Consider the following 57,422-nt stretch of genomic DNA (forward strand, 5'->3'; position numbering starts at 1 on the left):
GAGGTCACGGCTGTTGCTACTCCGCCGCTGGGCTGAAGACCCGCGGTGCGCTGTGTTTGGGCAGGTGGATGAGGTTGAGGTTGTGCTTGCGTGCCCATTGCAGGGCAAGTCCCGTGGGGGCCGAGAGGCTGACCAGGGTCTGGATGCCAGCGCGCAGGACCTTCTGGATCAGTTCCAGGCTGCAGCGGCTGGTGACGATGGCAAGGCCACCTTCGGTGTCGATGCGTTGGCGCAGCAGGGCGCCGATCAGCTTGTCCAGGGCGTTGTGCCGGCCGATATCCTCGCGACCCAGCAGCAGCTGGCCGTCGCGGTCCATGAACAGCGCCGCGTGCACCGCGCCGCAATGTTGGCCGAGGGGCTGGAAGGCATCGATGCGCTGGCGCAGGTCGTTGAGCCAGTGCGCTGGTGGCAGCGGCGCACCGGGCAGCACCTTGAGTTCGGGTAGCGCCTGCTCCAAGGCTTCGACACCGCACAAGCCGCAGCCGCTGGTGCCAGCCAGCTGGCGGCGCTGGTCCTTGAGGTTCCAGAACGCGCGGCTGGAGATCTCCAGGTCGGCGTACAACGCCGAGCCGCTGCCGGAGAGCTTCACGTCGTAGATTTCATCGGTGCTGGCGACGATGCCGCTGCCGACGCTGAAGCCCACGGCGAAGTCTTCCAGGTCGGTGGGGCTGACCAGCATCACCGCCTGGTTGAGGCCGTTGTAGACGATGGCCAGGGCGACTTCCTCGGCCAACGGGGTGCTGTCGCGGCTTGCGTCGGACAGTTGCACGTAGTCGTAGGTGTTGCTGGCGGCGGGCAGGGCGAGGGGCGTGGACGCCGCGCAGACCGGTGGCTTGCTGTTCATCGGGGCGAATACCGGCTGGCAGTTTGACCCCACCAGCCTAGGCCTCTGGGCCGAGGGCGTCTAATCGCTAGCATCTATTCCGTGATAGAGCGCGTCGATCAGTCGCAGGGCGGCGGGTTGGGCGATCCTGGCCTAGACTGCTGCTTCCATGGATTCATCATCAAGGAGCGCCACATGAGCCTGTTCAGTTTCGTGAAGGAAGCCGGCGAGAAGTTGATCGACCTGCTGACGCCGGGCAACGCCAATGCCGAGGAGCAGTTGAAGAAGCATGTCCAGGACATCGGCCTGGGCAACCCGAATATCTCCGCCACTGTAGAGGGCGACAAGGTGATCCTCAAGGGCGAGGTGAGCAGCCAGGAAGAGAAGGAGAAAATCATCCTGGCCGCGGGCAACATCGCCGGCGTGGCCTCGGTGGACGACCAGATCACCGTGACTGGGCCGGTGGCTCAGGCGGCGCGGTTCGTCGAGGTTGAGAAGGGCGACACCCTCAGTGCCATCTCCAAGCGGGTGTATGGTGATGCGAACAAGTACCAGAAGATCTTCGAAGCGAACAAGCCGATGCTGAAGGACCCCAACAAGATCTATCCGGGGCAGGTGCTGCGTATTCCTGATTGATCGCATCGCGGGGCAAGCCCGCTCCCATGAGTGCTTCGTCGTGGGAGCGGGCCTGCCCCGCGATAGGGCCTATAGCCCAGTCAACAAATCCCGATAATCCTCGACCGCCGCAAACTCCTGGGTATCCCGCGGTTTGCCCTGACTATCCGGCTGACGCACCGCCAGCAAATGCCCGACGCCAAACTGCCGGGCACTGCGCAGGATCGCCAGGGTGTCGTCGATGAACAGGCTGCGCGCCGGGTCGAAGCCGATGTCCGCCTGCAATGCGTCCCAGAACTGCGGGCTCTCCTTCGGGTAGCCGTAGTCATGGGAGCTGATCAGCCGTTCGAAATACGGCGCCAGCTCGACCCGCTCCAGTTTCAGCGACAGCGAATCGCGGTGCGCATTGGTGATCATCACCACGCGCTTGCCTGCCTGACGAACGGCGGCCAGGAAAGTGTCGGCGTCGGGCTTGAGCGCGATCAACTCGGCGATCTCCTGTTTGAGCGCGCGAATCGGCAGGCGCAGCTCGCGGCTCCAGAAGTCCAGGCAGTACCAGTTGAGCGTGCCGGCGTGGCGCTCGAACAACGGTTGCAGCTCCATCTCGGCCATGGCCCGGCTCACGCCATGCAGCTCGGCATAGCGCTGGGGCAGGTGCTCCAGCCAGAAGCGGTTGTCGTAGTGCAGGTCGAGCAGGGTGCCGTCCATGTCCAGCAGGACGGTATCGATGGCGGACCAGGGAAGAACGGGCATGGGAAACTCTCGATCAGTCGGCAAGCCACGGTATAGTAACCCGTTCACGCCAAGGAGCCGCCCCATGCGCCAGAAACCCACCGTCCTCAATCGCGAGATTGTCGCCAGCAGCCGCCTGTTCCGTGTCGAAGCCGTGCAGTTGCGCTTCGCCAACGGTGCCGAGCGCACTTACGAGCGCCTGGTCGGGCGTGGCAACGGCTATGGCGCGGTGATGATCGTGGCCATGCTCGACGCCGAGCATGCGGTACTGGTGGAGGAGTACTGCGGCGGCACCGACGAATACGAACTGTCCCTGCCCAAGGGCCTGATCGAGCCGGGTGAAGACGTGCTGGCCGCCGCCGACCGCGAACTCAAGGAAGAGGCCGGGTTTGGCGCGCGCCAGCTGGAGCACCTGACCGAACTGTCGCTGTCGCCCGGCTACATGAGCCAGAAGATCCAGGTGGTGTTGGCCACCGACCTGTACGAAGAGCGCCTGGAGGGCGACGAGCCCGAGCCGATGCGGGTCGACAAGGTCAACCTGCGCGAACTGTCGGCCCTGGCCATGCACCCGCAGTTCACCGAGGGCCGGGCGCTGGCGGCGCTGTACCTGGCCCGTGACCTGCTGATCCAGCGTGGGGCGCTGAGCGTATGAGCGACCGGCAATTGATGCAGGGCGTGGTGCAACTTGCCTTGCGCGCGGGCGAGGCGATCCTGCCGTTCTGGCGCGCCGACGTGGCGGTGAGCAACAAGGCCGACGACTCGCCGGTGACCGCTGCCGACCTGGCGGCGCACCGGGTGATTGCCGATGGACTGCTGGCGTTGGCGCCCGAGATCCCTGTGCTGTCCGAAGAAGACTGCGACATCCCGCTGGCGACCCGTGAAAGCTGGCAACGCTGGTGGTTGGTCGATCCGCTGGACGGTACCAAGGAGTTCATCGCCGGCAGCGAGGAATTCACCGTCAACATCGCGCTGATCGAGCGCGGCGAAGTGGTGTTTGGCGTGGTGGCCATGCCGACCAGTGGCCGCTGTTACTACGGCGGTCGCGACCTGGGGGCTTGGCGTGGGGAGGGTAAAGGTGCCGCGCAGTCGATCCAGGTGCGCAACACGCCGCCAGCGCAGGGTCGCTTCACCGTGGTCGCCAGCCGCCGGCATTCCAGCCCGCAGCAGGAAGCCTTGCTGGCGGGGCTGGGGACTGCGGTGGGCGAGCTGGAACTGGCCAATATCGGTAGTTCGCTGAAGTTCTGCCTGCTCGCCGAAGGTGCCGCCGATTGCTATCCGCGCCTGGCGCCGACTTCGCAATGGGATACCGCTGCCGCGCAAGGGGTGCTGGAAGGCGCTGGCGGCGAGGTGATCGGGCTGGATGGATCGCCGCTGCGCTATCCGCCGCGCGAATCGTTGCTCAATCCGTTTTTCCTGGCGTTGCCTGGGAGGGCCGAGTGGCGCCCCGCGTTAGTTCGTTTGGCTGCTCAGATCAATAGCTGACATTGTCGGGGCCGCTTTGCGGCCCTTCGCCGGCAAGCCGGCTCCTACAGGGGGAACGTAGGAGCCGGCTTGCCGGCGAAGGGGGCTGTGAGGTCTCAACGGTGCAACACGTACTGCCCGCTGAACCTCACCGCAGGCTCATCACTCCCTTCGTTGCACACCACCGTCTCCAGCGTCAGCCGCGCCCGCCCGCGACGCTGATACATCGCCAGGAACCGCGCCCAGGCCTTCTCGTCCGGCGCCGGGCAACGCGCCACGGCAGCCCCGGTGACCGGCAGCGGATAACTGATCTGCCCCTCCTGGATGACGATATGCCCGTCACCGATGCCCAGTTCGCGCAAGCGCAGGTGTAGCCAGCCCCACCCCACCAGCACCGCGCCACAGTACAGGCTGCCGCCGAACATGGTGCTCTTGTGATTGACGTTGGGCGCCAGCGGCAGTTGCAGGCGCAGGCAGTGCTGGTGCCAGTCGAGCACCTGCATGCCTATCTCGCGGGTCAGTGGGATATCGCCGTGCAGCACGGTTTGCAGGTACTGGCTATCGCTACTCATTGACGGTTGTCCTCCTGGTCGTCGTGCCCGCCGCTTGCGCCTTCGAAGCTCAGGCCATGCTTGCGCAGCTTGTCGTGCAAGGTCTTGCGCGGGATGCCGAGGGCTTCGGCGAGGCTGCGCATGGAGTTGTGCGGCTGGTTCAGCTCGGCGGCGATCAGCGCGCGCTCGAACTGCTCGACCTGTTCGCTGAGGTTGCCGCCGGGCACGGGCAGTGCAGTGCCGGCGCTGGTGCTCGGCACCTGGCCGTCGAGGGCCAGCTCCAGCCCCAGGGCGAAGCGCTCGGCGGCGTTCTGCAGTTCGCGCACGTTGCCCGGCCAGTCATGGCGCAGCAGCAGGGCACGCTGCGCCGGTTGCAGGTTGTGGGGCGGCAGGCCGTGGCGTGTGCTGGCGGCGTCGGCGAAGTGCTGGAACAAGACCAGGATGTCGTCGCCGCGTTCGCGCAGTGCCGGGATGCGCAGTGGCGCGACGTTCAGGCGGTAGTACAGGTCGGCGCGGAAGCGCCCCTGGTCGGCGGCCTGGCGCAGGTCTTCCTTGGTCGCGGCGATGATGCGGATATCCAGTGGGATCAGCTGGTTGCCGCCGAGGCGCTCGACCACCCGCTCCTGCAGCAGGCGCAGCAGCTTGACCTGTACGTCGAGGCTCATGCTCTCGATCTCGTCGAGGAACAGCGTGCCGCCGTTGGCGAACTCGAACTTGCCGATGCGGCGCTTCTGCGCGCCAGTGAACGCCCCTGGCTCATGGCCGAACAGCTCGCTCTCGACCACCGACTCGGCCAGGGCGCCGGCGTTGATTGCCACGAACGGGCCGTCGCGGCGGCTAGACAGGTCATGCAGCGCGCGGGCCACCACCTCCTTGCCGGCACCGGTCTCGCCGAGAATCAGCACATCGGCGCGGGTTGCGGCCAGGGCGCCGATCTGCTCGCGCAGGCGCTGCATGCCCGGCGACTGGCCGACCAGGCGCGTGGCCAGTTGCTGGCGGTCGCTCAGGGCCAGGCGCAGGCTGCGGTTGTCCAGCACCAGGCGGCGCAGGGCCAGGGCCCGGCGGACGCTGTCGAGCAGGGCGTCGCTGGCGAAGGGTTTCTCGAGAAAATCATAGGCCCCGGCGCGCATCGCCTGCACCGCCAGCGGCACATCGCCGTGGCCGGTGATCAGCAGCACCGGCAACTCGTTGTCGCGGGCATGCAGTTGCTCGAGCAGTTGCAGGCCATCGATACCGGGCATGCGGATATCGCTGACCACCACCCCCGGCCAGTCCTGCTCGATGCGCGCGGCCAGGCCCTGGGCTTCGGCCAGCGCCACTACCTTGAGCCCGGCCAGGTCGAGGGTCTGGCTCAGCGCCTGGCGCAGGTGGGGGTCATCGTCGACCAGAATCACCTGGGCGCGGCTGTCGATCAGTGTCTCGGTCATGCCGAGGTGTCCTCCGAGGATTGCAGGTTGGCGCCGGGCTTGGCCACGCGCATGCGCAGGGTCAGCAGGGCGCCGCCTTCCGGGTGGTTGCCCAGCAGCAGTTCGCCGCCCAGTGCGTGCATCAGGCTTTCGCAGATGGCCAGCCCCAGCCCCAGGCCCTGGGTGCGGGTCTTGGTGGTGAAGAACGGCTCCTTGGCGTGCTCCAGGGCCTGGCGACTGAAGCCTGGGCCGTTGTCGCGAATGTACAGGTAGACGCAGTCATCCTGGCGTTCGGCACTCAGCCACAGCTTGCGCGGATTGGCTTTTTCGGTGAGGGCGTCGAGGGCATTGGCCAACAGGTTGCCAAGTACCTGGCGCAGCCGCGTTTCGCCGGCCTGCACCCACAACGTGGCCTCGGGCAGGTCGCGCACCAGCTCCACGGCCATGGCCCGGCGCCGTTTGGCCAGCAGTGCCAGGGCGTCGTCCAGCGCCGGTTGCAGGGCCACGCTTTCCGGGGCGTGCTGGTCGCGGCGGGCGAAGGCGCGCAGGTGGGTGATGATCGAGGCCATGCGCCCAGTCAGCTCGCCAATCAGCTTGAGGTTGCCGCGCACATCGTCGGTGCGTTGGTGGTCGAGGAGAATCTCGGCGTTCTCGGCGTAGCTGCGGATCGCCGCCAGCGGCTGGTTGAGCTCGTGGCTGATGCTCGCCGACATGGTGCCCAGCACCGACAGCTTGCCGGCCTGGACCAGTTCGTCCTGGGCGCGCACCAGCTCCTGCTGGGCATTCTCGCGCTCCAGCACGGCGCTCTTGAGCCGGGTGTTGAGGCCCTCCAGGTCGGCGGTGCGTTCGATCACGCGTTTTTCCAGCTCCTGGCGGGCGCGGGCTTCGAAGTCGATGCGGTCGATGTAGTGGCGTCGGCGCTGCATGACCAGGCCGGCCAGCAGCATGGTCACCAGCAATGCGCCGGCGCCGATGGCCATGACGGTCTGCACCGAGCGGTCCACCAGTTGGCGTGGGGCGAGGATGCTCACCTGCCAGCCGGTCTCCTGGATGTTGCGGGTCTGGATCAACCAGGCCTCAGGATTCAGGCTCAGCGGTTGCGGGGCCTGGGTCGGGTAGGGCTGGATGGCGATGATCGCCTGGCGTTCGGCATCGCTCAGCGCGCGGGTGGCGCGAAAGCGCCAGTCCGGTCGCGAAGTGAGCACCACCACGCCGTTCTGGTCGGTCAGCAGCAATTGCTCCGGGGTGCGGCCCCACAGGGTTTCGGTGTGATCGAGGTCGACCTTGACCACCAGCACGCCGATCACCCGCTCACGGTCGTGCACGGCGGCGGCGAAGAAGTAGCCGCGCTTGGCCGAGGTGGTGCCTTGGCCGAAGAAGCGCCCCAGGCGGCCGTCCATGGCTTCTATGAAGTACGGGCGGAACGAGAAGTTGCGGCCGACGAAGCTGTCCGGCTTGTCCCAGTTGGAGGCCGCCAGGGTGTTGCCGCTGACGTCCATCAGGTACATCACCTCGGCGCCGGTCTGGTGGGCGATGTCCTTGAGCAGGCGGTTGGCGTTGGTCACCGACTCCAGGCGCAACGGGTCGGCCAGCACGCCGCGCAGCGCCGGCAGGTCACCGAGGATCTGCGGCAGGGTCTCGTAGCGGTGCAGGGTGCCGAGCAGGTTGGCCACGTAGAGGTCGAGGGTCTGGCGGTTCTGCGAGGCCAGTTCGTCCTGGTAGTAACGCTCCGCCAGGTGGTGCAGCGGCCAAAGCAGCGGTGCCAGGCACAGCGCCAGCAAGGCCAGGCTGCGCCAGCGCGGGCGGCGTGGAGGCGTGGGTCTTGGAATCATCGCGGTTATTGCGCCAGAAAAGTCTGGCGCAATTATGCGCTACTTCAGGCAGTCGATCAGCGCTTCGTGTTGCTGCCATGGGGCCTCGCGCCTGTCCATGGCGTGGACAGGGCAAGCCCAGGCGTTGGGCTGTGCAGCGAGGGTGACGCGCTGATTGTCCGCTGGCAGCTTGCCAAGCGGCCTGACTGATGGCGATATACAGGGAAAAAACGAGGCTTCCTGCATGTCCCTCTCGACCCTGCTCCAGCGTTCCAGCCTGCCTGCCCCCCTGCTTGGCGAGGCCCAGGCCCATGCCTTGTTGCGGGCGCACTACGATCTGCAAGGCAGCCTGCAGGCCTTGGGTAGCCAGCAGGACCTGAACCTGCGGGTCGACTGCGGGCAAGCGCGTTTTGTGCTCAAGGCCTGCCATGGCAGCTACGCCCAGGTGGAGCTGGAGGCCCAGCATGCGGCGCTGGAGTACCTGCGCGGGCAGGGGCTGCCGGTCCCGGCCGTGCGCCCGGCCAGCAATGGCGAGGGGCTGCTGGCGCTGGATATCGAGGGCCAGGCATTGCGGGTGCGACTGCTGGAATACCTCGACGGCGAGCCGCTGACGCGTCTGAAGCACTTGCCGTCGCGGGTGATCGCCGAGCTGGGCGCGCTGTGCGCCAAGGTCGACCTGGCGCTGGCCGGCTTCGACCACCCGGGCCTTGAGCGCACGCTGCAATGGGACCCGCGCCACGCCCAGGCATTGATCGGCCATTTGCTGCCGGCGGTGCAGGATGGCCAGCGCCGAGCCCGGGTCGAGCAGGTTGCACGTGAGGCCGCCGAACGTTTGCAACCGTTGCTCGATAAGCTGCCGATCCAGGCGGTGCACCTGGACATCACCGATGACAACGTGGTCTGGAGCCGGGACCAGGCGCGCCAGTGGCAAGTGCGGGGCGTGATCGATTTCGGCGATCTGCTGCGCACCTGGCGTATTGCCGACCTGTCGGTGACCTGCGCGGCCTTGCTGCACCATGCCGAAGGCGACCCACTACGGATCCTCCCGGCGGTCAGCGCCTACCAGGCGCTCAACCCGCTACAGGACGCCGAACTGCGGGCATTGTGGCCGCTGGTCCTGAACCGTGCCGCGGTACTGGTGCTCAGCAGCGAGCAACAATTGGCGATCGACCCCGGCAACCAGTACATCCGCGACAACATCGACCACGAGTGGGAAATCCTCGAGACCGCCTGCGCGGTGCCTGCCGAGTTGATGGAGGTGGCGATATTGCAGGCGGCGGGGCGTGGCCCTGATGCTGTGGATCTCAACGGTTGCGCCCGGTTGCTGCCGAGCCTGGTCGGGCACGCGGTAACCCGGGTCGACCTGGGCGTGCTCAGCCCGCATTGCGAGGCCGGCAACTGGGAGCAACCCGGCTTCGACCAGCGCCTGCTCGCGGCCCAGCCCGGCCCGGCCTGTAGCCTGCATGGCCAATACCGGTTGTCGCAAACCCATATCGACCGCCCCGAAGAACCGGCCACCTGTGCCCTGGGGGTTGAGCTCAACCTGCCGCCCGGCACCGCCTTGCAGGCCCCCGCAGCTGGAACCTGGCAGCGCAGCGGCGATGGCCGTGGCTGCCTGCGCACGGCGCGCTGGAGCCTGTGGCTCAATGGCCTGGAAGCGGCGCCGGCCGATGGCCAGGCGTTGGCGAAGGGCCAGGCATTAGGCGCGACCTGTGGCTTCCTGAGTGTGCAGCTCTGCCTGGCGGCGGCGCTGCAACCGCCGTTCTTCACCACGCCATCGCGAGCCGCCGCCTGGCTGGCGCTATGCCCGTCGCCACGGGCGTTACTGGGCTTTGACTGCGACGCCGAGCCACTGGCCGACCCTCAGGCCCTGTTGGCACGCCGCGATGCCAGCTTCGCCCGCTCGCAGAAGCACTATTACGCCCAGCCGCCGCAGATCGAGCGCGGTTGGCGCAACTACCTGTTCGACATGCAGGGCCGCGCGTACCTGGACATGCTCAACAACGTCGCGGTGCTGGGCCACGGCCATCCGCGCATGGTCGCCGAATCGGCGCGCCAGTGGTCGCTGCTCAACACCAACTCGCGGTTTCACTACGCGGCCATCGCCGAGTTTGCCGAGCGCCTGCTGGAGATAGCTCCACCGGGCTTCGACCGGGTGTTCCTGGTCAACAGCGGCACCGAGGCCAACGACCTGGCGATCCGCCTGGCCTGGGCCTACAGCGGCGGGCGCGACCTGCTCAGCGTGCTGGAGGCCTACCACGGCTGGTCAGTGGCCACTGATGCGATTTCCACCTCCATCGCCGACAACCCCCAGGCCCTGGAGACCCGCCCGGACTGGGTGCACCCGGTGCAAGCGCCAAACACCTTCCGTGGCCGCTTCCGCGGGGCCGACAGCGCCGCCGACTACCTGCGCGATGTCGAGGCCAAGCTTGCCGACCTCGATGCCCGTGGCCGCCAGTTGGCCGGCATCATCTGCGAGCCGGTCTACGGCAATGCCGGAGGCATCTCGCTGCCGCCGGGCTACCTGCGCCAGGCCTATGCCCAGGTGCGCCAGCGTGGCGGCGTGTGCATCGCCGATGAGGTGCAGGTCGGTTACGGACGCCTGGGCGAGTACTTCTGGGGCTTCGAGGAGCAAGGCGTGGTGCCCGATATCATCACCATGGCCAAGGGCATGGGCAACGGCCAGCCACTGGGCGCGGTGATCACCCGTCGGGAGATCGCCGAGGCGCTGGAGGCCGAGGGCTATTTCTTCTCGTCCGCCGGCGGCAGCCCGGTCAGTTGCCGTATCGGTATCGCGGTGCTCGATGTGATGCGTGACGAAGGCCTGTGGGACAACGCCCGGGAAGTGGGGCGCCACTTCAAGGCGCGATTGCAGGCATTGGTCGATAAATATCCGCTGGCCGGCGCGGCCCATGGGTCGGGTTTCTACCTGGGGCTGGAGCTGGTGCGTGACCGCCAGACCCTGGAGCCTGCAACCGAGGAAACCATGCTCTTGTGCGATCGCCTGCGCGATCTGGGGATCTTCATGCAGCCGACCGGCGACCACCTGAACATTCTCAAGATCAAGCCGCCGATGTGCACCACGCGGGCGAGCGTGGACTACTTCGTCGACAGCGTGGAGCGGATCCTCAGCGAAGGCCTGTGATCTTTCGTCAGCCAGTCTGTTCGATTGTTATCGACCAGGCTGGCTTTATTTCGGCAAAATATTTTAAAGAAAGCGCTTTAAAGTCGATATTTATCGGTTGTAATATCGAGCAAATGCCCTGCCGCCTATACTGGCGGGCCTGCACCTTATCCGCTCACCGACCGGGCGCCCCTGGCCCCGGGCCTTCGCAGAGGTTACCCATGAAGACCCTCAACTCGACCCCCCGCGCCGATGGTTTCCACATGCCCGCCGAGTGGGCCCCGCAGACCCAGGTGTGGATGGTCTGGCCGGAGCGCCCGGACAACTGGCGCCTGGGCGGCAAGCCCGCGCAGGCCGCGCATGTCACCCTGGCCAAGGCCATCGCCCGCTTCGAACCGGTGACCGTGGCGGTCTCCGCCGGGCAGTACGAGAACGCCCGGCGCCAGCTCGACCTGCCCAACATCCGTGTGGTCGAGATCAGCAACGACGACGCCTGGGTGCGTGACACCGGCCCGACCTTCGTGATCAACGACCAAGGCGAGGTGCGTGGCGTGGACTGGGGCTTCAACGCCTGGGGTGGCTTCGACGGTGGCCTGTACGCGCCATGGAACCGCGATGAAGAACTGGCGGCCAAGGTCATGGAGATGGAGCGCGTGCAGCGCTACCACACCGAAGGCTTCGTGCTCGAGGGCGGCTCGATTCATGTCGACGGCGAAGGCACCCTGATCACCACCGAGGAATGCCTGCTCAACCGCAACCGCAACCCGCACCTGAATCGCGAGCAGATCGAGGACATCCTGCGCGAGCACCTGGCGGTGCAGACCATCGTCTGGCTGCCGGATGGCCTGTACAACGACGAGACCGACGGCCACGTCGACAACTTCTGCTGTTACGTAAGCCCCGGCGAAGTGTTACTGGCCTGGACCGATGATCCCCAGGACCCCAACTATGCGCGCTGCCACGCCGCCTATGACGTGCTGAAAAACAGCCGCGACGCCAAGGGCCGCGAATTCGTGGTGCACAAGATGCCGATTCCCGGCCCGCTGTTCGCCACGGCCGAAGAATGCGCCGGTGTCGACCAGGTGGTCGGCAGCCAGGAGCGCGACCCGTCGGTGCGCCTGGCCGGTTCCTACGTGAACTTCCTGATCGTCAACGGCGGCATCATCGCCCCGAGCTTCGATGACCCGGCCGATGCCCAGGCCAGAGCGATCCTGGCCAAGGTGTTCCCGGACCACGAAGTGGTGATGATCCCAGGGCGCGAACTGCTGCTCGGTGGCGGCAATATCCACTGCCTCACCCAGCAGCAACCGGCACCGTTCAAGCGCTGATCTGCCTGGTGGCAAAGAGCCCGTCCGTCGACGGGCTTTTTTGTGGGCGACGACCGCTGGCGGGGTTAATGGCATAGCTTTTGTATTGGCTTTCCCCTGTGTTTCAGGAAGAGGAGAGGCACACCTTTCTGTCACAAACCTTACGTAAGTTAGCCGCTCACGGCCCCAGGGAGTGCGTGTTGAAATGAATGCAGCAAGTGAGTCGGCTTTGCGCCCACTGGCAGTGAATCACCGGTCGCTGAAGATGTTGGCGCAGTGGTTGAAACACCATGGAAGCAACCGGGTCAGGACGACCGACCCACGACGCCTGCTGGACGGGCGATATCCACAGGGCCTGATCAGCGACGCCGAGTTTGAAGCTCTGCTGGCTGTCTGGCACTGACCGGGAAGGATCCCGTTGCAATAAAAAACGCCACCGCGCGAGCGGTGGCGTTTTCGTTTCTAGGCTGAGGTCCGCGTCCCGGTGACCAGCAGGCTGCGCAATCCGTCAGCCGCTGGGGGCCGCTGCTACAGGTTGGGTTGGGCCGATCAGAAGGTGTAGCTGCCGGTGACCACCAGGCTACGCGGGTCGCCAAACTGGATCTGCGAACCGCTGGTAGCCGAGCTGTAGTAGGTCTTGTCGGTGATGTTGCTCAGCGCCGCGCGTACATCCCAGTCATGGGTGCGGTAGCCAGCCAGGGCATCCCAGCGGCCATAGCCTGGCAGCACGATGCTGTTGGCGTTGTCGGCGTAGCGGTCGCCGACCAAGGTCAGGCCGGTCTCGGCGTACCAGCCCAGCTCCGGCTTCCAGGTCACGAACAGACTGGCGTTGCGCTTGGCCACATCGTTGATGCGGTTGCCCTCCTGGCCGTTGTTGTCCTTGACGATGGTGGCATCCTGCAGGCCGATACCGCCTCGTACGTACCAGTTGCCAACCACATTGCCAGTGGCGGTCAGCTCGATGCCGCGCGAGCGCTGCAGGCCGCTCAGCAGAATGATTTCCGGGTTCTGCGGGTCGCGGGTACGGCGGTTGTACAGTTCCAGTTCGTAGACGGCGAGGGTGGTGCTCAGGCGCTCATCGAACCACTCGCTCTTGACCCCAACCTCTTTCTGCCGGGTGAGCTCCGGATCGGTCTGGTTGGTATTGCCGGCAGCGCCAGGGGTGATGCCGATCAGGCCACCACCGACCGGGGAATAGCTCTTGCTCCAGGAGGCATAGAAGGAGTGATCGCGCCAAGGCGTATAGATCACACCCACCCGTGGGCTGAAGCTAGTGTCCTTCTGTGTCTCGGCAATACCGCGCATCTTGTTGGTGGTTTCCACCTCGAAGCGGTCGAAGCGCCCGCCCAGCAGTACTTGCCACTGATCGTTCAGGCGGATCTGGTCCTGCAGGTACAAACCGGTGCTGTCGACATCGGTGACGTTGTTGCTGAACAGCTTCATCGTCCCGTTGTGTTGATTGCGCGCGGTGGATCCGCTGATCGGCGCGCCAGGCACACCGACGCCCTGGTCGAGGCGCGAATGGCGACGTTGTTCGCCGACCTCCAGGCCCACCAGCAGGGTGTGCTCCAGACCGTAGGTCTGCACATGCCCTTCGAGCTCCACGGTGTTGTAGATATTGCGCGTGCTCAGGTCCTGCAACCAGCGCTGGCGCCCGACCATGCCGGTCGAGGGGGTGTAGCCGGTGAGGTAGGTATTGTCGAAATCGCTCTCCAGCTTGAACAGGCTGAAGGTGTGGCGCAGTTGCCACTGGTCGTTGAGGTCGTAGTTCAGGCGCGAGCGCAGCGATTGCGCGCGGTCGTCGATGTAGTCGCGCTGGGTATCACCGTAGGTGGTCTTGCGGCTGACGTCGGCCGGGCGCCCGGTCAGCGGGTTGCCTGGGATGCCACGGTCCGGGGTGCGGTTGTAGCGGCTGTACTCGTATTGCACCAGCCAGTTCAGGTCGGGGTTCAGCTGCCAGCTCATGGACGGCGCGAACAACTGGCGGTGGTTGCCGTCGATGCCGTCGCGGAAGCTGTTCTTGTCCTCGTTGCCCAGGTTCAGGCGCAGGCTCAGGGTGTCGCTGGGGTCGGCGCTGAGGTCGGCGTACAGGCTACGCAGGTCCTGGCTGCCACCTTGGGCCTCGACGGTCGAGCGGCGGCCATGTTCCGGGGCCTTGCTCACCCGGTTGACGATGCCGCCCTGGCTGCCGCGGCCATACAGCACCGCCGCCGGGCCCTTGAGCACCTCGACTCGTTCGATGTTGTGCAGGTCGCGGGTGTACTGGCTATCGTCGCGCACGCCGTCCAGGTAGAAGTCGTTGCTGGCGTCGAAGCCGCGGATGCGCAGGCTGTCGAAGCGGGTGTCGGCGCTGCTGCTGACGTTGGGGATGCCCTCGAGCGCCTTGCCCAGGTTGCTGCTGCCGTAGTCCAGCACGTTGCGCGTCTTCACCGAGTCGATGGCCTGGGGCACGTAGCGTGCCGGGGTCGAGGTACGGGTCGCGGTGGTCACTTCGCGCACGCGTGGGTTGTCTTCCTCGCGGGTGCTGTCGGCGGTGACCGCGGTTTCCGGCAGGGTCGTGGTGGCGGCGTTGGCCAGGCCGGCGCTGCACAGCAGCGACAGGCCCAGGGTCAGGGGCGAAAGGCGGCAAGGGGCAAGCATTACGGGCGTCCGGGTTGGCTAGTGAGAAATTGGGCGCGAATGGTAATGCTTGCTATTTGCTATTGCTCGCCTATTCGTAAAGGCTTGTCTTTACATATGTATCAGTTTGTAACATTCGTTCGGGTGGTTTTTGCGAATTCTCCTATTCGCCTGCAAGTCCGGCTCCTACGCCGTGATGCATGCTTTTTGTAGGCGCTGGCCTTGCCAGCGAAGGGGTCAACGTCGCGCGATCCATATGACAGTTGTGCGTTTGTCGCCGGCTTTGCACAAAAGAGACAAATTTGCGCTGACCCACGGCAGATATGCATGGAAATGCACCAGCGCCGACCTGGTTTTTGGTTATATCAACCTGCATTTCACGATTTTTTGACATGTATAAGCAGGCAAGGCTAGGATTCGGCGTCTACGCCTGCTGGCCATGACTTGGCCATGCGGCTGCAAGGCCCGTTGCAGACCATCGACGGGCCTTCCGGCTTGGATCCGCATAGCGTCGAACCTACGAAGGGGCGTTGGTTCCTGGCGTTCTAATGCAGAGCGTTTTTGAATACTTAATAAGGAAAATAAACATGTTGAAAACCAGGATCAGCCTGGTCGCCCTGGCGATGATCGCCGCGACCCAGGCACAGGCCAATGAGCAGGCCGAAAGCAAGGGCTTCATCGAAGACAGCCACGCCAACGTCCTGCTGCGCAACGCCTACATCAACCGCGACAAGAAGCACAATACCGACGACCAGATCGAATGGGGCCAGGGCGTCATCGCCAACTTCTCCTCCGGTTTCACCCAGGGTACCGTCGGTGTCGGTGTCGATGCATTCGGCCTGTACGCGGTGCGTCTGGATGGCGGCAAGGGCCACAACGGTGGTGGCGGTGTCGACTTCTTCAAGCCACACAACACCAAGAACGCCGACGATAACGCCAGTGGTCCGCATGACCTGGCCCGTGGTGGCGCAGCCGTGAAGTTCCGCATCTCCAACACCGTGCTCAAGTACGGTGACCAGATGCCGACCCTGCCAGTGCTGCAGTACGACGATGGTCGTCTGCTGCCGGAAAGCTTCACCGGCACCCTCATCACTTCCAAGGAAATCAAAGGCCTGGAGCTGAACGCTGGCCGCTTCACCCAGGAAGCGCGCAAGAGTGCCGAACGCCGTGACGGCGGTGGCCTGAAGTCGATCAACGTGCTCGGCGGTAGCTACAAGTTCACCGACAACTTCACCGCGTCGCTGTATACCGCCGACAACGAAGACGTGATGAAGAAGCACTACCTGGGCATGAACTACGTCTACCCGATTGCGGCGGACCAGTCCCTGACCTTGGACTTCAATGGCTACAAGTCCAAGCTCGACAAGAAGCTCATCAATAAATTGGGCATGCGTGAGGGTGACCGGGACAACACCATCTGGAGCCTGGCGGCTACCTATGCGTACGGCCCTCACTCGGTGACCATCGCGCACCAGCGCAGCACTGGCGATACCGGCTACAACTACGGTGGTTACCAGAATGATCGTGGTTTCGGCGACGGTGGCTCGACCATCTACCTGGCCAACTCCTACTGGTCCGACTTCAACGCAGAAGACGAGCGTTCCTGGCAGATTGGCTACGGCCTGGACTTCGGCGCCTTCGGCGTGCCAGGGCTGACCTACAAGGTCGCCTACGTGCGTGGTGATAACATCAACACCCACGGCAATGGTGAAGGTAAAGAGCGCGAAATCTTCAACCAGCTGCGTTACGTCGTACAGGAAGGCCCAGCCAAGGACCTGTCGGTCAAGCTGCGTAGCTCCTTCCTGCGTACCTCGCGCAACGTCGCCGACTTCTACATGGACGACGGCAACGAAGTCCGCGTATTCGTCGAGTACCCGATCAGCATCTTCTGATCCTGATCCCGCGTCACCCGCAGCCCCGGCCTATGCCGGGGCTGTTTCTTTGCGGCGCGGGGCGATCGCTGCCTGCGCCGCCTCGCCCGTCTCTGGCGCAAAGCTGTCGCTGCGTGCCATCCGCCACATCCGCGCGTAGAACTCGCTGGCGATCGCGCCGCTGAGCAATTCCCCTGGCTTGAGGAAAGTGTGCAACTGCGAGAACAGGCTGATCTCGCTGGGGCTGATGCGTCGCGCCAGGTGCTTGGGCTTGAGTTCTGCAGGGTGGTCCAGGCCCGCGGCGGCGAGCATCTCGGCCAGGGCATGCAGGGTATTGCGGTGGAAGCTGGCGACCCGCTCGGCCTTTTCCGGCACTACCAGTGCGCGTTGGCGCAGCGGGTCCTGGGTGGCCACCCCGGTCGGGCACTTGTTGGTATGGCAGCTTTGCGACTGGATACAGCCGATGGCGAACATGAAGCCGCGCGCCGAGTTGACCCAGTCGGCGCCGATGGCCAGCACGCTGGCGATGTCGAAGGCGCTGACCAGCTTGCCCGCCGCGCCAATGCGCACGCGCTCGCGCAGGTTCAGCCCGACCAGGGTGTTGTGCACGAACATCAAGCCCTCGCGCAGCGGCACGCCGATGTTGTCGGAGAACTCCCGGGGCGCCGCGCCGGTGCCGCCTTCCTTGCCATCGACGACGATGAAGTCCGGGGTGATGCCGGTGGCCAGCATGGCCTTGGCGATGCCCATGAACTCCCACGGGTGGCCCAGGCAGAACTTGAAACCCACCGGTTTGCCGCCAGACAGCTCACGCAAGCGGGCGACGAACTGCAGCAACTCCAACGGCGTGCGGAAGGCGCTGTGCGCCGCTGGCGAGATACAGTCCTCGCCTTCACGTACACCGCGGGTCGCGGCAATCTCGGCACTGACCTTGTGCCCCGGCAGGATGCCGCCATGGCCCGGCTTGGCGCCCTGGCTGAGCTTGATCTCGATCATCTTCACCTGAGCGTCGCGGGCCTGGTTGGCGAAGCGCTCGGGGTCGAAGCGACCATCCTCGGTGCGGCAGCCGAAGTAGCCACTGCCGATTTCCCAGATCAGGTCGCCGCCGTGCTCGCGGTGATAGGGGCTGATGCTGCCTTCGCCGGTGTCGTGGGCGAAACGACCAAGGTGCGCGCCCTTGTTCAGCGCGGCGATGGCGTTGGCGCTGAGGGCGCCGAAGCTCATCGCCGAGATATTGAAGATCGACGCCGAGTACGGCTGGCCGCACTGCGGCCCGCCGATGCGGATGCGAAACGAGGCAGGGTCGGGCATCTGCACCGGCAGCATCGAATGGCTGATGAACTCGAAACCCGGCTTGTAGGCGTCGTTGAGCGTGCCGAAGGCCTTCTCGGCGCTTTCGTTCTTGGCCCGGGCGTAGACCAGCGAGCGCTGGGCGCGGGAGAACGGCAGCTTGTCGTCGTCGCCTTCGAGCAGGTACTGGCGGATCTCCGGGCGGATGGTTTCGATCAGGTAGCGGATATTGCCCAGGATCGGGTAGTTGCGGCGCACCGCGTGGTGCTGTTGGCGCAGGTCGTTGAGACCGACCAGGCTGAGCAGGGCGGTGATCACGGAGAGTGGCCAGAGCCAGTCGTGCTGGGCGAGGAAAGGCAGGCTGGCAAGGGTGAACAGCAGGCACAGGGCCAGGCAGGCGTAGCGGCTGGGGAACGAGTCTTTCATGGGGCCATCGCAGACAGGGTGACCGGCCTAGGATAGGCAAAGCGCAGCGGCGGAAAACCAGGCTGATTGGTAAAACACTATTACCTGGGGCCAAAGGGTTGTCGGTTTCGCGCCCTGTCGCGGGACAAGCCCGCACCCACGAGGCGCGTGGCGATGCTCATGGCGTGGGAGCGGGCTTGCCCCGCGATGAGTCCTTTGGCGTTACTGCTTGAACACCTGCTTCACCCGCCCGTCGATCTCGCCCTTGTCACCCTGGCCCGAGGCCTTGGCCTGCGGGCCGCCCCCCAGGTTCAGGTCGAGCTTGCCATCGGTATTGATGATCCCATCCGCCGTCGCATGGATGTTGAACTGGGTGCAGCTGATATTGATGGTGCCGTCCGATTTCAACTCGATCACGCTGTCGCCACAGACCAGGCGAATCTGGTCGCCGGCATCCATCACATAGTTGCCGTGCACGCTGTCGCGCTTGTCGCCGCCGACCAGCAGGATGTCGCGCTGGCGCACCGAGCGCAGGCGATCCTGGCCGATGGTCACGGTCTCGATCATGCCCACGGTCTTGACCCGGCTGATGCCCACCGACAACGTCTGGTTCTGCTCCACCACGCTGTCCATGTTGCGTTCGGCGTGCACGTACAGCTGTTCGGCACCCTTCTTGTCCTCCATGCGGATTTCATTGAAGTTGGCCGGGCTGCCGCCCTTGCTCGAACGGCTCTTCATGCCGCTTTGCGTGGCGCTGCCGGGCAGGTCGTAGGGCACTGTCTGCTCGGCGTTGTACACCCGCCCGGTGATGATCGGCCGGTCGGGGTCGCCTTCGAGGAAGCTGACGATCACCTCCTGGCCGATCCGCGGTACCTGGATCGAGCCCCAGTTCTTGCCCGCCGTGGCTTGCGACACGCGGATCCAGCACGAGCTGTTCTCGTTGGACTGGTCGTGGCGGTCCCAGTGGAAGTGCACCTTGACCCGGCCGTACTGGTCGGTCCAGATCTCCTCGCCGGAAGGGCCCACCACCACGGCCGTCTGCGGGCCCTTGACGATCGGCCGCAGGGTGCTGCCCACCGGGCGGTAGCTCTGCTGCGCGTCGATGCAACTGAGGTTGCTCTCGAACTGCGCCGCGCCGCTGCCGCCGCCGCTCTCCAGGCGTTCCTGGTGCACGTAGTAGCGCGCGGCGACGATCAGGTACTCGCGGTTCTGGTCCTGGCGGCTGAAGTTGCTCAAGCTGAACAGGTCGCCGCTGCCCAGGCCACGGGCATTGCCGCGCAGCTCGACGCGCTCGTGCAGGCTCTGCAATGATTCCAGGCGGGTGCGGGCATAGTGCTCGCCGTCCTGGGTCTGCTCGTAGGCGCCGGGGTAGTCGTACAGTGGGTAGTCGCCGGCCTGGTGCGGGCGTGGCATCGCCGAGCGCACGTCGATGCGCGCGCTGGGGCGTTGGAAGTCGTAGTCGTTGAGCTCCAGGGAGCCCGGCTGGACTTCCTGGGCCAGGTGCCAGTCATTGATATGGTCGCGCTCGCGGTGCTGGCCGTCTGGTGGGTAGTAGGGCACGGTCTCGTAGCCGGGCACCTTCTGGTGCGCGCCGTAGGCGTCGGCGAGCACCAGCACGTGGCGCTCCTGTTCGTGGCGGAAGAAGTAGTAGATGCCTTCTTCCTCCATCAGCCGGCTGACGAAGTCGAAGCTGGTCTCACGATACTGCACGCAGTATTCGCGCTCGCGATAGTTGCGGCTCAGGGCGTCCTCGAAGTCCGAGAAGCCCAGGTCGCGGAACACCTGCTTGATGATCTGCGGCGCGCTCAGGTGCTGGAAGATCCGGCAGTCGCTGGTGCGGGTCAGCAACCACAGCCAGGGGCGCAGGGTGACCCGGTAGGCGGCGAACTGGCCCTGGTCCACCGACTGGCTGCAGCGGGCGACGATGCCGTGGAAATGCCGCGAGCTGCCGACGCTCTGCTGCACGCTCAGGCTCATCGGTTTGCCCAGCAACTGGTTGAGGTCGATGGCCGGGTCGTCGCTGGTCAGCTGCAGCTCGAAGTCGAACAGGCGGCCAAGCTCCTCGCTGCCGCCCATCTCGGCAAGGATCAGTTTGTCCGGCCCCAGGGGGCTGTTGATTTGCGCCAGGCGCGTGAACTGCTTGAACAGCATGGTCGGTCCTGTCAGTCGGCGGCGCCGAAGTCATAGTGCAGGTCGTTGTCGCGGCGGCTGATGCTGACGCTGGCCAGCGGCTTGCCTTCGAGCAGGCGGGTGAGGAACTCGCGGCTCATGTCCGGCAGCAGGCCATTGGTGAGGATGGCGTCGATCATGCGGCCACCGCTTTCGGTCTCGGTGCAGCGCGAGACGATCAGCTCGACCACGTCGTCGTCGTAGGCGAAGCCGACCTTGTGAGTGCCCTCCACGCGCTTGCGGATGCGCTCCAGCTGCAGGCGGGTGATGGCCTTGAGCATGGTGTCGCTGAGCGGGTAGTAGGGGATGGTCACCAGGCGGCCGAGCAGCGCCGGCGGGAAGATCTCCAGCAGCGGCTTGCGCAGCGAGGTGGCCACGGCCTCCGGGTCGGGCAGGGCCTGCGGGTCCTTGCAGGTGTTGGCGATCAGCTCGGTGCCGGCGTTGGTGGTGAGCAGGATCAGGGTGTTGCGAAAATCGATCTGGCGGCCCTCGCCGTCTTCCATCACGCCTTTGTCGAACACCTGGAAGAAGATCTCGTGCACGTCGGGGTGGGCTTTTTCCACTTCGTCGAGCAGCACCACGCTGTAGGGCCGACGGCGCACGGCCTCGGTCAGCACGCCGCCCTCGCCGTAGCCGACGTAGCCGGGTGGGGCGCCCTTGAGGGTGGAGACGGTATGGGCTTCCTGGAACTCGCTCATGTTGATGGTGATCAGGTTCTGTTCACCGCCGTACATGGCCTCGGCCAGGGCCAGGGCGGTCTCGGTCTTGCCCACGCCGGAGGTGCCGGCGAGCATGAACACGCCAATTGGCTTGTTCGGATTGTCGAGGCCGGCGCGGGAGGTCTGGATGCGCTTGGCGATCATCTTCAGCGCGTGGTCCTGGCCGATGATGCGCTTGGCCAGGTGGCTGTCGAGGTTGAGCACGGTCTCGATCTCGTTGCGCGCCATGCGCCCAACCGGGATGCCGGTCCAGTCGGCGACCACCGAGGCCACCGCCTGGTAGTCCACGGTCGGCAGGATCAACGGGCTCTCGCCTTGCAGGGCGGTGAGGCGCTGTTGCAGGTCGATGAGCTTCTCGCGCAGTTCATGGCTGCCCTGCACGTCCACTTCCTGGTCGACCACGCCCACTTGCTCGCGCAGTTGCGCGCGGGTGGCCAGCAGTTCGTCAACCAGGGCTTTCTCCTCGGCCCAGCGACTTTCCAGGCCGGTCAGGCGCTCGCGCTCCTCAGCCAGCAGGCTGTTGGCCTGGGCTTGGCGTTGCGCGGTGTTGACGCCGATGGCCGCTTCGCGGGCGATTATCTGCAATTCGACTTCCTGTGCCTCGATGCGCCGACGGCTGTCGTCCACCTCGGCCGGCACCGCGTGCAGGCTGATGGCCACGCGGGCGCAGGCGGTATCGAGCAGGCTCACCGACTTGTCGGGCAACTGACGCGCCGGGATGTAGCGGTGCGACAGCTTCACCGCGGCTTCCAGCGCCTCGTCGAGGATCTGCACCTGGTGGTGTTTCTCCATGGTCGAGGCCACGCCGCGCATCATCAACAGCGCCTTGGCTTCGCTCGGCTCGTCCACTTGCACCACCTGGAAGCGGCGGGTCAGGGCCGGGTCCTTCTCGATGTGCTTCTTGTACTCGGCCCAGGTGGTCGCCGCCACGGTGCGCAGGCTGCCACGGGCCAGGGCTGGCTTGAGCAGGTTGGCGGCGTCACCGGTGCCGGCGGCGCCACCGGCGCCGACCAGGGTGTGGGCTTCGTCGATGAACAGGATGATCGGCTTGGGCGAGGCCTGCACGTCTTCGATGACCTGGCGCAGGCGTTGTTCGAACTCGCCCTTCATGCTGGCGCCGGCCTGCAGCAGGCCGACGTCCAGGCTGCGCAGTTCGACGTCTTTCAGGGCCGGCGGCACGTCGCCGGCGACGATGCGCAGGGCGAAGCCTTCGACCACGGCGGTCTTGCCGACGCCGGCCTCGCCGGTGAGGATCGGGTTGTTCTGGCGGCGGCGCATGAGGATGTCGACCAACTGGCGGATCTCCTCGTCACGGCCGACGATGGGATCGAGCTTGCCGCTGCGGGCCTGCTCGGTGAGGTCGACGGTGAAGCGCTTGAGCGCTTCCTGCTTGCCCATCGCCGCCGGCGCCACGGCACCGCTGGCCTCGCCCGGGGCGGCGGCGCTGAAGCCGTCGCTGGCGGCCAGGTTGTTCTCCGGCGAGTCGCCCACGTACTCGTCGAAGCGCTCGCTCAGGGCCTCGATCTTCAGCTTGGCGAACTCGCTGGACAGCCCCAGCAACGCATTGCGCAGGCTCGGCGTCTTGAGGATGCCGACCAGCAGGTAGCCGGTGCGTACCTGGCTTTCGCCGAACATCAGGCTGCCGTAGACCCAGCCGCGCTCGACGGCTTCTTCCACTTGCGAGGACAGGTCGGTGATCGAGGTCGAGCCGCGCGGCAGGCGGTCGAGGGCGTCGGTCAGGTCGCGGGCCAGGCGTGCCGGCTCGACGTTGAACTGGCGCACGATGCGGTGCAGGTCGCTGTCTTGCAGTTGCAGCAGCTGGTGCAGCCAGTGCGCCAGCTCGACATAGGGGTTGCCCCGCAGCTTGCAGAACACCGTGGCGGCCTCGATGGCCTTGTAGGCGACGCTGTTGAGTTTGCCGAACAGCGCGGCGCGGCTGATTTCACCCATGGTCTTGACTCCTTGTTGGCGGGGCGTTGACCGGCTGGTCGGCGTAGTACCGAGCCAGCTTCAGGTCGCGAGCATCGTGCGATGGCCGGCCGAGCCAGGTGTCGAACCCCAGGCGTTGGCCGGCATTGAGTTGCAGCGCGGGCACTTCGCCCTGCGCGAGGATGAGGTTGAGGTCCCAGTCCAGTTCCTGGCCCAGGTACTCGGCGACCCAGGCGGCGAGCTCGACGAACGCCTGGCCGCCGGGCAGCAGCGCGTGGTATTGGTCGAGGGTCAGCGGGCCGAGGCACAGACGGAACTTGTGTTGGCGGTCCCACACGTAGCGGCCCAGGCACAGGTCCACGCCCAGGCGGTTGGCGCGCACGCCGAGCTGGCTGCGCTCGGGCAGTTCCAGCCACTGGCCGACGTACTCCTCGAGCTTCACCGGCACGCCGAAGTAGCCCGCCAGGATGCTGCACAGGCCATCGGGGTAGCGGGTCTGCGCGGCCAGGTGACCGGACCAGTGCAGCTTGGCGGTGTCGGCCAGCGGCCCCTGGCCTTGCAGTTCCGGTTGGCCACGGCCGCTCAAGGCGGCCAGGCGCGCGGCCCAGTAGTCGTCGCCCGGGCGGTCGTGGCTGACCGTCGGCCGGGCCTCGGCCCAGGCGCGGTAGAACAGGCTCAACAGGCGGTGGTGGAAGATATCGAGAAAGCGCTTGCTGGTGGGGTCGGCATGGTTGCGCTGGCGCTCGCGCATGTACTCGGTCAGGTGCAGCGGCAGCGGGCCGTTGGGGCCGCCGAGGCCGAAGAAAAACTGCTCCAGGCGCGCCGGCTGGTCGTCCAGGGTGGTGACCGAGGCCAGCGTCGCCGGGGCGAAACCGCAGTCCAGGCGCTGGCCCAGGCGCACCGGTTCGTCGGCCAGGCGCAGCGAGTGGCCGAAGCGTGGCAGTTCCGGGTTCTGCGCCTCGAGGCGGCGCAGCGCCTGGAAGAAATCGTAGGCCCAGGGCTCGGCCTGCATGGCCTGTAGCGTGTTCACAGGGTCGGCCTGCGCCCGGGCTTGGCGGTCCAGCGCATGATCTCGCCGCGTTCGCTGGTGCGCAGCACGGTTTCGGTGAAGCTGTTGATCGACACGTAGCGGGTCAGGAAGCGCTCGAATACCGCGCCGAGCAGGAATACCCCGGTACCGCGGAAGGCGTTCTCGTCGAAGGTCAGGGTGATCTCCAGGCCGCGGCCGAAGACGATCGGCCCGGGCATCGGCAGGCGCCGGGTGCAGGGCTTGCTGCTGACCTCGCGCAGGCCGTCGATCTGCAGCAGCAGGGCGCTGTCCTGCGGGTCGCCGTACAGGCGCAGCAGTTCGCGCAGGGCGGCGGCGCCCTGGCCTTGTTCGGCCAGCGACAGGTAGTTCAGCGACAATTGGCTGATCAGGCGCCAGGCACGATTATCGTGGGCATGGCTGGCCTTGGGCCGGCTGGGGCCGGCCAGGCAGCGCACGGCGGCGACCGGGGCGCTGTCGGCCAGGCTGAAGTCGCTGCGCCCGTCGCCGACGTTCATGAACAGCGGCAGGTCGCGGTTGCTGCACAAGGCGCTGATGCCCAGCTGGCGCAGATCATGGCGGTAGGGCGCTTGCTGGCCGTCGACCAGGCTGACGAAGGTCTCGCTGCCCATGTAGCTGGAGCGCGTGCCATTGCGCCGCTGTTCGCTGGACAGCACCCGTGGCTCGCGGCGGACGATGTAGTAGGCCTGGTCGCGGCCATAGCGCGATGGGTCGCGCACGGCATAGAACGGCAGGAACTCCTGGTCCGGGCCAGTGCCGTGGCCGCTGACTCGTTGCAACGAGTGAATCTCGAAATCGGTAGGCCGGGTGCGGTCGGCGATCACGTGGTGCTCATGCACCCGGTCGGTCAGGTGGATGCGGTCGACCCGGCGCGGGAACAGGTTGATCGCCGGGGTGCAGAACGGCACGAACTGGCTGGCGTCGACACTGCTTTCCAGGCTCTGCTCGAAGCGTTCGAACAGCACGATGATCTCCAGATCCTGGCCGTTGCAGCGTTTCACTGCTCGCTCCAGGCCGGCGAAATCGACGAACAGGAAGCGTTGCGGCAGGGCGAAGTATTCCTGCAACAGGCGATAGCCCTGGAATGCCTGGGGCACCACCGGCAGCGCCGCTTCGCGGTCGTCGAAGCCGCATGGCAGCAAGGCGTCCTCGACCGGTATGCGTTCGTTCCACTCGGCGCCCGGCTGGCGCACGAACACCGCGCAGGCGCTGCCCAGCAGCTGCTCGTAGAGGCGGAACGGGGTTTCGTCGGCGCCGTTGAGGTACAGCGGCAGGTGGCTCAGCGGCAGGCTGGCGAACGGGATTTCGGCGCCGCTGCGCAGGCTCAGGCGCAGGCCGGCGCGGGCTTTCGGTTCGCTGGCGGCCAGGCGCCCGAGCACAGCGCCGGGGTTGCCGAAGTACTCGGCCCGGGCCACCTGCAAGGGCCACAGGGTGACGTCCTGGGTACTGCGAAACTCGCAGGGTGTCTGTGAGTTGCGTCCGAGATTGGCGCGCAGCACGCTGTCACGGGGTAGCTGGAATCCGGCGGCCAGCGAGCCTTCGTCGGGGTCGGTCTGCAATTGCACCACGGTCATCGACGGGGTCGGCGCCAGGTAGTGCGGGTAGGCGATTTCCAGCAGGTTGTGGGTGAAGGTCGGGTACTCGGCGTCGAGTTTGAGCTGCACCCGCGCGGTGAGGTAGGCGAAACCTTCGAGCAGGCGCTCGACATAAGGGTCGGCGCACTCGATCCCGGACAGCGTCAGGCGCCCGGCGATCTTCGGGTATTCCTTGGCGAACTCGGCGGCACCCTCGCGGATGTGCTGCAGCTCCTGGTTGTACAGCTCGAGCAGGCGCGGGTTCATGCGCGCCTCCGGCGCTCGGCGGGCGCCACCCGGACATGGCCGGACTCCAGGTCGACGTCGGTCTGCAGCAGCAACGGCAGCGCCGCCGGCTGGGCCCACAGGTCGCCTTCGATCTCGAAGCTCAGGGCGTTGGCGTTCATCTCGCCGGGGGCGGCCTGGGCGCGCACCTTGAGGGTATGGGCGAGAATGCGTGGCTCGTAGGTGGCGATGGCCTGGTGGATGATGCGCTCCAGGGCGTTCAGGTCGATGTTCGAGGCACTGTTGCCGGCCAGGGCCGGCAGGCCATAGTTGACCACCGAGGCGCCGGCGTGGGTGTTCAGGGTGTCGGTGCTGTCGAGCAAAGAGGTGGTGTTGAGCAGCCAGGCCAGGTCGCGCAGTACCGAGGCCTTGAGCTGCTGCAGGCTGAGCACGCGCTTGTCCGGGGCTTCCTGCGGGTTGCCCGGGTCGTCGTCGGTCAGGCGATCGAGCAGCGAGGGCTGCAGGCGGTCGCGGGTGGCGATTTCGGCTACCACTGGAACATCCCTGTGAACATTTTCTGGTCTTCGAAGCCGGTGTCGCACGAGGCGCTCGGTGCCGGCGTGGACGCCTCCAGGCCGGCCTGGGTCAGGCGCACGGCGCGCGAGGTCTTCAGGCATGCGCCCTTGAGCGTCGGATGCGGCTGCACGTGGGTGACCAGTATGATCGGCATGCCGTTGAACTGCTCGACCCTAGCCTTGCCGGCGCGGTCCGGGCTGAGGCTGCACGGCCACTGCATGTCCAGCGCCAGGCTTTGCTCGCCACGGCTGAGCACGCACTGGCCGGCACGCTCGGCGAGGGTCACGGGCTGGCCGTCGAGCGTGGCCTCGGTCAGCAGCTCGGCATCGGCGCAGGCGCTCAGGGCCAGCAGCAGGGCGCCTGCCAGTGCCGCGCGGCTCATGTCAGTTCCCAGAACCAGACCTGCTTGGACTGGTAGTTCTGGTCGGAGAAGCCCTTGGTCAGGCCGCGGTTCCACAGGTCGATATGGTCGCCCGTGCGGTTTTCCTGGCTTTGCCCGGCACGGGCGAAGCAGTCCTTGTAGAAGATGATCCCGGTCTTGGCTTTGAGCGTCTCGCGTTCCTGGGCGCTGCCGCCGATGCGCTGCGGGCGGCCGAGCTGGCGCTCCAGCCAGTTGGCCAGGGATTCGGCGCCACGGGCATGGCCATGGGCGCACTTGGGTTCGGTGTAGGTCGACTTGTTGACCTTCAGGCCCATCTCTCCATTGAGCGCGATGCTCATGCGGATGGCGCACTGATTGTCCCACGGGCCGTCGCAGGGCGAGGACACCTTTGGGTAGGCATTCCACAGGTTGATGAAAGAAGGCTTGGCCATAAGGTTCACCGTGAGCGGGTGAGACGTGGGAGGGGGCGTGCGCGCCGGGTGGGCCGCCGCGCACGCGGTCGATCAGATCTTGACGTTGGAGCGGATGTTCCAGCCGTACTTGATCGGGCCGCCTTCCTTGGTGCCGTCGGCTTTCTGCGGCTGGTAGTCGACGGTGACCTTGGCGAAGTTCAGGGTCACGTTCTCGGTCAGGCGGTCATCGCTGCCCGAGCCGCCGGTGCTCAGCGAGCTGATGATCACCTCTTCGAGGTTGATGATCAGGTACTCGACCTGGCTTTCACCGCCGGCCTTGCGCACGGTCAGCTTGACCTTGTCGATGTGCTTGCCGCTGGAGCAGTGGGCCATCAGGTTGGGGCTGGACTTGTCGATGTACTTGGTGATCGACAGGTCCTGGATGTTGACCTTGCCCGAGCCGCCGCCGCTGCCCAGGTGCATGTTGCCGGACTGGGACATGCCCCAGCTCCAGTTGAGCACGTCGATTTCGTCCTTGTGGGCCTTGTCGTGGGACTCGCCCTTGATGTCGCCGATCTTGATGAAAATATCTACAGCCATGATGTCCTCGGGATTTCCAGTCGGTTGGCGGTGCTATTGGGGCTGCTGTGCAGCCCATCGCGGGACAAGCCCGCTCCTACAGGATTTGTGCAGCCTTTGTAGGAGCGGGCTTGTCCCGCGATGGGGCGCGTGCAGCGGCCCCGTTCAGGCTTAGGCCCCTTTGGCCGAAGGCAGTTTCGACACCAGGCGCAGCGACACGGTCAGCCCTTCGAGCTGGTAGTGCGGGCGCAGGTAGAAGCGCGAGTTGTAGTAACCCGGGTTGCCTTCGACGTCCTCGACCACTACTTCGGCGGCCGCCAGCGGGTGCTGGGCCTTGGTGGTCTCGGTGGAGTGCGCCGGGTCGCCGTCGACGTAGTTGAGGATCCAGTCCTGCAGCCAGCGCTGCATCTCGTCCTTTTCCTTGAACGAGCCGATCTTGTCGCGAACGATGCACTTCAGGTAATGGGCGAAGCGGCAGGTGGCGAACAGGTACGGCAGGCGCGCGGCCAGGTTGGCGTTGGCGGTGGCGTCCGGGTCGTCGTACTCGGCCGGCTTCTGCAGCGACTGCGCGCCGATGAAGGCGGCGAAGTCGGTGTTCTTCTTGTGCAGCAGCGGCATGAAGCCGTTCTTCGCCAGCTCCGCCTCGCGGCGGTCGGAAATGGCGATCTCGGTCGGGCACTTCATGTCCACGCCACCGTCGTCGGTGGGGAAGGTGTGCGCCGGCAGGCCCTGTACTTCACCGCCCGATTCCACGCCACGGATGCGCGAGCACCAGCCGTAGTGCTTGAACGAGCGGTTGATGTTCACCGCCATGGCATAGGCGGCGTTGGCCCAGGTGTACTTGCTGCTGTCGGCGCCGTCGGTGTCTTCCTCGAAGGCGAAGGCCTCGACCGGGTCGGTCTTGGCGCCGTAGGGCAGGCGCGCCAGGAAACGCGGCATGGTCAGGCCGATGTAGCGCGAGTCTTCCGATTCGCGTAGCGAGCGCCAGCCGGCGTATTCCGGGGTGGTGAAGATCTTGGTCAGGTCGCGCGGATTGGACAGCTCCTGCCACGAGCCCATGCCCATCACCGTCGGCGAGGCGGCGGAAATGAACGGCGCGTGCATCGAGGCGCAAACCTTGGACACCTCGCCCAGCAGCTCGACATCCGGCGGCGACTGGTCGAAGTAGTAGTCGCCCACCAGGCAGCCGTAAGGCTCGCCGCCGAACTGGCCGTATTCCTCTTCGTAGAGCTTCTTGAACACCGGGCTCTGGTCCCAGGCGGTGCCCTTGAATTTCTTCAGAGTCTTGTGCAGGTCGTTCTTCGAGATGTTGAGCACGCGGATCTTCAGCTGCTCGTCGCTCTCGGTGTTGTTGACCAGGTAGTGCAGGCCACGCCAGGCGCTTTCCAGTTTCTGGAAGTCGTCGTGGTGGATGATCTGGTTGACCTGGGCGGTGAGCTTGGCGTCGATGGCGGCGATGATCTGCTCGATCGAGCCGATGGCATCGTTGGACACCAGGTTGGTCTGCGCCAGGGCCTGCTCGGCCAGGGTGCGCACGGCGCTCTCCACGGCTTCCTTGGCCCGCTCGGTCTTGGGCTTGAACTCCTGCAGCAAGAGGCTGGCGAACTCGCTCGGGTCCTGGGTGGCCGCCTGTGGGGCCTGGCTGTCGCGCAACGGATCGGTCATGGTCGGTCTCCTCAGGCCTTCGGCTCGGTGTCGGCGGGTTTCGGCGCGCTGGCCAGGGCCTGGAGCAGGGCCGGGTCCTTGATGGCCTTGAGGATGATGTCCTCGGCGCCGGTCTTGCCGTCCATGTAGGTCAGCAGGTTGGCCAGCTGGGTACGGGCCTCGAGCAGTTGGTTGAGGGCGTCGACCTTGCGCGCCACGGCGGCGGGGCTGAAGTCGTCCATGCTCTCGAAGGTGATGTCCAGGCTCAGGTTGCCTTCACCGGTCAGCTCGTTGGGCACGTTGAACGCCACGCGCGGCTTCATGGCCTTCAGGCGCGAGTCGAAGTTATCGACATCGACCTCCAGGAACTTGCGGTCGGCCACTGCCGGCAGCGGCTCGGCGGGCTTGCCGGCAAGGTCGGAGAGCACACCCATGACGAAGGGCAGCTGGACCTTCTTCTCGGCGCCGTACAGCTCGACGTCGTACTCGATCTGTACCCGCGGCGCACGGTTGCGCGCGATGAATTTCTGGGAGCTGTCTTTCGCCACGTTGTTCCTCCTGGTCGCCGGTAGGGCGGCTCTGCTTGTTGCGGGCGTCGGTGTTTAGGCGGCCGGAGCGACGTCAGTCGTGTTCCGGGCCGCGCAGGTTCTCGAATTGCGACATCCCGTCGGGGATCAGGTCGCGGACGATGGTCGCGAAATCGGCGTTGACCAGGTTCTTCGCCCGGCGCAGCAGCACCGGCAGCGGGCTCGAGGGCTCGTGGCGGGCGTAGTACTGGAGCAGGCGGTCAAGGCTTTGCAGCACGTCGTCGCGGCTGTTCACTTCGCCGGGGCGCGTGGCTGGGCGCGGCGCGGCGGCAGTGGCGCTGGCCGTGGGCTGCGGGTCGTGCTGGGGGCTCGGCGCAGCCTCGTCGGCGCTGGCGTCCAGCGGGGCCGCGGCACCTTCCGGGCTGTAGTCGGCGAGCACCTGCTGGACCTGACGCAGTGGCTGGCGCAGGGCGGACAGATCGACGCCACTGGCCGAACCGACCTGGTCGTTGACCCGGTTTTCGATGCTGTCCAGCGCTTCGCGGGCCAGTTGCAGGGCCTGGCGGCATTGCGCGAGCTGCTCGGGGTCGGCGTCGCGCAGGGCGGCGCCCAGCTCCTCGGCGCTCAGTTGCTCGCTGGCGAAGTGCTGCACGCCGGCGGCGTGCAGGGCGGCGCGCAGGGTCACCGGGCCGAAGGCGCGCGAACGCACCAGCACGGCGTCGCGCAGCAGGGCGATGTTGGTGTCGCAGGTGAGGCCGGCCAAGGCGTTGACCCGCACTGTGGGGTCGTTGTCGTCGGCGGCGTCCAGTTGCGGGTGCAGGTACAGCCAGTATTCGCCGAGCAGGTCGCGGATCAGCTCGAGGCTGGCGGCCAGGCCCGGCAGGCCGTGCAAGGCCAGGTTGGCCTGGACCAGGAAATGGGTGATGCGCAGGTCCTTGCTGCGTTGCAACAGGGCGCTGCAGGACTGTTCGATGGCGCGCCACTGGGGCGGTTCGGCCGCTTGCACGGCGTCGCCCATCACACGCTCGGGGCGGCCCTGGGCATCGCGTTCCAGTTGCAGGAAATCGGCGTCGTATTCGAGATCGTCGCCACAGGGAAAGTCTGCGGAAACAGCGGCGAGCAGCAGCGGCGAGTTCACCAGAATTCGATCTCCATATCGGCCCTTGGCACGGGCTTCGTATACGCCAAGTTGCAACTGTGAACTGGCGCACAAACTTGTCAAAGAATGCGAAGTTGATATCAGTGTGATATCACTTTGGCACTCTCAAGTTGCGCATTTATGGTTTATTTCCAAATTGCTGTCAAGGTAAGCTACGCGCCGCGAGGGGGCGACTGTGAACCAGTTGGCAAGCCTTCGTGTCCATTGGTCAGGTGCCATCAAAGTGCCTTGCCGATAGGGTTTAATACGACCTTCCGGAATGAGGCTTCTCGGCGATAACCCAGCGTTCACACGGGGTTGGCCGGTTTGCTGGGTCGGGCTTGCACATCCACTCAAATGGATGGATAAGTGTTTCATATATATGCAAGGAGGCATGATGGCACTTTGCCTGACCATCACCAGTTACCACAAGATCACCCCAGGACAATGTCCGGAGAAGTTGCTGGAAACCGGTGCCATTACGGTGGGAAGAGCCACGGATAATGATTGGGTATTGCCCGATCCCGAGCGCCTTGTATCTTCGAAACATTGCGTCATCCAGTTCAAGGATGGCCGTTACTACCTGACCGACAACAGCACCAACGGCGTGGAGTTGGTACACGCCGGTATTCGCCTGCGCCGGGGTAACAGCGAACCGTTGATGGACGGCGAAGTTATTCGAATTGGCGATTACGAAATCCAGGCGCGCATCGATGCCGGCCTGGCCATTCCCCTGGGCGGGCAGCCCGAGGTACACAGCTTCGAGGCGTTGATGGCCAACCAGGTGGCGGCGCCGAGCGCGCCTATCGCCGGCGCGCCAGCGGCCTTCCTGCAAGGAGCGTCGAGCCACGACACCCTGCCGGACCTGTTCGATTTTCTTGGCCCGGCCAGCGTGGCGCCGGTGAGCCAGCCGGACCATGTGCCGGCCCAGCAGCACGATTTCCGTCCACCAACGCCTGTGGCGCCGCCGCCCGCGCCTGCCGCCGCGCCGGCTGCCCCAGGGGTGATTCCCGCCGACTGGGCGTTGTTCGATGACTCCCCGGCACCGGCACCCCAGGTAACGCCGGCCGCGCCGCCAGCCCCGGCGCCAGAGCCGCCCGCAGCGCCCGTCGCGGCCCCGCCCGCAGCGGTGGCGCCGGCCCCTGTGGCAGCGGCCCAGGCTGGCGCTGGCGATGCCATGCTCCAGGCCTTCCTGCGCGGCGCCGGCATCGAGCACCTGCGCATCGACGCCGCCGATGCCGCCGCGCAGATGGAAGCCATCGGCCGCAGCTACCGCTTGATGGTCGAGGGCCTGATCGATGTACTGCGCGCGCGCAGCAGCCTCAAGGGCGAGTTCCGCATGCAGCAGACCAGCATCGCCCCGGTGCAGAACAACCCACTGAAGTTCGCCCCCAATGCCGACGAGGCGCTGCTGTTGCTGTTGCGCCACGCCAGCCAGGCATTCATGGCGCCGGACCAGGCGGTACGCGACAGCTTCGACGACCTGCGCGCGCACCAGCTGGCCGTGATGGCCGGGGTCGAGGCGGCGCTCAAGCACTTGTTGGCGCGCTTCGAGCCGGCGCGCCTGGAAGAGCGCCTGGCCCCTGCCGCCGGGTTGTCGAAGCTGTTCGGCGGTTCGCGCCAGGCCCATTGCTGGCAGCAGTTCACCACGCTGTACCAGCAGCTTTCCCGCGAGGCCGAGGACGATTTCCAGGACCTGTTCGGCCGCGAGTTCAGCCGCGCCTACCAGGCCCACAGCCAACGCATGCAACGCCCCTGAGACCAACGCCGGGGCCAGGAAGAACACAACACGTCATGAGGACGAGGATGAGTGCAACAAGACTGATCGCAGCCCTGGCCATCGTGCTGCTCAGTGCCTGCAGCAAGGACACGCCGCTCGAAGCCGCCGCCCCCGCCGCGGCGCCGGCCACGGGCATCACCCTGTACTTCAGCGCCGCCGCCGGGCTCAACCCCGGCGCCGGTGGCACCCCGGCGCCGGTGCGGGTGCGCATCTTCGAGCTGAAGAACAGCGCCGCGTTCAGCCGCGCCGACTACTTCGCCCTGGCTGAGCGCGCCTCGGCGACCCTGGCCGCCGACCTGATCGACCAGGACGAAGTGCTGCTGCAACCTGGCGAGCAACTGCGCCTGGAACGCCCGCTCGACCCGGCCACCCGCCAGGTCGGCCTGGTGGTCGGCTACCGCGAGATCGACCAGGCCCAGTGGCGCAGCGTGCTGCCGGTGCCGCCCCGCGATTATCAGATCAGCCTCGATGTGCGCGCCGTGCGCAGCGCCGTGGCCACCCCACAACCTGAACCTGCCCGCTAGGCAATCGGAGTACTGCATGTCCTGGAACAATCGCGTGGTCTGGTCGGAAGGGATGTTCATCACGACCCAGCACTTCCAGCAGCACGACCGCTACCTGGAGCACTTCGTCGATACCCGCAGCCGGCCGTTGATCGCCGCTGCCTGGGGCTTCTCCGAGCTGCTCGTCGACCAGGGCCTGCTGGCCCAGGGCAAGCTGGCGATTCTCAGTGCCCGCGGCCTGTTGCCCGACGGCACGCCGTTCGACATCCCCCGTGACGACCTGCCGCCGCCGCCGCTGGAGATTCCCGACGAGCTGCGCGATGGCGTGATCTACCTGGGCCTGCCGCTCAAGCGTGCCGGCGCCCGCGACACCGTCGACGACGGTGAAGCGCTGGGCGCTGCGCGCTACATCAGCCGGGTCAGCGAGGTGCGCGACGACAACGCGCCGTTCGAGAACCGCGCGCCCCTGGCCCTGGGCAGCCGCGCCCTGCGCCTGCTGCGCGGCGAGGATGGCTTGAGCGACTACGCCGCGCTCGGCGTGGTGCGGGTGCGCGAGAAGCGCGCCGACCGCGCCCTGGTGCTGGACGACAGCTACATCCCGCCGCTGCTCGACGTCACCGCCAATAACGCGTTGTCGGGTTTTCGCGGCGAGTTGCTGGGCCTGCTGCACCAGCGCGGCGAGGCCTTGGCCGGGCGCGTGGTGGCCTCGGCCAACGGCGGCGCTTCGGAGATAGCCGACTTCATGCTGCTGCAACTGGTCAACCGCGCCCAGCCGCTGGTCGAGCACCTCAACCAGCTGACCCCGCTGCACCCCGAGCGCCTTTACAGCGAGCTGGTGGCGCTGGCCGGCGAGTTCGCCACCTTCACCCGCGACGGACGTCGGCCCGAGGCCTTCCCGGTGTACCAGCACGACGACCTGGCGGCGACCTTCGCGCCGGTCATGGCGGCTCTGCGCGAGGCGCTGTCGATGCTGATCGACAGCAAGGCGGTGGCCATCCCGCTGGTCGAGAAGGCCTATGGCATCCACGTCGGCATGCTCGCCGACCGTAGCTTGCTCGACAGCGCCAGCTTCATCCTGGTGGTGCGCGCCGACGTGCCCAGCGAGACCCTGCGCAGCCGCTTCGGCCAGCAGAGCAAGATCGGCTCGGTGGAGCACATCCGCGACCTGGTCAACCTGCAACTCCCGGGTATCGGCCTGCTGCCGCTGCCAGTGGCGCCACGGCAGATTCCGTTCCACGCCGGCTCAACCTACTTCGAACTCGACCGTGGCAGCGAACACTGGAAGCAGCTGCAGCATTCCGGTGGTTTTGCCTTCTACGTCGCCGGCGAATTCCCCGGCCTGAACCTGGCCTTCTGGGCGATTCGGGGGTGATGGCGTGATGTTTGAAGATGCTGGGACCGCGTTGCGGTCCTTTCGCGGCACAAGGCCGCTCCTACAGGGGAGCGCGAACGCCTGTAGGAGCGGCCTTGTGTCGCGAAAGGGCCGCAACGCGGCCCCCGATGCCACCCCCCATCCAAGGACCGGAGACTAAGCCGCGATGCAACCAGACGATCCGCAGGCCTTCGACCGCACCCAGTTCATGCCGCGCCCCGGTGGCCGTGGCCCGCAACCGGCCACGCCAACCCCCGCTACGCCACCGCCAGCGCTGAACGTGCCCGCCGAGCCGCTGGCCGCCGGCCAGGCCGAGGGCCTCAACCCGCTGGAGCAGGCGGCCGGCCCATTGCTCGCGCTGCTCACGCGCCTGCGCAACACCATCGCCCACCCGGCGCCGGCCAGCCTGCGCGCGCAACTGCTGGCCTACCTGCGCCAGTTCGAAGAACGCGCCGAAGCCGCCGGGGTGCCGCGCAACGAGGTGCTGCTGGCGCGCTATGCGCTGTGCACTGCCCTCGACGAGGCCGTGCTCAGCACCCCCTGGGGCAGCGCCAGCGACTGGGGCAAGCAGAGCCTGCTGATCACCGTGCACAACGAGGCCTGGGGTGGCGAGAAGGTGTTCCAGCTGATGGAACACTGCCTGCAAAGCCCACGCGAGCGTCTGCACCTGCTGGAGCTGCTGTACTTGTGCACCAGCCTCGGCTTCGAAGGCCGCTACCGGGTGATGAACGGTGGTCGCGCCCAGCTCGAGGCCCTGCGCGAGCGCACCGCCGCGACCATCCGCAGCGCCCGTGGCGAGATCGAGCGCGAGCTGTCGCCGCACTGGCGCGGTGTCAGCGTGGCGCGCGACCGCCTGGCGCAGTTCGTGCCGCCCTGGGTCGGCCTGGCGGTGGCCCTGGCGCTGCTGTTGCTGGTGCTGTTCGGCCTGCGCCTGAAGCTGGCCGCCGATGCCGAGCCGGTGTTCCGCGGCATCCACGCCCTGGGTGAGATCCCGGTGCAGGCCATGGACCGCCCGGTGGTGCAGCCCAAGCCCGTGGAGCGTCCGCGCCTGGCCGGTTTCCTCGCCGAAGACATCAAGGCCGGGCGAGTCGCCGTGGAGGACGCGGTGGACCGTTCGGTGGTGACCATCCGTGGCGACGAACTGTTCGCCTCGGCCAGCGCCAGCATCAAGGGTGACTTCGAGCCGTTGATGCTGCGCATCGCCGAGGCCGTGGCGAAAGTGAAAGGCAACGTGAAAGTCACCGGCCACAGCGACAACCAGCGCATCGCCACGCTGCGCTTCCCGTCCAACTGGGCACTGTCCCAGGCCCGCGCCGAGGAGGTCAAGGACATCCTCGCCGCCCGTACCGGTCAGCCTGGGCGCTTCACCGCGCAGGGCCTGAGCGACACCGAGCCGCTGGCATCGAACGACAGCGCGCAGGGCCGGGCGAAGAATCGTCGGGTTGAAATCACCGTTCTGGCGGAGGGCGTCGAGTGAAGGCGTTTTTCAGTTTTGTCATTCGCTGGGTGATCCCGCTGCTGGGCCTGCTGGCCCTGAGCCTGATCATCTGGTTCGTCGGCCCGTTGCTGGATGTGCTGGCGCCGGTCACGCCGCGCGTGGTGCTGATCTTCCTGCTGTTCGCGGCGTGGATCGCCTACCGTGTATGGCGCATCGTCCAGGCCCGTCGGCAGGCGGCGAAAGTCATGGAAAGCCTGGCCGCCGAAACCGCGCCGGACCCTGCCAGCGCCGCCACCGCCGAGGAGCTGGCGACCCTGCGCCAGCGCATGGACGAGGCCCTGGTGCTGTTGAAGAAGGCGCGCCTGGGCGGTGACGAGCGGCGCAACCTGTACGAGCTGCCCTGGTACGTGATCATCGGCCCGCCCGGTTCGGGCAAGACCACCGCGCTGGTCAACTCCGGCCTGCACTTCCCGCTGGCGGCGCAGATGGGCGAGGGCGCCATTCGCGGCGTGGGTGGCACGCGCAATTGCGACTGGTGGTTCACCGACCAGGCGGTGCTGCTCGACACCGCCGGGCGCTATACCACCCAGGACAGCCATGCCCAGGTGGACAAGGCCGCCTGGCTGGGCTTCCTCGACCTGCTCAAGAGCCAGCGCTCGCGCCGCCCGATCGACGGCGCGTTCATCGCCATCAGCCTGTCCGACCTGCTGCTGGGCAGCGAGGCCGAGCGCGCCGCCCACGCGGCGGCCATCCGCAAGCGCATCCAGGAGCTGTACAGCCAGCTGGGCGTGCGCTTCCCGATCTACCTGATGCTGACCAAGCTCGACCTGGTGCCGGGCTTCATGGAGTTCTTCGACAACCTGAGCAAGGAAGAGCGGGCCCAGGTGTGGGGCATGACCTTCGCCCTGGATGACGGCCAGCAGGGCGATGGCCCGCTGGCCCAGTTCGGCAGCGAGTTCGGCTTGCTGGAACAGCGCTTGAACCAGCGCCTGGTCGAGCGCCTGCAACAGGAGCGCGACCCGGCGCGGCGCGACCTGGTGTACGGTTTCGTCCAGCAGTTCGCCGCCCTGCGCGGCAACCTCACCAGCTTCTTGGACGGTATCTTCAAGCCCAATGCCTTCGAAGAACGCGCGCTGCTGCGCGGTGTGTACTTCACCAGCGGCACCCAGGAGGGCAGCCCGATCGACCGCCTGATCGGCAGCATGGCCCAGAGCATGGGCCTGGACCGCGCGCACCTGGCGCGCCAGAGCGGCAGCGGGCGCAGCTACTTCATCGAGAAGCTGTTCAGCGCGGTGGCCTTCGCCGAGCGCGGCCTGGTCGGCAGCAACCCCAAGGTCGAGCAGCGGCGCAAATGGATCGCCCGTGGCGCCCTGGCCCTGAGCGTGGCCCTGGTGCTGGTGGTCGGCACCCTGTGGACCCTGAGCTACCGCGCCAACCAGCAATATATCGCCGAGGTCGACAGCCGCCTCAAGCCGTTGGGCAAGAGCGTGCAGGAGCTGAGCCCGGCGCAGCGCAACGTGGTCGAGGTGCTGCCGCTGCTCAATGCCGTGCGCCGCCTGGCCGACGATCCACCGGGCTGGGCCGAGGGCCTGGGCTTGTACCAGGGCGACATGCTCGAAGGTGAGTCCGACAGCGTCTACCGCAAGTTGCTGATCGCCATCTTCGCCCCGCGCCTGGTCACCCGCATCGAGGAGCAGCTGTACGCCGGTGGCCCGTCCGACTACCTGTACGAAGGGCTCAAGGCCTACCTGATGCTGGCTGACGGCGAGCACTACGACCCTGAGTTCATCAAGGCCTGGATCACCCTCGACTGGGAACGCAGCCTGCCCCGCGACCTGGCCCCGGATTTGCGCCAGGCCCTGTCGCAGCACCTGGCGGCGCTGTTCGACAAGCGTCCACCCAATGCCCGCCTCGACCAACGCCTGATCGACGACACCCGTCGCCAGTTGCAGCAACTGCCGGTGGCCCAGCGGGTCTACGACCGGGTCAAACGGCAGAAACTGCCGGCTGGGGTCAACGACTTCCGGGTCAGCGATGCCGCCGGGCGCGACGCCGCCCTGGTGTTTCGCTTCAAGAACGGCAAGCCACTGAGCGAGCCGTTGCCGGGTATCTTCACCGTCGAGGGCTACCGCAAGGCGTTTCTCGCCGCCAGCCTGGCCCACAGCGAGACCCTGGCCGAAGAGCGCTGGGTGCTCGGCCGCGAGGCCAGCGAGGCGGGCGATGCCAAGCGCCTGGCCGACGATGTGCTGCAGCTGTATTACCAGGACTACATCCGCAACTGGGACGCGCTGCTGGCCGACCTGGACTTCGTGCCCATCACCAGCGTCGGCCAGGCGGCCGATGTGCTGCGGGTGCTGTCCGGGCCGACTTCGCCGATGAAAAAGCTGCTGCAGTCGGTGGCCAAGGAAACCAACCTGGCCCAGCCGACCACCCTCGACAAGGTCCAGGCCAAGGCCGAGCAGGCCGGCGTCGATCAGTTGCGCCAGCGCCTCGGCGGCCTGCTGGGCGATGCGCCGCTGCCCAGCGACAACCCCGCCGCCCGTGAGGTCGACCCGGTGACCGCGCACTTCGCCGAACTGGCCGCCCTGGTTGACACCGGCGAAGGCCAGCCGGCGGCCATCGATGGCCTGCTCACCGACCTCAACGCCCTGTACGTGCAAGTCAGCGCCATGGTCGGCGCCAGCGGCGACGCGCTGCTGGGCGAGGCCAAGAACCAGGCCCAGGCCGCGGCGCAGCGGGTCGCCCTGGGCGCCGCGCGCCAGCCCAAGGTGGTGCAGAACCTGGTGGGCTCGGTGCTTGGCTCGACCCACAACCTGGTCATGGGCGGTGTGCGCAACCAGCTCAACGCCGCCTGGGCCAGCGAAGTGGTCAGCGTCTACCGCCAGTCCCTCAGCGGGCGCTACCCGCTGGTAGCGGGTAGCGCCCGCGACGCCACCCTGGAAGATTTCGGCCAGTTCTTTGGCGTTGGCGGGGTAATGGACAACTACTTCCGCAAGTACCTGCAACCCTACGTCAACACCTCCAGCACGCCCTGGAGCTGGCAGCCGGGCGCGGCGCAGAAGCTGGGGATCAGCAGCAACGTGCTGTACACCTTCCAGCGCGCGGCGAGCATCCGCGATGCGTTCTTCCGCAACAGCAACGGCGTGCAGCCGGGGGTGCGCTTCGAGCTCAAGCCGGTGGCGATGGATGCCACCATCACCCAGTTCCTGCTCGACCTCGACGGCCAGCAGGTCAGCTACGACCACGGGCCGAGCCGGCCAGTGGCGTTGCAGTGGCCCAACCCCAACAGCATCGGCGTGGTGCGCCTGTCGATCTCGCCACCTTCGGCCGCTGGCCGCTCCGGGCTGACCGTGGAAGGGCCCTGGGCCTGGTTCCGCCTGCTCGACCAGTCCGACCTGGTGGCCGGCAGTTCGCCGGAGCGCTTCAACCTGCGCCTGCGCGTCGATGGCGCCAGCGTGTCTTACGAGCTGCGTGCCAGCAGCGCCTTCAACCCGTTCCGCAGCCGAGTGCTCAGCGGTTTCAGCCTGCCGGAGCATCTGTGAGCGACCTGGGTTTCTATGGAAAGCTGGCCAGCCGCGGCGACTTCGTCAGCCGTGGCCTGCCACAAGGTTTCATCCAGCCCTGGGACCAGTGGCTGGCGGCGGGGTTGCAGGCCAGCCAGCAGGCGCTGGGCGAGCGTTGGCTCGAGGCTTACCTGGTCAGCCCCTTGTGGCGGTTTGCCCTGGCGCCGGGTGTGTGTGGGCCGGATGCGGTGGTTGGGGTATTGATGCCGAGCATCGACCGGGTCGGGCGGTATTTTCCGTTGACCGTGGCCCAGGTGCTGGAGCCGGGGCAGCCGTTGGCGCCTGTGGTGGCCGGGGATGACCAATGGTTTGAAGCGGTTGAGGCTGCTTTGTTGGCGACCCTTGAGCCAGGTGCTGCCTTTGAGCGTTTTGAGGCGGCCTTGCCGCCTTTTCACGGCACCAGGCCGCTCCTACAGGGGCCGCGTGTGGCTGTGGGTGGTTTGCAGCGGTTGGATGCGACCACCCCGCAAGGGCGTGCACTGGCCTTGGCCGAATGCGCCTGCGAGGGCATGAGCCTGTGGTGGGGCAGGGGCTCTGAGCGTATCGCCCCGGGCTTGATGCGCTGCGCGGGCTTGCCGCGCAGCGAGGATTTCGCCGGGTTTCTTTTGGGTAGCGAGGCAGCGCACGCATGATCGACCTGCAATACACCGCGGCCAGCTACAGCCATGTCGGCATGGTGCGCAAGATCAACGAGGACGCTTGCCTGGAACTGACCTGGGCCGGCCTGTGGGCGGTGGCCGATGGCATGGGCGGCCATGCCGCCGGTGACTATGTCAGCAGCCTGGCGGTGGACAGCCTGCGCAGCCTGCCGATGCTCGATTCGCTGGAGGAGTTTGCCGGCGAAGTGCGTGACGGGCTGTCGTGGGTCAACCGCACGGTGCGCGAGGAAACCGCGCGCCGCGGCGTGGCGATGATGGGCAGTACCGTGGTGGTGCTGGCGGCGCGGGGCGACCAGGCCATCGGCCTGTGGGCCGGCGACAGCCGCCTGTATCGCCTGCGCGAAGGCAGCATGCAGCGCCTGTCCCACGACCACAGCTACGTCCAGGAACTACAGGACAGCGGCCTGCTCAACGAGGCCGAGGCGCGGGTGCATCCGCGCGGCAATATCGTCACCCGCGCCCTGGGCGTCGAGGACCATATCGAGTTGCAGGCAGTCACCCTGCAAGTGCAGCCCGGCGACACCTACCTGTTGTGCAGCGACGGCTTGAACAAGACCGCCGAGGACCACGAGATCGCTGAGGTGCTCGGTCACGCCGACCCCTACGAAGTGGTGCGCAGCCTGGTACACCTGGGCTTGACCCGGGGCGCCCCCGACAACATCACCGCCGTGGTCGTGAAGGCGAGCTGAAGACACCATGAATATGCAGATCCCCGGATTCGACATCGATCACGAGCTTGGCCAGGGCGCCATGGCCAGCGTGTACCTGGCCACCCAGCGCTCGCTCGAGCGCAAGGTGGCGCTGAAGATCATGGCGGCGAGCCTGGCCGCCGACCCGACCTTCTGCGAGCGCTTCCTGCGCGAGGGCCGCACCCTGGCGCGGCTGGCGCATCCGAACATCGCCACCATCCACGACATCGGCAATGTCGGCGAGCTGTACTACATGGCCATGGAGTACCTGCCCAGCGGTACGCTCAAGGAGCGCATCGGCGAAGGTCTCTCGCCTGAACAGGGGCTGGTCTACGTGCGCCAGATCGCCCAGGCGCTGGGCTACGCCCATGCCCAGGGCCTGGTGCACCGCGACGTCAAACCGGCCAACATCCTGTTCCGCGCCGATGGCACCGCGGTGCTGTCGGACTTCGGCATCGCCAAGTCGCTGGACGACCGCACCCAGTTCACCCAGGCCGGTTTCGCCGTCGGCACGCCGAGCTACATGAGCCCCGAGCAGGCCCGTGGCATGGAGATCGACGGGCGCGCCGACCTGTATGCGCTGGGCGTGGTGCTGTACGAGATCCTGGTCGGCAAGCTGCCGTACAACGGCACCGATGCGCTGTCCACGGCGCTGGCGCACCTGACCGAGCCGTTGCCGGAGCTGCCGATCGAGCACGGTCGCTACCAGGACATCCTGCGTGGCCTGCTGGCCAAGGACCCCAACGAGCGCTTTGCCGATGCCGCGGCCTTGCTCGCCGCGCTGGATCGCCTGGCGCTGCCGGCAGCGGTGGATGAGCGCGACAGCACGGTGGTTCGCCCGCTGGTGGTAACGCCAGCGCTGGCGCCAGAGCCTGTGTCCATCGAAATCCCCAGCGCCGTGGCCGCGCCTGCGCCGCGCCCCGAGCCCAAGTCCAAGCCAGAGCCCAGGCCACAGCCCGCGCCGCTGGTGAAATCCGCCTCGAACAAACCCGCCAAGGCGGTACTGGCCGTGGCCATCGCGGCGGCCCTGGGCCTGGGTGGCGCGTTCTTCTGGTTGCTCGGTGGCAGCGACGAGCCGGCGCTCGAGCCGCCGCTGGCGCAGGCCCCGGTGGACACCGCCGCCCCCGCCCAGCCAACGCTGCAAGCGGTAGCGCCCGACGACGATGGCCGCCCGCTGCTGATGCCTGGCAAGAAGACCCTGTTCCAGCGGGTGCTGACCAAGCCCGACGCACAACTGCGGGCCCAGCCCGGCGATGCCTCGGGTGAGAAGCTGCCGGCGTTTTCCGTGCTGTACGTGTATCAGCGCAAGGACGTGGCGGGCAAAGCCTGGCTGCAGGTGGGCGCCGCCAGCGATGGCCAGCGCGACGGCTGGTTGCCGGCCGAGCAGACCAGCGACTGGAAGCAGAGCCTGGTGCTCAAGTTCACCGAACGCTCGGGCCGCGCGCCGGTGATGTTCATGCGCCAGGTGGACGATGTGCAGCACCTGCTCGACGACACCGCCAAGGCCCGCGACAGCTTGCTCAAGGCGCAGAACAGCCCCGACCAGGTGCCGCAGGTGATGGCCCTGGAGCCGACGGCCAGCGCCGTGCCGCAGAACCAGTTCTACCTGATGCCGATCTTCGACTACCGCGAGAGCTTCGATGCCGATGGCCAGCCGGTGCAGTTGCTCAACATTGCCTCCATCGACCCTGGCGCCAGTGCCCGCGACAGCGCGCCCAAGGCGGCTGGCGTGGCAGCGGTGGGCGAGCAAGGTTTCCGCACCGGTATCGTGCTGGTGGTGGACACCTCGGTGTCGATGCAGCCCTACATCGACCGCGTGCGCCAGGTGGTCAGCGAGCTGCAGCAGCAACTGGCCGCCCGTGGCGAACTGGACAGCGTCAGCTTCGGCCTGGTGGGCTTTCGCAACAGCGTCAAGCGCACCCCCGGCCTCGATTACCTGAGCAAGACCCTGGTCAGCCTGGAGGAGGGCCGCGACCCGGCACGCTTCCTCAAGGCGGCATCCCAGGTCAAGGCCACCAGCGTTTCCAGCCACTCGTTCAACGAAGACGCCTTCGCCGGCGTGATGCAGGCGGTCGAAGGCATGGACTGGTCCGGCTACGGTGGGCGCATCATCCTGTTGGTCAGCGATGCCGGCGCGCTGCGCAAGAACGACCCGTTCAGCAGCACCCAGATGAACGAAGCCGAAGTGCGCCAGGCGGCGCTGAGCAAGCAGATCAAGATCTACGCCCTGCACCTGCTGACCCCGGCCGGGGTGAAGAACCATGGCGCGGCGCAGGCCCAGTACCGGGTGCTCACCGCCGACAGCAACCCGCAGATTGGCGACCTCTATGTGGGCGTGCCGGGCGGCGAAGTGGGTGTGTTCGGCGAGCGTGTGCGCGAGATTGGCTCGACCTTCGCCGAGCTGGTGCACCAGGTGCGCAACCAGCAACCGCAGGCGGTGCCGCTGCTGACTTCGGCCTCGGGCCTGGCGGCCAAGTCCCAGGCCATCGGCTATGCCATGCACATGGACTTCCTCGGCCGGCACGGCGCCAGCCAGGCGCCGCAACTGGTCAGCGCCTGGACCGCCGATCGCGACCTGACCAACCCGGCGCTGCCGACCCTGCAGGTGTGCGTGATGCTGACCAAGCTGCAGCTCAACGACCTGCAGCAGTCGCTCAAGCTGATCGTCGACGCCGCGCGCAAGACCCGCAGTTCGCCGGGGGATTTCTTCAACGAGATCGCCAGCGCCAGCGCCTACATGAGCCGCGATCCCGGCGCCCTGCGCAAGGGCGCCAACCTGGCCCAGGGTGGCGTGCTCGGTGAATATCTCGATGGCCTGCCGTACCGCAGCAAGTCCCTGGCGATGACCCAGGACCTGTGGTTGTCGCTGTCGGTGGCCGAGCAGGAGGACTTCATCGACGAGCTCGACTCGAAGATCCGCCTGTACGAAACCTTCCACAACGACATGGCCAACTGGGTGCGCTTCGGCAAGGCCGAGCCGGGCGACGCCTTGTACCGTGTGCCGCTGTCGACGCTGCCGTGATGATTCGCCTGGACGGGGTGCGCAAGACGCGCGGGCAGGGCGCCCAGCGTTACAGCCTGCAGGTCGACCAGCTGCACCTGGCGGCGGGTGAGCGGGTGGCGTTGGTCGGCCCCAGCGGCTGTGGCAAGAGCACCTTGCTCGACCTGCTGGCGCTGGTGCTGGCGCCGGATGCGGCGGCAGGCTTTTGCGTCGGCGGCGTGGACGTGGCCGGGCTGTGGCGCGAACGCCAGCTCGACCGCCTGGCGGCGTTGCGCAGCCGCCATCTGGGTTATGTGTTGCAGGCCGGTGGATTGCTGGGCTTTCTCGATGTGCGTGGCAATATCCGCCTGCCACGGCAATTGCTCGGGCTGGGCGATGACGGCAGCGTCGAACGCCTGGCCGAGGCGTTGGATGTGCACGACCAGTTGGCCAAGAAACCGGCCACGTTGTCCCTCGGCCAGCGCCAGCGGGTCAGTTGCGCCCGTGCCCTGGCCCATGGCCCGGCCTTGTTGTTGGCCGATGAGCCGACCGCCGCGCTGGACCCGGTGAACGCCGAACGGGTCATGCAACTGCTGTTGCGCGAGGCCGATGCACGCCAGGTCACCTGCGTGGTCGCCACTCATGATGAAAACCTGGCCCGCGCGGCGGGCTTGAGCCTGCTGCGCATGAGCTGCCAGCGCGATGTCGACGGTGGCGTCACCGCGACCTTGGCGAGGGCCGCCTGATGCGCCCGTTGCTGATCGCCGGGCTGGCCTGGCAGGACTACCGCAACGATGCGCGGCTGTCGGCCTGTGGCGTGCTGGCGCTGGTGGCGGTGATCGCGCCGTTGCTGGTGCTGTTCGGCCTGAAGTTCGGCCTGGTCGGCAGCCTGACCGAGCGCCTGCAGCGTGATCCGGGCGTGCGCGAGATCATTCCGTTGGGCGGTGGACGCTTTCGCGGCGAGTTCATCGAGGAACTGGCACAACGCCCGGGAGTGGCCTTCGCCATCCCCCGGACCCGGCAGATCGCCGCCACCGCCGAACTGCTGCTGCCCGCCCACGGACGTGGCCTGACGGTCGAGATGCTGCCCAGCGCCGAGGGCGATCCCTTGCTGGCCCAGGTCGCTCCCCCGTCGGGGCTGCAACAGGTGGTGCTGAGCTTTACCGCTGCGCAAAAGCTTGGCGCCAGGGCCGGAGACGAGCTGCAGGCCAGCTTCAGCCGCCAGCAGGCCGGGCAGATGCAATGGCGGCAGACGCGCCTGCAGGTCCTCAGCGTGTTACCCCTGGCCGCGTTCGAGCGCGATGGCCTGTTCGCATCGTTGCAGTTGCTCGAGGCAGTCGAGGACTACCGTGATGGCCGCGCGGTGCCGGCACTGGATTGGCAGGGCGAGGCGCAGGGCTCCGTGGCGCAGCGGGTTTACCCGGCGTTCCGCCTGTACGCCCGTGAGCTGACCGACGTCGAGCCACTGCGCCAGTTCTTCGCCGAACGCAAGCTGCTGGTGTCGACCCAGGCCGCGCAGATCGCCCAGGTGCAGTCGCTCAGCCGCAACCTCGACCTGGTGTTCTGGATCATCGCCAGCCTGGCCGTGGCCGGGGCGGTGGCGGCCATCGCCGCGGGCGCGGTGGCGGCGGTGGAGCGCAAGCAACGCGAACTGGCGGTGCTGCGCCTGCTGGGCTTCGGCACCGCCGCGCTGCTGTTGTTCGTGATGCTCCAGGCGCTGTACAGCGGGCTGTTCGCCGCCGCCCTGGCGGGCCTGCTGTACCTGTTGGCCGAGCACGGCCTGAACCGACTTTTCATGCAGGTGCCCGGCGAATTCGCCAGCCACCTGTTACCCATGCACTACCTCGTTGCGCTGTGCGCCGTGCTGCTGGCCAGCACTGCCGCCGCCGCCCTCGGCGGCTGGCGGGTGGCGCGCATCGAGGCTTGCCAAGGAATCCGTGATGTCTGACCGCCGCCTCGGGGCCGCTGCCCTGATCCTCACCGCACTGAGCCTGGGCGCCTGTTCCCAGGCCGATGGCGACGACAAGGCCAAGCCGGTCGCCCAGTCCCAGGCTGGGAGTGAGAGCAAGCTTGATAACCCCAAGCCGCTGCCGGGCGATGTCAGCCTGCCGCTGCCCTGTGGCGGCGAGCTGGTTTTGCGCAGTGTCTACGTGCTGGCCCAGGGCAGCCTCGACGACCGTGAGGTCAACCTCGGCTACCCGTTCAGCGAAGGCGAGGCCGGCTACAAGCAGTCGTTCATCTCGGGCTACCGACGCGACTTCATCAATGGCCAGTTCAGCCTGCAGGACTTGGCGCCGCAGTGGCAGAAGGCCGTTGGCCCGACCTTGCCGAAGGTCGACAAAGGCAGCCCGCTGACGCCGATGATGTATTTCATCGGCAAGTACGAGGTTACCGCGCGCCAGTATGCCCAGGTGATGGCCCAGGCGCAGTCGCTGGCCAGCGGCGAGGCTGCCCCGGCCTGCGACGCGAGCAACGATGCGGCGGGGCGTCTGCCCAAGGTCAAGTTGTCGCGCTTCGAGGCCGAGCGCTTCGCCGCGGTGTACAGCGCCTGGCTGATGAAGCATCACCGCGACCTGCTGCCGGTCAGTGGCCGTGGCAGCAAGGCCGAGGATGGCGGCACGGGCTTCGTGCGCCTGCCCACCGAAGTCGAGTGGGAGTTCGCTGCCCGTGGTGGTTCGGCGGTCAGCCGCCAGGAGCTGGAAGGGCGTCTGTTCCCGCGCAAGGCCGAGGGCGCCGACAGCGAGGGGCCGCTGGGCGATTTCGCGGTGTTCAACCAGGTGGCCGGCGGCACCGGCCAGGCGGCGCGGCTGATGCCGATCGGCAGCAAACAACCCAACCCGCTGGGCCTGTTCGATGTGATCGGCAACGCCGCCGAGATGGTCCAGGAGTCGTTCCAGCTGGTGCATGCCGGCCGCCTGCAAGGCGCCTACGGCGGCTTCGTGGTCAAGGGCGGCAACTACCTCGAAGGCGAGGGCACGCTGTTCACTGGCATGCGCCGCGAGTACCCGCTGTTCGGCGCCGATGGCACCGAGCAGCGCAACGAGACCACCGGTTTCCGGGTCGCCATCGGCGCCTTGTCGGCGCCGCGCTCGCGCTACCAGGAGCTGTTCGAGCAGTGGCAGAAGGAAGGCCGCCTGGCCAGCCTGACCGATGACATCGACGCCGCCCAGGACCCGACCAAGCGCCTGGACAGCATCATCGCCGCCGCCAGTGACCCACGCCAGCAAGCCGAGCTGGGGCTGGTCAACGAAGAGCTCAAGCGCAATGTCTCGCTGATCGCCCGCCAGCGCGAGGAAGCCGCCGGCAACCTGATCCAGTCCGCCGCCTTGGTGGCCGAGACCGTCAACAACTACAACATCCGCCTGACCAACCTGCAGAACACCCAGGCCAAGGCCGAGGCTGCCGGCGACCAGACCAGCGCGCGCATGTACGGCGCGGCCATCGCCAATGGCCGCGCGGCCCTCGACGGCGCCGTGGCGATCTACATCGACAACCTGGCCAGTGGCACGCGCTACACCGATGCGGTGATCCAGGCGCAGTTCCAGCGGGTCAAGGAAGAACTCAATCGCAAGCCGGTCCTGGGCAACAGCCTGGTGACCCGCGCCACCCTGTTCGTCCGCCACGTCGGGGAGTACCGCCAGAACCGGCGGGCCGATCCGGCGACGATCCTCAAGGAGCTGCTGGCATCGGCCGCCCCGCGACCCTAAGGACAGCTTCCGTAGAAAGGACTCCCGGGCGGCAGACGCCCCCCGGTTACCGAGAAACCCAAGAAGAGAAACCAGACCATGTTCACCCGCAAACCCCTGATCACCGCATCCCAGGCCCGTACCGCGCTGCTGCTGGCCGCCGGTTTCAGCACCGTGCTGCTGAGCGGTTGCGCCAGTTCGCCGGCGTCCAAGGTCGGCGCCACGACCAAGGTCGAGTACTACCCCAACTGCTACGAGCCGGTGCAGCACCTGCGCTCCACCGACGGTGACATGACCCGCTCGGTCACCACCGGCGCGCTGCTCGGCGCGGTCGGCGGTGCCCTGACCGGCGCCCTGGTCGACAAGGAAAACCGCGGCCGCAACGCCGCCATCGGCGCCGCCGGTGGTGCCCTGGTCGGCGGCGCGGCTGGCTACTACACCGAGCGTCAGAAGCAGATCAGCGACGACAAGCAGCGCATTGCCTCGTACGCCGCCGACATCGACAAGAGCGCTGCCGACCTGGACCGCACCACCGCCTACGCCAAGTCGTCGCAAAGCTGCTACCAGCGCGAGTTCGCCAGCCTGATCCAGAACCGCAAGTCGGGCCGCATCAACGACACCGAGGGCCGCAAGCGCCTGGCCGAGATCGTCGCCGGCCTGCAGGAGTCGAACAACCTGCTGACCACGGTCAACGGCCGTCTTGGTGAGAACCTCAACAACTACACCCAGGCCTACGAGCAGGACCTCAAGCAAGTGGGCGTACAGCGCACCGAAGTGGTGGCCGTGGCCGAGCCGCCGAAGGTGGCAACCACCGGCAAGAAGAAGGACGTTAAAAAGATTCAGCCGGCCAAGACCAACACCAAGGTGCCACAGGAAGCGGTAGCCACCGAGAAGACCCTGCAGAACGCCAACGGCAAGAAGACCGAGGCCCAGCAAGTGGCCAAGGCCGGCGCCGACCAGGTCAACGCCATGTGCCGCAACCCGGACATGGGTGACTGGGCGCCGGTGCCTTGCCCTAACGTCTGATACCGCGGCCGCGTCGGCAAGCCGGCTCCCACATCCGCCGCGCGGAACATGTAGGAGCCAGCTTTGCTGGCGAACCAGGCGGCGCGGTGGCTGGCACCGGCTATGCCGGTGTTCGCGGCTGAAGCGCTCCCGCAGGGATCGCGCCGGATTGAGAAATCTCGGTGCCAGCGGCCTGCGCTGTTTCTGTGGGAGCAGCTGTGCGCCGATGCGACTTGCCCTGAAGGCCCTGATCTTTGTGTAAGGAAACCGATTCGTGACAGACCTGCTTTCCACCCGCCTGGGCAACACCTCGCAGTTCATGGCGCGTCAGCGCATCCAGGGGCGGATCAACCTGCCGCAGATGTTCGCCGCCATCGATGCCGACCCACGGATTGTCGGGGCGGGCGTGGTGTACATCGACGCCGACTACAACGTCATCACCTTGCGTGAGTTCCAGCCGATCTGCAGCATCCGCCCCAAGCGCGTGATCCTGCGCGAGATCAAGAAGTACCAGACCCCCGACCAGTACACCCAGCAGTTGCAGCACAACCCGCGTGAGTCGCGGGTGGTCAAGGAGGCGGTCAACACCACGCTCTCCTGTGCAGGTGCCGTGATTGGCTGGTTCGTGGTGTTCAGTGGCACCATTGCCGCGCCGTTTTCCGGAGGTACCAGCCTGGTGCTGACCTATGTCGGTGGCGCCGCTGCCACTGCCAGCAGCCTGCAATGCGGCATCGGTGTGATGCGCACGGTGCGTGAAGTGACCAATCCGGCGGCAAACGATGCCCTCGATGAAAGCCAGTGGTATCAAGCCGCCTCGAAGGTACTTGATGGTGTTTCGCTGCTGGGTGTCGGTGCGTCGGGCCTGACCACGCTGAAGTACCTGCAAGTGCACAAGGCCGCTACGGGCCGTAGCTGGCTGGAGTTGTCCAGGACCCTCAGCCGTCAGCAGCGCAAGGCGCTGACCGATGAACTGCTGTCGATCAAGCACCCGAGCCTGACGGCCAAGCAGATCAAGTTGCAGCAGGCGGCTGGGACCATGACCAAGCGCTATACGCCGACCGAGATCAGCCATGCCACGCAGACCCTGATGCGCGACTCGCTCGGCGCCACCTTGGGACTGGCGGGCAGTGCGACGGTACAGAGCATCGCCGTGGGGTTATACGAGGAAATCGAATGAAGATGACGCCGGCAGAGTTCCAGGCTTTCATGCGTCGTTACTTCGCGATGTTCTTGCTGGGCTTTTTCATGTGCCTGATATCGGCGGCGTTGTCATCGACCCTGTGGATCGACAGCCATTGGCGTCATCACCCGGACAACCCCTCGTACACCCTGCTGGCCAGTGCCGTTTCCACTTTGTTGTTGTGTACCGGGCATTTGGCGATGGTCCGTGGCTTTACCTGGGCCATGTGGTTGGTCCTGCCCGTGCCGGCAGTGGCCTTGTTGATGACGCTGAGCTTGTTCGGCAGCGGTTTGAATGCCCTGATGCTGGCGATCATGCTGGTGCTTGCTCTGCTCGCGCTGCTGGTCTTCAACAGTGGCCGCCATCGGGAAATGCGCCAGCGCCTGATAGAGCTGCGTCAGCTGAGGCGCTGACGCATGACGTATCAGATGCAACTCAAGGACTTTCTCCGACGCTACTTCGGCGTGTTCATCGCTGCGTTTTTCGCCTCGATCATCGCCGTTGCCTGGACCTTTGCCCTGGCCTGGAGCACCTACTGCCGTAATTGTGCGCAGGATGGCCTGTTCCCCCTGGGCCTTTATGGCCTGTTTGCGTTGTTCGCCCTGGGCCATGGCGCCGTGGTGCGTGGGCGGGCCTGGGGTACCTGGCTGATCGCCGGCATGTGCATCGCGTGCATGCTGATCACCTTGCCCACCTATGGCCACAGGCCGAACCTGTTCATCTATACCGGCAGCCTGCTGGCGGCATTGGTGGCCTTGCTGCTGCTCAACAGCCAGCGCTATCGAGAGATGCGCAAGCGGCTGGCGGAGTATCGCCAGCAGCGGCGCCAGGCGCGTCGCTAGGGGCGGCAAGATCCCGCATTACTTCTCTGCTCCCGCCTCTGGCTCCCATCACCATACTTGCCCACGGATCGCCCGCTCGTCGCCGCAGTGGGTATGGTGTTGATAATGCTAAATTGGTGGTTATACTAACCACCAATCGGCCAGCCCAAGGAATGGGTTCATGAACAGCCGTGAAATGATTTCGGTGATCGAGGCGGATGGTTGGTACCTGGTGCGTTGCAAAGGCAGCCACCATCACTTCAAGCACCCTGACAAACCTGGGCTGGTAACCATCCCGCATCCGAAGAAGGACCTGCTGCCCGCCACCGCGGCCAGCATCCTGCGCCAGGCGCGGATCGTCTACGCCAGCTGACGAGGAGGCTTAATCCCATGTTGTTTCCCATCGCCATCCTTCCCGGTGACGACCAGTACGCCTGGGGCGTTGAAGTGCCGGACATCCCTGGCTGCTTTTCGGCGGGTGAAGACCTCGACAACGCCATCGCCATGGCCCGCGAGGCGATCGAGGGCCATCTCGAGCTGCTCGCCCAGGACCAGCAGGAGATCCCCAAGGCCGGCAAGGTCGCCGCGCATGCGGCCAATCCGGCCTACGCCGGCTGCACCTGGGCGTTGATCGATATCGATATCACCCGCTACCTGGGCAAGGCCGAGAAGCTCAACATCACCCTGCCGGCCTACTTGCTCACCCGCATCGACAGCTACGTGCAGAACCACCCCGAACACAAGAGCCGCTCGGGCTTCCTGGCCGAGGCGGCGCTGAAGATCCTCCAGGGCGAGGGCAAGTAGTCAGGCCGGGCCACCGGCGGGCAGGCGCACGCTGACCCGCAGCCCACCGTCTGCGCGGTTGCGCAGCAGCAGTTCACCGCCATGGCTGGCGGCGATGCGTTGGGCAATGCTCAGCCCCAGGCCGTAACCGCCCGAGGCCTGGTTGCGCGAGCCTTCGCCACGCACGAACGGGTCGGTGACGGTCGCCAGCAAGCCCGGTGCGATACCGGGGCCGCGGTCGTCGACGTGGATGCACAGCTCATGGCCGGTGCTTTCCAGGGTGACCGACACATCCTGGGCATAACGCAGGGCATTGACCAGCAGGTTCTGCAGGCAACGCTGCAGCAGCAGGGCGTCGACCCGTGCCTGGCCCGCCTGGCCATGAATGGGCAAGGGTTCCTCGATGCTGGCAAGGTCGGCGCACAGCCGCGCCACCAGGCGGTCGAGATCGACCTGCTGCAGGTTCTGCTGCTCGCCCGCGCGCAGGTAGTCGAGCACCTGGCCGATCATGCCGTCCATCTGCGCGATATTGTGGCGCAGGCGCTCCTTGTGTTCGCCGTCCTCCAGCCGTTCCAGGCGCAGGCGCATGCGCGTCAGCGGGGTGCGCAGGTCGTGGGAAACGGCGGCGAGGAAGTAGGCCTTGTCGTTGACCATGCCGATCAGCCGTTGCTGCATGGCATTGAAGGCCTGGGCGGCCTGGCGCACTTCTTCCGGGCCATCCAGCGGCAGTGGCGGCTGCTCGAGGTTGTGGCCCAAGCCCCGGGCAGCATCGGCCAGGCGGCGCAATGGGCGCAGGCACAAGCGCACCGCCAGCAGGCACACCAGCAGCACGGCGACGATGCGCAAGGCATAGACCCGCAACAGGTAGTCGCTGATCAGCACCCAGGCCGACTCGCCGCTCCAGCCCTGCAGCTCCTGGCCATCGATGGTCAGCCAGTGGCCGTCGGCCAGGGGCACGGCGAATTCCAGGTGGGCCTGGGCGGTGCGCAGGCCGAACAGGCTACGCCAGACGATTGGCTGGCCCTGTTCGTCGCTGAGCTGCACCTTGAGCAAGCGGGCCTGTGGGTCGCGGCCCAGTTCGTAGGCCAGCGCCTGGTGCAGCAGCAGCTCGATCCGTCGATGGCCGCGGCGCTCGTCATGCTCGGCCGGCGGTACGGCTTCGGCGCAACGCACCTGGTAGTGACGGGGCAGCGCGAGCGCCGCGCCGTGGCAGTCGGCCTGGGCGATCAACGGCGCGCTGCGCGCCGCGATCAGCCGCACCGGCGCTTCCAGCACCTGGGCGAAACGCACATCGAACCAGATGCTGCTGGACAGCAACTGGATCACCAGGGTGCCGCTGATCATGATCAGCAGCAACTGGCCGAACAGTGTGCGCGGCCACAGCCGGCGGAGCCAGCGCACCTCAGGCACCCAGGGCTTCGCGGGCCAGGCTCAGCAGGTAGCCTTCGTTGCGGATGGTGAGGATTTGCGCGCCCTGGCTGGAGGCGCGGCGCAATTGCTGGCGCAGGCGGCTGATGCACATGTCCACCGAACGGTCGTCGGGTAAATGCTCGCGGCCGAACGCGCTGCGCGTCAGTTGATCGCGCGAGACCACGCGGTTATTGGCCTCGAGCAGTTCGCGCAAGACCCGGTAGTCGGAGCGGGGCAGGGTCAGCGCCTGGCCGTCGGGGAGGGTGAGCAGGCGCTTGACGTGATCGAGGCGAAAGCCGGCGAACCGCTGGGGCTCCACCGCGGGCTCTTCCGACGCGGCCTCCAGGCGTTGCGGGCGGCGCAGCACGGCCTTGATTCGCGCCACCAGCTCACGGGGCTCGAAGGGCTTGGCCAGGTAATCGTCGGCACCCACCTCAAGGCCGATGATGCGGTCCAGGGTGCTGCCCTTGGCCGACAACATGATCACCGCCAGGCCGGGCTGGGCCTGCAACTGCCGGCACAGGCTCAGGCCGTCCTCGCCGGGCAGCATCAGGTCCAGCACCACCAGGTCCACGGCATGGCGCGCCAACTGCGCGCGCATCTGCTCGCCGTCGGCGGCGGCCAGGGCCTGGTAACCGGCATCGGCCAGGTAATCGCAGAGAAGTTCGCGAATCTCGTCGTCATCGTCGACGACCAGCAAGGTCGTGCTCATGGTGCGGGGGTACCTGTGCAAGGGAGCGCTTGGCCGCTCATTACGTTCGATTACATCCCCGTACATGCCATCCATGGAGCCGAAGGGGCGGATGCCTAGAATCGTAACAAAAAATCATCTGCGAATACGAAGCCTTCCCAAATGGTACGACAGAGCATCATGACCGACGCATACCCCGTTCTCCGAGGCGGCAGTCGCCTCACCCCGCTTGCCTTCTTCGTTGCCCTTGGGCTGTCATCCACCGCCACGGCTGCCAACCAGGCCGTGGAGCTGGATGCCACCACCATCGACAGCAGCGCCTTGCCGCTGGCCGACGACAGCGGCCAGATCGGCTACACCGTCGAAAGCACCCGCAGCTCGACCGGGCTGAAGCTGACGCCGCGCCAGACCCCGCAGTCAGTCACCAGCATCACCCGCCAGCAGATGGACGACCGCGACATCCACACCATCGAACAGGCCTTGGACACCACGCCTGGGGTGAGCATGAGCAAGATGGAAGTGGGCGGGCGCACCGACTTCCGCGCCCGCGGCTATTCGATCAGCAACTGGAAGATCGACGGCTTGCAGTTCCCCGGCGGCTCGGACTTCAGTGGCGGCGGCAACGCCCTGAACATGGACCTGTACGAGCGCATCGATATCGTGCGCGGCGCCAACGGCCTGCTCGGCGGTACCGGCGACCCGTCGGCCACGGTCAACCTGATCCGCAAGGCGCCGGGCAAGACCTTCGGCGGCAGCGCCTATGCCACCTACGGCAGTTGGGACAAGCGCCGCCTGGGCGCCGACCTGAACCTGCCGCTGAGCGAGGACGGTCGCCTGCGCTCGCGTTTCGTCATGACCCAGCAGGACGCCAACTCGTTCCGCGACAACCAGTCCGAGCGCTCCCGCGCGGCCCTGGCCAACTTCGAGTTCGACCTGGACGACGCCACCACCCTCGGCGCCGGCTACCAGTACGAATACAACAAGGTAGTCGGTGGCGGCTGGGGCGCCAACATCCCGATCTGGTACGGCGACGGCAGCAAGACCGACCTGCCGCGCAGCACCAACCTGGTGCCGAGCTGGAGCTTCGGCGAATACATCACCCGCACCACCTTCGGCTCGCTGGCGCACCGCTTCGACAACGACTGGAGCCTGGACCTCAAGGTCGCCCAGAGCAGCGGCGAGGCCCTCAACCATCGCGGCCTGGCCAAGGTCAACTCAGCTGGCCGTGGCGTCTACGGCGGCTATTGGGACCAGGATGGCAGCGGCGCGGTGCTCAACGGCCTGCACAGCTCCACCGACACCACCCAGCAATCGGCGCAGATCGACCTGTCCGGCCCGTTCCAACTGCTCGGCCGCACCCACCAGGCGATGGTCGGCTACAACGACAGCCGCACCGTGGCCTGGTCGCCGCAGTACAGCTGCAGCATGGTCGGTGGCGGCAAGACGGTGAACAGCGGCGTCGGTTGCCAGTTCCGCGCCAACAACGGCCTGGGCCTGAGCAACTGGCTCGACGGCGTGGATGACGACTACGCCATGCTGGCCTCGAGAACCGGCCTGCACAGCAAGACCACCACCCGCCTGCAAGGGATGTATGCCGCCACCCGCCTGAGCCTCAGCGACCCGCTGTCGGTGATTCTTGGCGTGCGCAGCACCGACTACTCGGCCACCGCCCGCAACGTCAGCGGCGTGCGCAGCAACCAGCAGAACAATGGCATCGTCACCCCCTACATGGGCGTGGTCTACGACCTGAACGACACCTACTCGCTGTACGCCAGCTACACCGATATCTTCAACCCGCAGACCGAAGAGACCGCCAGCGGCAGCAAGGTCGAGCCAATCCGTGGGCAGAGCTACGAGAGCGGCATCAAGGGTGAATGGTTCGATGGCCGCCTGAACGCCTCCGCCGCCTACTTTCGCACCAAGCAGGAAAACAAGGCGGTCATGGACGGCGACCTGCTGACGCCGACCGGCGCCACCGCCTACAAGGCTGGTTCCGGCCAGGAAACCGACGGTATCGACCTGGAAGTGGCCGGCGCCCTGAGCCCCAACTGGAATGTCTACGCCGGCTATACCTACCTGCACTTCCGACGCCTGGACAGCGACGGGCGCAGCGACCCGTCGCACCTGTTCAAGGCCTCGACCACCTATCGCCTGTCCGGCCCGCTGGAGCGCCTGACCCTGGGCGCTGGCGTTACCGCGCAGAGCAACATCCGCGCGATTTCCTCGCCGGCCGGCCAGCCGAGCAACGGCGTGAGCCGCAGTGCCAGCGATGTGAACTGGTCGGGCTACGCCATCTGGAACGCCATGGCCAAGTACCAGCTGACCGACGACACCAGCGTCAGCCTCAACGCCAACAACCTTTTCGACAAGCACTACTACACCCGCTACGGGTTCTATGCCGGGGCGATCTACGGCGATCCGCGTAATCTGGCGTTGACGGTGAGTACGGCGTTTTGAGCGCTGTTGGCTGGGAGATCCTGCGCTAGAGCTATCGGCTGATCCAGCCGCTCATCGAGCTGATCCCAATCCTCGCCGAACAGCTCCACCGGGTGCATGGTCCGCTCCGCGCCATTGCCGCAGGCCAGCGCCTTGGCCGGGCAGTACAGGTCGCAGCCCCAGCAGATCCGTTCCGGGTGGCTGGGGTTGCTGGGAAATTTCTTGGCCATGGTCTCCCTCCATGAAGTGAGTGCCTGCGCTCAGGCTATGCCGCGCATGGCCAAGGGGCTTGACCGGGATCAATGCCGCTAGCGGATCGGCCCCGGTGCTTCCAGCTGGCTCATCAGGTCGTCATTCCACTGGCCCTCGACCTGCACATGCGCCGCCGCGCCGAGCATCACCGCCTCGATCAGGTTGTGGTTGAGGTAGGTGTACAACCCAGGCTGGCGGAAGGTGTATAACGCCGCCCCCGCCGCGCCACCAGGGATGAACCAGGTTTCCAGGTTGCGTTGCGGCGGGTTGGCGAACTTGCCCGCCGCCCACACATAGTCGCCATGGCCGCCGATCAAGTGCGGGCGGGTGTCGCGGTTGGCCTGGGAATGGACGATCAGCACCGTCTCGCCGACCTTGGCGGTCAAAGCCTGCTTGCCGGTCAGCGCGCCGACGCTGCCGTTGAACACCACATGGCTGGGCACCAGGCCCTTCATCAGTTGGCTCATGTCGCCGAAGCTGGCCATGGGGTTGGCGTAGCGCTTGTACTTGCCGTCCTTGTCGCGGGGGATGTAGTAGTCCTGCTCGCCGATGTACCACACCTTGTCGTATTTCAGCGCCCGGCCCTCGGCATCCTTCAGGCCATCGCGCGGCAGCACCATGATCGCCCCGTTCATGCCGCACACCACATGCCAGGGAATCATCGCCCCGCCCGGCGCGCAGTGGTACACGAACACCCCGGCACGGTCGGCCTTGAAGCGCAGCTTCACCTGCTCGCCGGGCTTCACATGGGTCAGCTCGCCGCCGCCCAGGGCGCCGGTGGCGGCATGGAAATCGATGTTGTGCATCATGCTGTTGCTGGCCGGGTTGACCAAGGTGAGCTCCACATAGTCGCCTTCGTGGACCACCAGCAACGGCCCCGGCACCGAGCCATTGAAGGTCATGGCATGGATGTAGGCCCCGGCCGTGTCGATGGCCAGCTCCTTCTCCTCGATGACCATGCGGAACTCGACGATCCGCGGCTTGCCCGGCGCCCGCTGGCTGTGGGCATGCACCTGCGGCGGCGGCACCAGCTCGACGCTGACCCGTTCCAGCTTGGCCAGGTCCATGGCGGGGCCGGTGCTGGCAGCGGGGGCGGCGGTTGCGGCCTGGGCCAGGCCAGCGCCGAGCACCGAGGTGCCGACGCCCAGCAACACACTGCCGGCGAGCATGCCACGCCGGGTCAGGGCAACGCCTTCTTGCTCACTCATGGGGCTTCTCCTTAAGTCGACGGGAATCGTCGGGCACAGGAATAGCCGC

General features: G+C 66.6%; 47 protein-coding genes. 25 read left to right on the forward strand and 22 right to left on the reverse strand.

The window, feature by feature from the left end:
• Positions 1–16: 16 nt before the first annotated feature.
• On the reverse strand, positions 17–844 hold the full coding sequence (gene fdhD / locus E3U47_RS19100; RefSeq protein ID WP_134693223.1) for a formate dehydrogenase accessory sulfurtransferase FdhD: 828 nt from the start codon (positions 842–844) through the stop codon (positions 17–19).
• Between the two features lie 174 nt (positions 845–1,018).
• Here fdhD and lysM point away from each other — a divergent pair, with 174 nt between their 5' ends.
• A complete protein-coding gene (gene lysM, locus E3U47_RS19105; protein ID WP_134693224.1) occupies positions 1,019–1,459 on the forward strand; it encodes a peptidoglycan-binding protein LysM in 441 nt (146 codons plus the stop codon).
• A gap of 69 nt (positions 1,460–1,528) precedes the next feature.
• Here lysM and yrfG read toward each other — a convergent pair whose 3' ends face one another.
• Positions 1,529–2,191: a GMP/IMP nucleotidase gene (yrfG, locus tag E3U47_RS19110; RefSeq protein ID WP_134693225.1), complete on the reverse strand. Its 663-nt coding sequence runs from the start codon at positions 2,189–2,191 to the stop codon at positions 1,529–1,531.
• Between the two features lie 64 nt (positions 2,192–2,255).
• Here yrfG and nudE point away from each other — a divergent pair, with 64 nt between their 5' ends.
• Both nudE and cysQ read left to right on the forward strand, forming a co-directional pair.
• Positions 2,256–2,822, forward strand: a complete 567-nt coding sequence (gene nudE / locus E3U47_RS19115; protein ID WP_134693226.1) for an ADP compounds hydrolase NudE — start codon at positions 2,256–2,258, stop codon at positions 2,820–2,822.
• On the forward strand, positions 2,819–3,652 hold the full coding sequence (gene cysQ, locus E3U47_RS19120; RefSeq protein ID WP_134693227.1) for a 3'(2'),5'-bisphosphate nucleotidase CysQ: 834 nt from the start codon (positions 2,819–2,821) through the stop codon (positions 3,650–3,652). Before nudE ends, cysQ begins: the two co-directional genes overlap by 4 nt.
• Positions 3,653–3,747: 95 nt before the next feature.
• Here the strand turns inward: cysQ and E3U47_RS19125 are convergent, their stop codons facing one another.
• Genes E3U47_RS19125 through E3U47_RS19135 form a run of 3 tightly spaced genes read right to left on the reverse strand, consistent with a single transcriptional unit; the run spans position 3,748 to position 7,420 of the window.
• A complete protein-coding gene (locus E3U47_RS19125) occupies positions 3,748–4,203 on the reverse strand; it encodes a YiiD C-terminal domain-containing protein (RefSeq protein WP_134693228.1) in 456 nt (151 codons plus the stop codon).
• Entirely contained in the window at positions 4,200–5,609 is a 1,410-nt protein-coding gene (locus E3U47_RS19130; protein WP_134693229.1) for a sigma-54 dependent transcriptional regulator, read from the reverse strand. Before E3U47_RS19130 ends, E3U47_RS19125 begins: the two co-directional genes overlap by 4 nt.
• Complete coding sequence (locus E3U47_RS19135) at positions 5,606–7,420, reverse strand: ATP-binding protein (RefSeq protein WP_134693230.1); 1,815 nt, start codon at positions 7,418–7,420, stop codon at positions 5,606–5,608. The genes E3U47_RS19130 and E3U47_RS19135 overlap by 4 nt, the downstream gene beginning before the upstream one ends.
• Positions 7,421–7,643: 223 nt before the next feature.
• Between E3U47_RS19135 and E3U47_RS19140 the strand changes: the two genes are divergently transcribed.
• From E3U47_RS19140 to E3U47_RS19150, 3 genes are all read left to right on the forward strand, one after another.
• Complete coding sequence (locus E3U47_RS19140; protein WP_134693231.1) at positions 7,644–10,544, forward strand: aminotransferase; 2,901 nt, start codon at positions 7,644–7,646, stop codon at positions 10,542–10,544.
• Positions 10,545–10,744: 200 nt separating this feature from the next.
• Complete coding sequence (gene aguA / locus E3U47_RS19145; protein WP_134693232.1) at positions 10,745–11,851, forward strand: agmatine deiminase; 1,107 nt, start codon at positions 10,745–10,747, stop codon at positions 11,849–11,851.
• A 184-nt stretch (positions 11,852–12,035) separates the two neighbouring features.
• Positions 12,036–12,233, forward strand: a complete 198-nt coding sequence (locus E3U47_RS19150) for a hypothetical protein (RefSeq protein WP_134693233.1) — start codon at positions 12,036–12,038, stop codon at positions 12,231–12,233.
• A 146-nt stretch (positions 12,234–12,379) separates the two neighbouring features.
• Here E3U47_RS19150 and E3U47_RS19155 read toward each other — a convergent pair whose 3' ends face one another.
• Positions 12,380–14,470 carry a TonB-dependent siderophore receptor gene (locus E3U47_RS19155; protein ID WP_134693234.1) on the reverse strand — a complete coding sequence of 697 codons (2,091 nt, stop codon included), beginning with the start codon at positions 14,468–14,470 and terminating at the stop codon, positions 12,380–12,382.
• Between the two features lie 566 nt (positions 14,471–15,036).
• On the opposite strand from E3U47_RS19155, the gene E3U47_RS19160 reads away from it, so the two are divergent.
• Positions 15,037–16,341 carry an OprD family porin gene (locus tag E3U47_RS19160; protein WP_134693235.1) on the forward strand — a complete coding sequence of 435 codons (1,305 nt, stop codon included), beginning with the start codon at positions 15,037–15,039 and terminating at the stop codon, positions 16,339–16,341.
• A 30-nt stretch (positions 16,342–16,371) separates the two neighbouring features.
• On the opposite strand, the gene E3U47_RS19165 is transcribed toward E3U47_RS19160, so the two are convergent.
• The 12 genes from E3U47_RS19165 to tssA all read right to left on the reverse strand — a co-directional run bounded on the left by E3U47_RS19165 (position 16,372) and on the right by tssA (position 30,917).
• Positions 16,372–18,036 carry an FMN-binding glutamate synthase family protein gene (locus tag E3U47_RS19165; protein WP_134693236.1) on the reverse strand — a complete coding sequence of 555 codons (1,665 nt, stop codon included), beginning with the start codon at positions 18,034–18,036 and terminating at the stop codon, positions 16,372–16,374.
• Positions 18,037–18,237: 201 nt separating this feature from the next.
• Complete coding sequence (locus tag E3U47_RS19170; protein ID WP_134693237.1) at positions 18,238–20,166, reverse strand: type VI secretion system tip protein VgrG; 1,929 nt, start codon at positions 20,164–20,166, stop codon at positions 18,238–18,240.
• 11 nt (positions 20,167–20,177) lie between these two features.
• On the reverse strand, positions 20,178–22,853 hold the full coding sequence (tssH, locus tag E3U47_RS19175) for a type VI secretion system ATPase TssH (RefSeq protein ID WP_134693238.1): 2,676 nt from the start codon (positions 22,851–22,853) through the stop codon (positions 20,178–20,180).
• The gene (gene tssG / locus E3U47_RS19180) at positions 22,846–23,895 is read right to left on the reverse strand and encodes a type VI secretion system baseplate subunit TssG (RefSeq protein WP_134693239.1); all 1,050 of its coding nucleotides are present in this window, start codon (positions 23,893–23,895) and stop codon (positions 22,846–22,848) included. The genes tssH and tssG overlap by 8 nt, the downstream gene beginning before the upstream one ends.
• Entirely contained in the window at positions 23,859–25,721 is a 1,863-nt protein-coding gene (tssF, locus tag E3U47_RS19185; protein ID WP_134693240.1) for a type VI secretion system baseplate subunit TssF, read from the reverse strand. Before tssF ends, tssG begins: the two co-directional genes overlap by 37 nt.
• Positions 25,718–26,233, reverse strand: coding sequence for a type VI secretion system baseplate subunit TssE (gene tssE / locus E3U47_RS19190; RefSeq protein WP_134693241.1), 516 nt, complete (start codon positions 26,231–26,233; stop codon positions 25,718–25,720). The genes tssF and tssE overlap by 4 nt, the downstream gene beginning before the upstream one ends.
• Positions 26,227–26,637, reverse strand: a complete 411-nt coding sequence (locus E3U47_RS19195; protein WP_134693242.1) for a hypothetical protein — start codon at positions 26,635–26,637, stop codon at positions 26,227–26,229. The genes tssE and E3U47_RS19195 overlap by 7 nt, the downstream gene beginning before the upstream one ends.
• Complete coding sequence (locus tag E3U47_RS19200; RefSeq protein ID WP_134693243.1) at positions 26,634–27,068, reverse strand: type VI secretion system amidase effector protein Tae4; 435 nt, start codon at positions 27,066–27,068, stop codon at positions 26,634–26,636. Before E3U47_RS19200 ends, E3U47_RS19195 begins: the two co-directional genes overlap by 4 nt.
• Positions 27,069–27,140: 72 nt before the next feature.
• Positions 27,141–27,629, reverse strand: coding sequence for a type VI secretion system tube protein Hcp (locus E3U47_RS19205; RefSeq protein WP_023632508.1), 489 nt, complete (start codon positions 27,627–27,629; stop codon positions 27,141–27,143).
• Between the two features lie 150 nt (positions 27,630–27,779).
• On the reverse strand, positions 27,780–29,273 hold the full coding sequence (gene tssC, locus E3U47_RS19210) for a type VI secretion system contractile sheath large subunit (RefSeq protein ID WP_134693244.1): 1,494 nt from the start codon (positions 29,271–29,273) through the stop codon (positions 27,780–27,782).
• Positions 29,274–29,284: 11 nt separating this feature from the next.
• Positions 29,285–29,800: a type VI secretion system contractile sheath small subunit gene (gene tssB / locus E3U47_RS19215; protein WP_134693245.1), complete on the reverse strand. Its 516-nt coding sequence runs from the start codon at positions 29,798–29,800 to the stop codon at positions 29,285–29,287.
• 73 nt (positions 29,801–29,873) lie between these two features.
• Positions 29,874–30,917, reverse strand: a complete 1,044-nt coding sequence (gene tssA / locus E3U47_RS19220; RefSeq protein WP_134693246.1) for a type VI secretion system protein TssA — start codon at positions 30,915–30,917, stop codon at positions 29,874–29,876.
• Between the two features lie 397 nt (positions 30,918–31,314).
• Here tssA and tagH point away from each other — a divergent pair, with 397 nt between their 5' ends.
• The 17 genes from tagH to E3U47_RS19305 all read left to right on the forward strand — a co-directional run bounded on the left by tagH (position 31,315) and on the right by E3U47_RS19305 (position 51,397).
• The gene (tagH, locus tag E3U47_RS19225; RefSeq protein WP_134693247.1) at positions 31,315–32,676 is read left to right on the forward strand and encodes a type VI secretion system-associated FHA domain protein TagH; all 1,362 of its coding nucleotides are present in this window, start codon (positions 31,315–31,317) and stop codon (positions 32,674–32,676) included.
• A gap of 47 nt (positions 32,677–32,723) precedes the next feature.
• Complete coding sequence (tssJ, locus tag E3U47_RS19230; protein ID WP_134693248.1) at positions 32,724–33,221, forward strand: type VI secretion system lipoprotein TssJ; 498 nt, start codon at positions 32,724–32,726, stop codon at positions 33,219–33,221.
• Positions 33,222–33,237: 16 nt separating this feature from the next.
• Positions 33,238–34,572 (forward strand): type VI secretion system baseplate subunit TssK, encoded by a 1,335-nt coding sequence (gene tssK, locus E3U47_RS19235; RefSeq protein ID WP_134693249.1) that lies wholly within the window; start codon positions 33,238–33,240, stop codon positions 34,570–34,572.
• A 166-nt stretch (positions 34,573–34,738) separates the two neighbouring features.
• On the forward strand, positions 34,739–36,049 hold the full coding sequence (locus E3U47_RS19240) for a DotU family type VI secretion system protein (RefSeq protein ID WP_134693250.1): 1,311 nt from the start codon (positions 34,739–34,741) through the stop codon (positions 36,047–36,049).
• Positions 36,046–39,552 carry a type VI secretion system membrane subunit TssM gene (tssM, locus tag E3U47_RS19245; RefSeq protein ID WP_134693251.1) on the forward strand — a complete coding sequence of 1,169 codons (3,507 nt, stop codon included), beginning with the start codon at positions 36,046–36,048 and terminating at the stop codon, positions 39,550–39,552. Before E3U47_RS19240 ends, tssM begins: the two co-directional genes overlap by 4 nt.
• Entirely contained in the window at positions 39,549–40,205 is a 657-nt protein-coding gene (gene tagF, locus E3U47_RS19250; RefSeq protein ID WP_134693252.1) for a type VI secretion system-associated protein TagF, read from the forward strand. Before tssM ends, tagF begins: the two co-directional genes overlap by 4 nt.
• A complete protein-coding gene (locus E3U47_RS19255) occupies positions 40,202–40,921 on the forward strand; it encodes a PP2C family serine/threonine-protein phosphatase (protein ID WP_134693253.1) in 720 nt (239 codons plus the stop codon). The genes tagF and E3U47_RS19255 overlap by 4 nt, the downstream gene beginning before the upstream one ends.
• Positions 40,922–40,928: 7 nt before the next feature.
• Positions 40,929–43,943, forward strand: a complete 3,015-nt coding sequence (locus tag E3U47_RS19260; protein ID WP_134693254.1) for a serine/threonine-protein kinase — start codon at positions 40,929–40,931, stop codon at positions 43,941–43,943.
• On the forward strand, positions 43,943–44,647 hold the full coding sequence (locus E3U47_RS19265; protein ID WP_134693266.1) for an ABC transporter ATP-binding protein: 705 nt from the start codon (positions 43,943–43,945) through the stop codon (positions 44,645–44,647). The genes E3U47_RS19260 and E3U47_RS19265 overlap by 1 nt, the downstream gene beginning before the upstream one ends.
• Positions 44,647–45,849: an FtsX-like permease family protein gene (locus E3U47_RS19270; protein ID WP_134693255.1), complete on the forward strand. Its 1,203-nt coding sequence runs from the start codon at positions 44,647–44,649 to the stop codon at positions 45,847–45,849. Before E3U47_RS19265 ends, E3U47_RS19270 begins: the two co-directional genes overlap by 1 nt.
• Complete coding sequence (locus E3U47_RS19275; protein WP_134693256.1) at positions 45,842–47,608, forward strand: SUMF1/EgtB/PvdO family nonheme iron enzyme; 1,767 nt, start codon at positions 45,842–45,844, stop codon at positions 47,606–47,608. Before E3U47_RS19270 ends, E3U47_RS19275 begins: the two co-directional genes overlap by 8 nt.
• A 78-nt stretch (positions 47,609–47,686) precedes the next feature.
• Entirely contained in the window at positions 47,687–48,613 is a 927-nt protein-coding gene (tagQ, locus tag E3U47_RS19280; RefSeq protein WP_134693257.1) for a type VI secretion system-associated lipoprotein TagQ, read from the forward strand.
• A 298-nt stretch (positions 48,614–48,911) separates the two neighbouring features.
• Positions 48,912–49,769, forward strand: coding sequence for an NAD synthetase (locus tag E3U47_RS19285; RefSeq protein WP_134693267.1), 858 nt, complete (start codon positions 48,912–48,914; stop codon positions 49,767–49,769).
• Positions 49,766–50,185 carry a hypothetical protein gene (locus E3U47_RS19290; RefSeq protein WP_134693258.1) on the forward strand — a complete coding sequence of 140 codons (420 nt, stop codon included), beginning with the start codon at positions 49,766–49,768 and terminating at the stop codon, positions 50,183–50,185. Before E3U47_RS19285 ends, E3U47_RS19290 begins: the two co-directional genes overlap by 4 nt.
• A gap of 3 nt (positions 50,186–50,188) precedes the next feature.
• Positions 50,189–50,614 carry a hypothetical protein gene (locus E3U47_RS19295; RefSeq protein WP_134693259.1) on the forward strand — a complete coding sequence of 142 codons (426 nt, stop codon included), beginning with the start codon at positions 50,189–50,191 and terminating at the stop codon, positions 50,612–50,614.
• A gap of 160 nt (positions 50,615–50,774) precedes the next feature.
• Positions 50,775–50,966: a type II toxin-antitoxin system HicA family toxin gene (locus E3U47_RS19300; protein WP_134693260.1), complete on the forward strand. Its 192-nt coding sequence runs from the start codon at positions 50,775–50,777 to the stop codon at positions 50,964–50,966.
• A gap of 17 nt (positions 50,967–50,983) precedes the next feature.
• On the forward strand, positions 50,984–51,397 hold the full coding sequence (locus E3U47_RS19305; RefSeq protein ID WP_134693261.1) for a type II toxin-antitoxin system HicB family antitoxin: 414 nt from the start codon (positions 50,984–50,986) through the stop codon (positions 51,395–51,397).
• On the opposite strand, the gene E3U47_RS19310 is transcribed toward E3U47_RS19305, so the two are convergent.
• Together E3U47_RS19310 and E3U47_RS19315 are read right to left on the reverse strand one after the other, a co-directional pair.
• A complete protein-coding gene (locus tag E3U47_RS19310) occupies positions 51,398–52,777 on the reverse strand; it encodes an ATP-binding protein (protein ID WP_134693262.1) in 1,380 nt (459 codons plus the stop codon). It lies immediately after the preceding gene.
• A gap of 1 nt (position 52,778) precedes the next feature.
• Positions 52,779–53,498, reverse strand: coding sequence for a response regulator (locus E3U47_RS19315; protein ID WP_134693263.1), 720 nt, complete (start codon positions 53,496–53,498; stop codon positions 52,779–52,781).
• Between the two features lie 141 nt (positions 53,499–53,639).
• Here E3U47_RS19315 and E3U47_RS19320 point away from each other — a divergent pair, with 141 nt between their 5' ends.
• Positions 53,640–55,934 carry a TonB-dependent siderophore receptor gene (locus E3U47_RS19320; protein WP_134693264.1) on the forward strand — a complete coding sequence of 765 codons (2,295 nt, stop codon included), beginning with the start codon at positions 53,640–53,642 and terminating at the stop codon, positions 55,932–55,934.
• On the opposite strand, the gene E3U47_RS19325 is transcribed toward E3U47_RS19320, so the two are convergent.
• A complete protein-coding gene (locus E3U47_RS19325) occupies positions 55,886–56,143 on the reverse strand; it encodes a DUF3079 domain-containing protein (RefSeq protein ID WP_256660309.1) in 258 nt (85 codons plus the stop codon). The two genes, E3U47_RS19320 and E3U47_RS19325, sit on opposite strands and share 49 nt — an antisense overlap.
• A gap of 78 nt (positions 56,144–56,221) precedes the next feature.
• Positions 56,222–57,313: a copper-containing nitrite reductase gene (gene nirK / locus E3U47_RS19330; protein ID WP_372239531.1), complete on the reverse strand. Its 1,092-nt coding sequence runs from the start codon at positions 57,311–57,313 to the stop codon at positions 56,222–56,224.
• Positions 57,314–57,422 lie beyond the last annotated feature (109 nt).

The sequence above is a fragment of the Pseudomonas sp. RIT623 genome (assembly GCF_004519305.1).
Taxonomy (GTDB): Bacteria; Pseudomonadota; Gammaproteobacteria; order Pseudomonadales; family Pseudomonadaceae; genus Aquipseudomonas.

Excerpts from the sequence above, each read along its gene's own strand:
- fdhD (WP_134693223.1), bottom strand. The coding sequence starts at position 844 with ATGAACAGCAAGCCACCGGTCTGCGCGGCGTCCACGCCCCTCGCCCTG.
- lysM (WP_134693224.1), top strand. The coding sequence starts at position 1,019 with ATGAGCCTGTTCAGTTTCGTGAAGGAAGCCGGCGAGAAGTTGATCGAC.
- yrfG (WP_134693225.1), bottom strand. The coding sequence starts at position 2,191 with ATGCCCGTTCTTCCCTGGTCCGCCATCGATACCGTCCTGCTGGACATG.
- nudE (WP_134693226.1), top strand. The coding sequence starts at position 2,256 with ATGCGCCAGAAACCCACCGTCCTCAATCGCGAGATTGTCGCCAGCAGC.
- cysQ (WP_134693227.1), top strand. The coding sequence starts at position 2,819 with ATGAGCGACCGGCAATTGATGCAGGGCGTGGTGCAACTTGCCTTGCGC.
- E3U47_RS19125 (WP_134693228.1), bottom strand. The coding sequence starts at position 4,203 with ATGAGTAGCGATAGCCAGTACCTGCAAACCGTGCTGCACGGCGATATC.
- E3U47_RS19130 (WP_134693229.1), bottom strand. The coding sequence starts at position 5,609 with ATGACCGAGACACTGATCGACAGCCGCGCCCAGGTGATTCTGGTCGAC.
- E3U47_RS19135 (WP_134693230.1), bottom strand. The coding sequence starts at position 7,420 with ATGATTCCAAGACCCACGCCTCCACGCCGCCCGCGCTGGCGCAGCCTG.
- E3U47_RS19140 (WP_134693231.1), top strand. The coding sequence starts at position 7,644 with ATGTCCCTCTCGACCCTGCTCCAGCGTTCCAGCCTGCCTGCCCCCCTG.
- aguA (WP_134693232.1), top strand. The coding sequence starts at position 10,745 with ATGAAGACCCTCAACTCGACCCCCCGCGCCGATGGTTTCCACATGCCC.
- E3U47_RS19150 (WP_134693233.1), top strand. The coding sequence starts at position 12,036 with ATGAATGCAGCAAGTGAGTCGGCTTTGCGCCCACTGGCAGTGAATCAC.
- E3U47_RS19155 (WP_134693234.1), bottom strand. The coding sequence starts at position 14,470 with ATGCTTGCCCCTTGCCGCCTTTCGCCCCTGACCCTGGGCCTGTCGCTG.
- E3U47_RS19160 (WP_134693235.1), top strand. The coding sequence starts at position 15,037 with ATGTTGAAAACCAGGATCAGCCTGGTCGCCCTGGCGATGATCGCCGCG.
- E3U47_RS19165 (WP_134693236.1), bottom strand. The coding sequence starts at position 18,036 with ATGAAAGACTCGTTCCCCAGCCGCTACGCCTGCCTGGCCCTGTGCCTG.
- E3U47_RS19170 (WP_134693237.1), bottom strand. The coding sequence starts at position 20,166 with ATGCTGTTCAAGCAGTTCACGCGCCTGGCGCAAATCAACAGCCCCCTG.
- tssH (WP_134693238.1), bottom strand. The coding sequence starts at position 22,853 with ATGGGTGAAATCAGCCGCGCCGCGCTGTTCGGCAAACTCAACAGCGTC.
- tssF (WP_134693240.1), bottom strand. The coding sequence starts at position 25,721 with ATGAACCCGCGCCTGCTCGAGCTGTACAACCAGGAGCTGCAGCACATC.
- E3U47_RS19195 (WP_134693242.1), bottom strand. The coding sequence starts at position 26,637 with ATGAGCCGCGCGGCACTGGCAGGCGCCCTGCTGCTGGCCCTGAGCGCC.
- E3U47_RS19200 (WP_134693243.1), bottom strand. The coding sequence starts at position 27,068 with ATGGCCAAGCCTTCTTTCATCAACCTGTGGAATGCCTACCCAAAGGTG.
- E3U47_RS19205 (WP_023632508.1), bottom strand. The coding sequence starts at position 27,629 with ATGGCTGTAGATATTTTCATCAAGATCGGCGACATCAAGGGCGAGTCC.
- tssC (WP_134693244.1), bottom strand. The coding sequence starts at position 29,273 with ATGACCGATCCGTTGCGCGACAGCCAGGCCCCACAGGCGGCCACCCAG.
- tagH (WP_134693247.1), top strand. The coding sequence starts at position 31,315 with ATGGCACTTTGCCTGACCATCACCAGTTACCACAAGATCACCCCAGGA.
- tssJ (WP_134693248.1), top strand. The coding sequence starts at position 32,724 with ATGAGTGCAACAAGACTGATCGCAGCCCTGGCCATCGTGCTGCTCAGT.
- tssK (WP_134693249.1), top strand. The coding sequence starts at position 33,238 with ATGTCCTGGAACAATCGCGTGGTCTGGTCGGAAGGGATGTTCATCACG.
- E3U47_RS19240 (WP_134693250.1), top strand. The coding sequence starts at position 34,739 with ATGCAACCAGACGATCCGCAGGCCTTCGACCGCACCCAGTTCATGCCG.
- E3U47_RS19255 (WP_134693253.1), top strand. The coding sequence starts at position 40,202 with ATGATCGACCTGCAATACACCGCGGCCAGCTACAGCCATGTCGGCATG.
- E3U47_RS19260 (WP_134693254.1), top strand. The coding sequence starts at position 40,929 with ATGAATATGCAGATCCCCGGATTCGACATCGATCACGAGCTTGGCCAG.
- E3U47_RS19265 (WP_134693266.1), top strand. The coding sequence starts at position 43,943 with ATGATTCGCCTGGACGGGGTGCGCAAGACGCGCGGGCAGGGCGCCCAG.
- E3U47_RS19270 (WP_134693255.1), top strand. The coding sequence starts at position 44,647 with ATGCGCCCGTTGCTGATCGCCGGGCTGGCCTGGCAGGACTACCGCAAC.
- E3U47_RS19275 (WP_134693256.1), top strand. The coding sequence starts at position 45,842 with ATGTCTGACCGCCGCCTCGGGGCCGCTGCCCTGATCCTCACCGCACTG.
- tagQ (WP_134693257.1), top strand. The coding sequence starts at position 47,687 with ATGTTCACCCGCAAACCCCTGATCACCGCATCCCAGGCCCGTACCGCG.
- E3U47_RS19285 (WP_134693267.1), top strand. The coding sequence starts at position 48,912 with ATGGCGCGTCAGCGCATCCAGGGGCGGATCAACCTGCCGCAGATGTTC.
- E3U47_RS19290 (WP_134693258.1), top strand. The coding sequence starts at position 49,766 with ATGAAGATGACGCCGGCAGAGTTCCAGGCTTTCATGCGTCGTTACTTC.
- E3U47_RS19295 (WP_134693259.1), top strand. The coding sequence starts at position 50,189 with ATGACGTATCAGATGCAACTCAAGGACTTTCTCCGACGCTACTTCGGC.
- E3U47_RS19300 (WP_134693260.1), top strand. The coding sequence starts at position 50,775 with ATGAACAGCCGTGAAATGATTTCGGTGATCGAGGCGGATGGTTGGTAC.
- E3U47_RS19305 (WP_134693261.1), top strand. The coding sequence starts at position 50,984 with ATGTTGTTTCCCATCGCCATCCTTCCCGGTGACGACCAGTACGCCTGG.
- E3U47_RS19315 (WP_134693263.1), bottom strand. The coding sequence starts at position 53,498 with ATGAGCACGACCTTGCTGGTCGTCGACGATGACGACGAGATTCGCGAA.
- E3U47_RS19320 (WP_134693264.1), top strand. The coding sequence starts at position 53,640 with ATGGTACGACAGAGCATCATGACCGACGCATACCCCGTTCTCCGAGGC.
- E3U47_RS19325 (WP_256660309.1), bottom strand. The coding sequence starts at position 56,143 with ATGGCCAAGAAATTTCCCAGCAACCCCAGCCACCCGGAACGGATCTGC.